This window comes from Cupriavidus sp. Met-2, assembly GCF_049843575.1.
Classification (GTDB): Bacteria; Pseudomonadota; Gammaproteobacteria; order Burkholderiales; family Burkholderiaceae; genus Cupriavidus; species Cupriavidus metallidurans.
Genome location: NZ_JBBHZL010000002.1, coordinates 624,849 through 680,842, shown reverse-complemented (window position 1 = coordinate 680,842; position 55,994 = coordinate 624,849). Strand labels below are relative to the sequence as shown.

Annotated in this window: 56 protein-coding genes (1 of these 56 only partly in view); 17 read left to right on the top strand and 39 right to left on the bottom strand. The window is 63.7% G+C overall.

Annotated features, from left to right (window positions below; translation table 11 throughout):
- Positions 1–198 precede the first annotated feature (198 nt).
- The 9 genes from frmR (at position 199) to WD006_RS08345 (ending at position 11,777) form a co-directional block, all read left to right on the top strand.
- Positions 199–474: a formaldehyde-responsive transcriptional repressor FrmR gene (frmR, locus tag WD006_RS08385; RefSeq protein ID WP_007182548.1), complete on the top strand. Its 276-nt coding sequence runs from the start codon at positions 199–201 to the stop codon at positions 472–474.
- A 59-nt stretch (positions 475–533) separates the two neighbouring features.
- Positions 534–1,643, top strand: coding sequence for an S-(hydroxymethyl)glutathione dehydrogenase/class III alcohol dehydrogenase (locus WD006_RS08380; RefSeq protein WP_007182549.1), 1,110 nt, complete (start codon positions 534–536; stop codon positions 1,641–1,643).
- 43 nt (positions 1,644–1,686) lie between these two features.
- Positions 1,687–2,085: a VOC family protein gene (locus WD006_RS08375; protein WP_017514589.1), complete on the top strand. Its 399-nt coding sequence runs from the start codon at positions 1,687–1,689 to the stop codon at positions 2,083–2,085.
- A 182-nt stretch (positions 2,086–2,267) separates the two neighbouring features.
- Complete coding sequence (locus WD006_RS08370) at positions 2,268–3,602, top strand: DUF3422 family protein (protein WP_023106334.1); 1,335 nt, start codon at positions 2,268–2,270, stop codon at positions 3,600–3,602.
- A 58-nt stretch (positions 3,603–3,660) separates the two neighbouring features.
- The gene (gene fghA, locus WD006_RS08365) at positions 3,661–4,491 is read left to right on the top strand and encodes an S-formylglutathione hydrolase (RefSeq protein ID WP_011871465.1); all 831 of its coding nucleotides are present in this window, start codon (positions 3,661–3,663) and stop codon (positions 4,489–4,491) included.
- 16 nt (positions 4,492–4,507) lie between these two features.
- Positions 4,508–5,815, top strand: coding sequence for an NAD(P)/FAD-dependent oxidoreductase (locus tag WD006_RS08360; protein WP_425648194.1), 1,308 nt, complete (start codon positions 4,508–4,510; stop codon positions 5,813–5,815).
- Positions 5,816–5,866: 51 nt separating this feature from the next.
- Positions 5,867–7,180: a replication-associated recombination protein A gene (locus tag WD006_RS08355; RefSeq protein WP_023106336.1), complete on the top strand. Its 1,314-nt coding sequence runs from the start codon at positions 5,867–5,869 to the stop codon at positions 7,178–7,180.
- 54 nt (positions 7,181–7,234) lie between these two features.
- Positions 7,235–9,100, top strand: coding sequence for a Na+/H+ antiporter NhaA (gene nhaA, locus WD006_RS08350; RefSeq protein WP_011871462.1), 1,866 nt, complete (start codon positions 7,235–7,237; stop codon positions 9,098–9,100).
- Between the two features lie 25 nt (positions 9,101–9,125).
- Entirely contained in the window at positions 9,126–11,777 is a 2,652-nt protein-coding gene (locus tag WD006_RS08345) for an excinuclease ABC subunit UvrA (RefSeq protein WP_020924950.1), read from the top strand.
- Positions 11,778–11,857: 80 nt separating this feature from the next.
- Here the strand turns inward: WD006_RS08345 and mobH are convergent, their stop codons facing one another.
- A complete protein-coding gene (gene mobH, locus WD006_RS08340) occupies positions 11,858–13,702 on the bottom strand; it encodes a MobH family relaxase (RefSeq protein WP_009876620.1) in 1,845 nt (614 codons plus the stop codon).
- 305 nt (positions 13,703–14,007) lie between these two features.
- Between mobH and WD006_RS08335 the strand changes: the two genes are divergently transcribed.
- Genes WD006_RS08335 through WD006_RS08325 form a run of 3 tightly spaced genes read left to right on the top strand, consistent with a single transcriptional unit; the run spans position 14,008 to position 15,188 of the window.
- Positions 14,008–14,325 (top strand): type II toxin-antitoxin system PrlF family antitoxin, encoded by a 318-nt coding sequence (locus WD006_RS08335; RefSeq protein ID WP_009876619.1) that lies wholly within the window; start codon positions 14,008–14,010, stop codon positions 14,323–14,325.
- A complete protein-coding gene (locus WD006_RS08330; protein ID WP_009876618.1) occupies positions 14,325–14,783 on the top strand; it encodes a type II toxin-antitoxin system YhaV family toxin in 459 nt (152 codons plus the stop codon). The genes WD006_RS08335 and WD006_RS08330 overlap by 1 nt, the downstream gene beginning before the upstream one ends.
- A gap of 27 nt (positions 14,784–14,810) precedes the next feature.
- Positions 14,811–15,188, top strand: a complete 378-nt coding sequence (locus tag WD006_RS08325; RefSeq protein ID WP_011871459.1) for a DUF3742 family protein — start codon at positions 14,811–14,813, stop codon at positions 15,186–15,188.
- A 13-nt stretch (positions 15,189–15,201) separates the two neighbouring features.
- On the opposite strand, the gene WD006_RS08320 is transcribed toward WD006_RS08325, so the two are convergent.
- From WD006_RS08320 to WD006_RS08240, 17 genes are all read right to left on the bottom strand, one after another.
- Positions 15,202–16,719, bottom strand: coding sequence for a conjugal transfer protein TraG N-terminal domain-containing protein (locus WD006_RS08320; RefSeq protein WP_009876616.1), 1,518 nt, complete (start codon positions 16,717–16,719; stop codon positions 15,202–15,204).
- Positions 16,720–16,734: 15 nt separating this feature from the next.
- Positions 16,735–17,094, bottom strand: coding sequence for a hypothetical protein (locus WD006_RS08315; RefSeq protein ID WP_009876615.1), 360 nt, complete (start codon positions 17,092–17,094; stop codon positions 16,735–16,737).
- Positions 17,091–18,428, bottom strand: a complete 1,338-nt coding sequence (locus tag WD006_RS08310; RefSeq protein WP_009876614.1) for an integrating conjugative element protein — start codon at positions 18,426–18,428, stop codon at positions 17,091–17,093. The genes WD006_RS08315 and WD006_RS08310 overlap by 4 nt, the downstream gene beginning before the upstream one ends.
- Positions 18,429–18,497: 69 nt before the next feature.
- Entirely contained in the window at positions 18,498–19,445 is a 948-nt protein-coding gene (locus WD006_RS08305) for a TIGR03756 family integrating conjugative element protein (RefSeq protein WP_009876613.1), read from the bottom strand.
- Entirely contained in the window at positions 19,442–19,888 is a 447-nt protein-coding gene (locus WD006_RS08300; protein ID WP_011871456.1) for a TIGR03757 family integrating conjugative element protein, read from the bottom strand. The genes WD006_RS08305 and WD006_RS08300 overlap by 4 nt, the downstream gene beginning before the upstream one ends.
- A 158-nt stretch (positions 19,889–20,046) precedes the next feature.
- Positions 20,047–20,541 (bottom strand): JAB domain-containing protein, encoded by a 495-nt coding sequence (locus WD006_RS08295; RefSeq protein ID WP_009876611.1) that lies wholly within the window; start codon positions 20,539–20,541, stop codon positions 20,047–20,049.
- Positions 20,542–20,725: 184 nt separating this feature from the next.
- Positions 20,726–21,490, bottom strand: coding sequence for a DsbA family protein (locus WD006_RS08290; RefSeq protein WP_011871455.1), 765 nt, complete (start codon positions 21,488–21,490; stop codon positions 20,726–20,728).
- Between the two features lie 13 nt (positions 21,491–21,503).
- Positions 21,504–24,386, bottom strand: a complete 2,883-nt coding sequence (locus WD006_RS08285; protein WP_009876609.1) for a conjugative transfer ATPase — start codon at positions 24,384–24,386, stop codon at positions 21,504–21,506.
- Positions 24,386–24,826, bottom strand: coding sequence for a TIGR03751 family conjugal transfer lipoprotein (locus tag WD006_RS08280; protein ID WP_003158644.1), 441 nt, complete (start codon positions 24,824–24,826; stop codon positions 24,386–24,388). Before WD006_RS08280 ends, WD006_RS08285 begins: the two co-directional genes overlap by 1 nt.
- Positions 24,807–26,237, bottom strand: coding sequence for a TIGR03752 family integrating conjugative element protein (locus WD006_RS08275; RefSeq protein ID WP_011871453.1), 1,431 nt, complete (start codon positions 26,235–26,237; stop codon positions 24,807–24,809). The genes WD006_RS08280 and WD006_RS08275 overlap by 20 nt, the downstream gene beginning before the upstream one ends.
- Entirely contained in the window at positions 26,227–27,144 is a 918-nt protein-coding gene (locus WD006_RS08270; protein ID WP_009876606.1) for a TIGR03749 family integrating conjugative element protein, read from the bottom strand. The genes WD006_RS08275 and WD006_RS08270 overlap by 11 nt, the downstream gene beginning before the upstream one ends.
- Positions 27,141–27,830 carry a PFL_4703 family integrating conjugative element protein gene (locus tag WD006_RS08265; protein ID WP_009876605.1) on the bottom strand — a complete coding sequence of 230 codons (690 nt, stop codon included), beginning with the start codon at positions 27,828–27,830 and terminating at the stop codon, positions 27,141–27,143. Before WD006_RS08265 ends, WD006_RS08270 begins: the two co-directional genes overlap by 4 nt.
- Entirely contained in the window at positions 27,827–28,237 is a 411-nt protein-coding gene (locus tag WD006_RS08260; protein ID WP_003158639.1) for a TIGR03750 family conjugal transfer protein, read from the bottom strand. The genes WD006_RS08265 and WD006_RS08260 overlap by 4 nt, the downstream gene beginning before the upstream one ends.
- A gap of 12 nt (positions 28,238–28,249) precedes the next feature.
- A complete protein-coding gene (locus WD006_RS08255) occupies positions 28,250–28,609 on the bottom strand; it encodes a TIGR03745 family integrating conjugative element membrane protein (protein WP_009876604.1) in 360 nt (119 codons plus the stop codon).
- A gap of 16 nt (positions 28,610–28,625) precedes the next feature.
- Positions 28,626–28,859 (bottom strand): TIGR03758 family integrating conjugative element protein, encoded by a 234-nt coding sequence (locus WD006_RS08250; protein WP_009876603.1) that lies wholly within the window; start codon positions 28,857–28,859, stop codon positions 28,626–28,628.
- Positions 28,856–29,236: an RAQPRD family integrative conjugative element protein gene (locus tag WD006_RS08245; protein WP_009876602.1), complete on the bottom strand. Its 381-nt coding sequence runs from the start codon at positions 29,234–29,236 to the stop codon at positions 28,856–28,858. The genes WD006_RS08250 and WD006_RS08245 overlap by 4 nt, the downstream gene beginning before the upstream one ends.
- Positions 29,237–29,372: 136 nt before the next feature.
- On the bottom strand, positions 29,373–30,275 hold the full coding sequence (locus WD006_RS08240) for a bacteriophage abortive infection AbiH family protein (RefSeq protein ID WP_017514686.1): 903 nt from the start codon (positions 30,273–30,275) through the stop codon (positions 29,373–29,375).
- A gap of 104 nt (positions 30,276–30,379) precedes the next feature.
- On the opposite strand from WD006_RS08240, the gene WD006_RS08235 reads away from it, so the two are divergent.
- The 3 genes from WD006_RS08235 (at position 30,380) to WD006_RS08225 (ending at position 34,983) form a co-directional block, all read left to right on the top strand.
- The gene (locus WD006_RS08235) at positions 30,380–31,054 is read left to right on the top strand and encodes a hypothetical protein (RefSeq protein ID WP_011871451.1); all 675 of its coding nucleotides are present in this window, start codon (positions 30,380–30,382) and stop codon (positions 31,052–31,054) included.
- 151 nt (positions 31,055–31,205) lie between these two features.
- Positions 31,206–32,258 carry a DUF3800 domain-containing protein gene (locus WD006_RS08230; protein ID WP_011871450.1) on the top strand — a complete coding sequence of 351 codons (1,053 nt, stop codon included), beginning with the start codon at positions 31,206–31,208 and terminating at the stop codon, positions 32,256–32,258.
- A gap of 100 nt (positions 32,259–32,358) precedes the next feature.
- On the top strand, positions 32,359–34,983 hold the full coding sequence (locus WD006_RS08225; protein ID WP_011871449.1) for an ATP-binding protein: 2,625 nt from the start codon (positions 32,359–32,361) through the stop codon (positions 34,981–34,983).
- Between the two features lie 29 nt (positions 34,984–35,012).
- Here WD006_RS08225 and WD006_RS08220 read toward each other — a convergent pair whose 3' ends face one another.
- Genes WD006_RS08220 through WD006_RS08190 form a run of 7 tightly spaced genes read right to left on the bottom strand, consistent with a single transcriptional unit; the run spans position 35,013 to position 41,053 of the window.
- On the bottom strand, positions 35,013–35,762 hold the full coding sequence (locus tag WD006_RS08220; protein WP_009876598.1) for a TIGR03747 family integrating conjugative element membrane protein: 750 nt from the start codon (positions 35,760–35,762) through the stop codon (positions 35,013–35,015).
- Positions 35,759–37,945: a type IV conjugative transfer system coupling protein TraD gene (traD, locus tag WD006_RS08215; RefSeq protein ID WP_011871448.1), complete on the bottom strand. Its 2,187-nt coding sequence runs from the start codon at positions 37,943–37,945 to the stop codon at positions 35,759–35,761. The genes WD006_RS08220 and traD overlap by 4 nt, the downstream gene beginning before the upstream one ends.
- A 4-nt stretch (positions 37,946–37,949) precedes the next feature.
- Entirely contained in the window at positions 37,950–38,498 is a 549-nt protein-coding gene (locus WD006_RS08210) for an integrating conjugative element protein (RefSeq protein ID WP_009876596.1), read from the bottom strand.
- The gene (locus tag WD006_RS08205) at positions 38,495–39,085 is read right to left on the bottom strand and encodes a transglycosylase SLT domain-containing protein (RefSeq protein ID WP_009876595.1); all 591 of its coding nucleotides are present in this window, start codon (positions 39,083–39,085) and stop codon (positions 38,495–38,497) included. The genes WD006_RS08210 and WD006_RS08205 overlap by 4 nt, the downstream gene beginning before the upstream one ends.
- Positions 39,067–39,792, bottom strand: a complete 726-nt coding sequence (locus tag WD006_RS08200; RefSeq protein WP_009876594.1) for a TIGR03759 family integrating conjugative element protein — start codon at positions 39,790–39,792, stop codon at positions 39,067–39,069. Before WD006_RS08200 ends, WD006_RS08205 begins: the two co-directional genes overlap by 19 nt.
- 14 nt (positions 39,793–39,806) lie before the next feature.
- The gene (locus WD006_RS08195) at positions 39,807–40,457 is read right to left on the bottom strand and encodes a hypothetical protein (protein WP_009876593.1); all 651 of its coding nucleotides are present in this window, start codon (positions 40,455–40,457) and stop codon (positions 39,807–39,809) included.
- The gene (locus WD006_RS08190; RefSeq protein WP_020924956.1) at positions 40,454–41,053 is read right to left on the bottom strand and encodes a PilL N-terminal domain-containing protein; all 600 of its coding nucleotides are present in this window, start codon (positions 41,051–41,053) and stop codon (positions 40,454–40,456) included. The genes WD006_RS08195 and WD006_RS08190 overlap by 4 nt, the downstream gene beginning before the upstream one ends.
- A gap of 243 nt (positions 41,054–41,296) precedes the next feature.
- Between WD006_RS08190 and WD006_RS08185 the strand changes: the two genes are divergently transcribed.
- On the top strand, positions 41,297–43,060 hold the full coding sequence (locus WD006_RS08185) for an ATP-dependent nuclease (RefSeq protein ID WP_134315833.1): 1,764 nt from the start codon (positions 41,297–41,299) through the stop codon (positions 43,058–43,060).
- A complete protein-coding gene (locus WD006_RS08180; protein WP_020924957.1) occupies positions 43,047–44,861 on the top strand; it encodes an ATP-dependent helicase in 1,815 nt (604 codons plus the stop codon). Before WD006_RS08185 ends, WD006_RS08180 begins: the two co-directional genes overlap by 14 nt.
- Positions 44,862–44,927: 66 nt before the next feature.
- Here the strand turns inward: WD006_RS08180 and WD006_RS08175 are convergent, their stop codons facing one another.
- The 14 genes from WD006_RS08175 to WD006_RS08110 form a co-directional block, all read right to left on the bottom strand.
- On the bottom strand, positions 44,928–45,707 hold the full coding sequence (locus tag WD006_RS08175; protein WP_017514159.1) for a competence protein CoiA: 780 nt from the start codon (positions 45,705–45,707) through the stop codon (positions 44,928–44,930).
- 138 nt (positions 45,708–45,845) lie between these two features.
- Positions 45,846–48,125: a helicase-related protein gene (locus WD006_RS08170; protein WP_011871444.1), complete on the bottom strand. Its 2,280-nt coding sequence runs from the start codon at positions 48,123–48,125 to the stop codon at positions 45,846–45,848.
- 137 nt (positions 48,126–48,262) lie between these two features.
- On the bottom strand, positions 48,263–48,568 hold the full coding sequence (locus WD006_RS08165; protein WP_009876590.1) for a hypothetical protein: 306 nt from the start codon (positions 48,566–48,568) through the stop codon (positions 48,263–48,265).
- 89 nt (positions 48,569–48,657) lie between these two features.
- A complete protein-coding gene (locus WD006_RS08160; RefSeq protein WP_009876589.1) occupies positions 48,658–48,978 on the bottom strand; it encodes a hypothetical protein in 321 nt (106 codons plus the stop codon).
- Between the two features lie 50 nt (positions 48,979–49,028).
- The gene (locus tag WD006_RS08155) at positions 49,029–50,162 is read right to left on the bottom strand and encodes a DUF6094 domain-containing protein (RefSeq protein WP_254912368.1); all 1,134 of its coding nucleotides are present in this window, start codon (positions 50,160–50,162) and stop codon (positions 49,029–49,031) included.
- Positions 50,163–50,202: 40 nt separating this feature from the next.
- Entirely contained in the window at positions 50,203–50,853 is a 651-nt protein-coding gene (locus tag WD006_RS08150) for a hypothetical protein (protein ID WP_009876587.1), read from the bottom strand.
- 76 nt (positions 50,854–50,929) lie between these two features.
- Positions 50,930–51,190 (bottom strand): hypothetical protein, encoded by a 261-nt coding sequence (locus WD006_RS08145; protein WP_009876586.1) that lies wholly within the window; start codon positions 51,188–51,190, stop codon positions 50,930–50,932.
- A gap of 16 nt (positions 51,191–51,206) precedes the next feature.
- Positions 51,207–51,614 carry a hypothetical protein gene (locus WD006_RS08140; protein ID WP_009876585.1) on the bottom strand — a complete coding sequence of 136 codons (408 nt, stop codon included), beginning with the start codon at positions 51,612–51,614 and terminating at the stop codon, positions 51,207–51,209.
- Between the two features lie 104 nt (positions 51,615–51,718).
- A complete protein-coding gene (locus WD006_RS08135; RefSeq protein WP_011871442.1) occupies positions 51,719–52,060 on the bottom strand; it encodes a hypothetical protein in 342 nt (113 codons plus the stop codon).
- Positions 52,061–52,154: 94 nt separating this feature from the next.
- Positions 52,155–52,844 carry a DUF3275 family protein gene (locus tag WD006_RS08130; RefSeq protein ID WP_009876584.1) on the bottom strand — a complete coding sequence of 230 codons (690 nt, stop codon included), beginning with the start codon at positions 52,842–52,844 and terminating at the stop codon, positions 52,155–52,157.
- A 95-nt stretch (positions 52,845–52,939) separates the two neighbouring features.
- Positions 52,940–53,767, bottom strand: coding sequence for a DUF932 domain-containing protein (locus WD006_RS08125; protein WP_011871441.1), 828 nt, complete (start codon positions 53,765–53,767; stop codon positions 52,940–52,942).
- Between the two features lie 152 nt (positions 53,768–53,919).
- Positions 53,920–54,849, bottom strand: coding sequence for a DUF3577 domain-containing protein (locus tag WD006_RS08120; RefSeq protein WP_009876582.1), 930 nt, complete (start codon positions 54,847–54,849; stop codon positions 53,920–53,922).
- A gap of 345 nt (positions 54,850–55,194) precedes the next feature.
- Positions 55,195–55,473, bottom strand: a complete 279-nt coding sequence (locus tag WD006_RS08115; RefSeq protein ID WP_011871439.1) for a hypothetical protein — start codon at positions 55,471–55,473, stop codon at positions 55,195–55,197.
- A 96-nt stretch (positions 55,474–55,569) separates the two neighbouring features.
- Positions 55,570–55,994: the 3' portion of a hypothetical protein gene (locus tag WD006_RS08110; RefSeq protein WP_009876580.1), read on the bottom strand. It continues 313 nt past the right edge of the window; only the last 425 of its 738 coding nucleotides appear in the window; its start codon lies beyond the right edge, outside the window — the gene reads right to left on this strand; its stop codon occupies positions 55,570–55,572.

Here is a 55,994-nt window from a genome sequence, read left to right as displayed (position 1 = left end):
GGTTTTGAACTTGCCCCGATGCTGTCGATACATGCAAGAAATATTCATTGATTTGAATGTTTTGCGCTTCTTGGGAACAAATCTGTACTAGCCTGTAATAGTGCTCGAAGAGCACAGAATTTGTGGCGAAGTTCGGCCGCATATACTATGGTGGAGTATTGTATAATGCGGCGGTGTACCCAAGTAGAGAGGTGTTCGATGCCACACAGCCCGGAAGAAAAGAAGCAAGCCCTGACGCGCATCCGGCGCATCAAAGGTCAGGTAGCGACTCTTGAGCAAGCGCTCGATGCAGGTGCGGAATGCCCTGCAATTCTTCAGCAGCTTGCGGCCGTTCGTGGGGCAGTCAACGGATTGATGGCAACCGTTCTGGAGAGCTATCTGCGGGAAGAGTTTCCCAGTAGCGAAATCAGGAGCGATTCGCAGAACAAGTCCATTGACGAGACCATCTCTATCGTCCGCTCCTATCTGCGGTAGAGGCACCAGGGTGCCCTCGGTGAGGGCAAATTTAGTTAGCTAGTAAAGGAAGCGACATCATGAAATCACGTGCAGCAGTTGCCTTCGGGCCAGGAAAGCCGCTGGAAATCGTCGAGATCGACGTCGAGCCGCCGCGCAAGGGCGAGGTGCTCATCAAGATCACGAACACCGGCGTTTGCCATACCGACGCCTTCACCCTGTCGGGCGACGACCCCGAAGGTCTCTTCCCGGTCGTGCTGGGTCATGAAGGTGCGGGTATCGTCGTGGAGGTGGGTGAAGGTGTGACCAGCGTGAAGCCTGGCGATCACGTCATTCCCCTCTATACCGCCGAGTGCGGCGAGTGCCTGTTCTGCAAGTCCGGCAAGACCAACCTGTGTGTCGCGGTGCGCGCCACCCAGGGCAAGGGCGTGATGCCCGATGGCACCACCCGCTTCAGCTACAACGGCCAGCCGATCTACCACTACATGGGCTGCTCGACCTTCAGCGAATACACGGTGGTGGCCGAAGTCTCGCTGGCCAAGATCAACCCGGACGCCAATCCCGAGCATGTCTGCCTGCTGGGTTGCGGTGTGACCACCGGCATCGGCGCTGTTCACAACACGGCCAAGGTTCAGCCGGGTGACTCTGTGGCCATCTTCGGCCTCGGCGGCATCGGGCTCGCTGCGATTCAGGGGGCACGCCAGGCCAAGGCAGGTCGCATCATCGCCATCGACACCAATCCAGCGAAGTTCGAGCTGGCTCGTACCTTCGGCGCGACCGAATGCCTCAACCCGAAGGACTTCGACAAGCCGATTCACGAGGTTCTCATCGAGATGACCGGTTGGGGTGTCGATCACACCTTCGAGTGCATCGGCAACGTCAACGTGATGCGCTCGGCACTAGAAGCAGCACATCGTGGCTGGGGCCAGTCGATCGTCATCGGCGTGGCTGGTGCAGGCAAGGAAATTTCGACGCGCCCGTTCCAGTTGATCACCGGTCGCACCTGGAAGGGCTCGGCTTTCGGCGGGGTCAAGGGCCGCACTCAACTTCCCGGCATGGTGGAGGACGCAATGAAAGGCGAGATCGATCTCGCCCCGTTCGTCACCCACACCATGGGCCTCGACGACATCAACAAGGCCTTCGACCTGATGCATGAAGGCAAGTCGATTCGCACGGTGATCCACTACTGACCGCCCACTACCCATTCAACACCAACCACCAAGGAAATTAATCATGTCCACTCCTGTCATTTCTGGCGATGGCATCTTTTCGCACATTTTTATCGGCGCTGCCGACCTTCAGAAGTCGGTCGCGTTCTACGACGCCGCTCTGGGTGCTCTTGGCATCAAGAACCTCGGTCCTTTCAACAACGGATGGGTACTTTTCGGTCGCGAAAAGCCGGCTTTCATCATCGCCCGTCCGGGCAATGGTGAAGCGCCCTCCAGCAACGGCGTGACGATCGGCTTTGCGGCCGCCACTCCCGCCGAAGTGGATGCCTTCCATGCTGCCGGCCTTGCCGCAGGCGGCACCGACGAGGGCCAGCCTGGCGCACGTGGTCACCTGCCGGGTGCCTATGCGGCCTACCTGCGTGATCCGGCGGGCAACAAGGTCTGCTCGTACACCTTCGTCTGAAAGCAAGGAAGCTGAGGGCGTTCTGAAAGGGCCAGCACAAGCCTCTATACGGCGAGCCTATTAGACGGACCGTGTAGAGCGGTGCCTGCTCATGAAGATCGGCCCGCAGCCATGTGCGAAACGCATGGCTGCGGGCATTTGCTTTGAAGCGTGTTTTTCAACCAATGAGAAATGAGGTCGTTATGCAAGAGCCGGCCAACATCAATGCGACGACCGTACAACCCGCCCCGACCGCCACCGTGTACGGCATGCCGGCCTATGCCGATCGTGCTGCGGCCGTGGGTGAAGTGCATGCGCGCCCGCATCTGTTGATTCAGGCCCCCCGCGGCATATTGCAGCTCGCTTTCATGACCGAAGGCGATCAGGCCAGGGATCAGATGGCGATGAGTGAGTTGTCTCATCGCTTCGGCGTTGCCGAGCCCGACCACGCTACGCCGCTTCACGGCATGACATGGGATGAGGGAGACCTGCACTGTGAAAAGCACACCGAGTTCTCAACGTATCTCTGGTGCGCTTCGCTGGATTCCGAGACGGGAGAGCCGTGCGGCGAAAATCCGTTCAAGCATGGATTTGTTCCTCCCGGCCCGGTCGTATCCGGCATCCGTTTGAGACTTCTTCCATGGACGCCGGAAACGGAGAAGGAGGCCGATCGCTTCGATCCTGCCAGCCTGTGCTACTCGCTGGTGGAGAACGGCTCTGCCGCCATCCTCACCGACTTCCGACAGGATGAGGATGGCCTGACGCAGATCCTCGTCCTTGCCCGCGATTTGACCCCGGCGCGGGCGGGTGCGCTGGCTCAACGTCTGCTGGAGATCGAGACCTACCGTACCTTGGCGTTGCTGTCCTTGCCGTTGACGCGGTCGATGACGTCGGAGCTGCGGCGCATGGAGTCGCGCCTTGCGGCGATCACCGACGAGATGTGTACGAGCTTGGTGGAACGGCGCGACAGCGACGTGCTGCTGTCCGAATTGACCGGCCTGGCTGCCGAACTGGAAGCTGGCGTTGCGGCGAATCTCTATCGCTTCGGCGCCAGTCGTGCCTACTACGAGATCGTCGAGGAAAGGCTGGCAGCGCTTTCGGAAGAGGCCGTATCCGGGTACTGCACCTGGGCGGATTTCCTGCAGCGTCGCATCGCTCCCGCCATGCGGACATGCCAATCCGTAAAGGAGCGCCAGACCAAGCTCTCCGACAAGCTGACCCGGGCCATCGCGTTGCTGCGTTCCTGGATCGACGTCGAGCTTGAACGCCAGAACCGCGATCTGCTTGCGTCGATGAACAACCGGGCCAAGATGCAATTGCGCCTTCAGCAAACCGTCGAAGGCCTGTCGGTCGCGGCAATTTCTTATTACGTCGTGAGTCTTCTCGGCTATTTGCTCAAGGGCATTCCGATGGTTCACGACAGCGTGGCGCCGGTGATGGCGGTTCTGGTGCCTGCGGTGATGCTGACGATCTGGTGGATCGTGCGCAGGATCAGACACGCCCACGGCGACACGGCAGCGGAAGAGAAATCTTCCTGACGAGCTGCCGTCCTGGCGCGCGAGAGCTGCGCCGTTCCTTTGAACATAGGAGAACTACATGGAACGCATCGAACATCACGCCAGCTTTGATGGTTGGCAGGACGTTTATCAGCATGAATCCACGACGCTCGGTTGCACGATGAAGGTCGGCGTCTATCTGCCTCCGCAGGCACAGCACGGCAAGGTGCCGGTGCTGTACTGGCTTTCAGGCCTCACCTGCACCGAGCAGAACTTCATCACCAAGGCCGCCGTCCAGCGCTACGCGGCCGAACATGGCATTGCCGTCGTCGCGCCCGATAGCAGTGCTCGCGGCGAAGGCGTTGCCGACGATCCTGCCTATGACCTCGGACAGGGGGCGGGTTTCTACGTCAACGCCACACAGGAACCCTGGGCTGCGAATCATCGGATGTACGACTACGTCGTGCAGGAATTGCCGGCGCTGATCGAGGCCCACTTTCCCGTGACAGCGGAGCGGAGCATCAGCGGCCATTCCATGGGAGGACACGGCGCTCTGGTCATCGCCCTGCGCAACCCGGGCCGTTATCGAAGCGTCTCGGCCTTCTCGCCCATCGTCGCCCCCACCCAGGTTCCCTGGGGGCACAAGGCCTTCGAGGCGTACCTGGGCAGCGATCGGGAAGTGTGGAAGCAGTACGACACCGTGGAGCTGATTCGCACCGTGCAGGAGCGTTTGCCGTTGCTGGTTGATCAGGGCTTGGGCGACGAGTTCCTGGAGAGCCAGCTTCAGCCCGACCTGCTGCGCAAAGCCTGCGACGAGACGGGGCACCCGCTCACGTTGAATCTGCGCCCAGGCTACGACCACAGCTACTACTTCATTGCCAGCTTCATTGGCGAGCATATGGCACACCACGCATCGGCGCTGAAACGCTGAGAGAGGAGATCAGGTCATGACAAAGACCTCCAAAAACCGACATCACGTCGTCATTATCGGAGCGGGCTTCGGCGGGATCGAGGTTGCCAACCAGCTTGCTGGTGTCGAGGTCGATGTGACGATCATCGATCGGCGCAATCATCACCTGTTCCAACCCTTGCTTTACCAGGTCGCAGGTCCGTCACTTTCGACATCCGAGATCGCCTGGCCTATTCGCTATCTCTTCCGAAATCGCCCGGAAGTGAACACCTTGATGGCGGAAGTGGAAGGTATCGACCAGGACGCGCGTCAGGTCATTCTCAACAATGGAATGCGGCAAACCTACGACACGCTCGTGCTCGCGACAGGTGCTACCCATGCCTACTTCGGACACGACGAATGGGGGGCTTTCGCGCCGGGGTTGAAGACGCTGGAAGATGCCACGACCATTCGGGGCCGAATCCTCGCGGCTTTCGAGGAAGCTGAGCGCACGAGCGATCCTCAGCAGCGTGCCGCGCTGCAGACGTTCGTCATCATCGGTGGTGGTCCCACCGGGGTTGAATTGGCCGGAACCATCGCCGAGCTGGCACGAGACACGCTGGCGCGTGACTTCCGCTCGATCGACCCGAGCACATCGCGGGTTGTACTGATCGAGGCTGGCCCGCGTCTGTTGTCGGTCTTTCCAGAGGATCTTTCGGCCTATACGCGCCAGGCACTCGAAAAACTCGGGGTCGAGGTCGTGCTGGGTACTCCGGTCACCGAATGCTCGGCCGACGGCGTGGTGTATGGCGGCAAGCCCCTTTCGGCCAAGACCATCGTCTGGGCCGCCGGAGTCCAGGCGTCTCCCGCGGCTCGCTGGTTGGGCGCTGCGTCTGATCGTGCTGGTCGAGTGGTCGTTGGCCCTGACCTGACGGTGGCCGGTCGCCCGGAGGTCTTCGCCATCGGCGATACAGCCTCGTGCACCATGGCCGATGGGAAGCCCGTGCCGGGCATCGCCCCGGCCGCCAAACAGCAAGGGAAGTACGTCGCTAACCTGATTGGACGGCGTTTGAAGGGCAAGCCCGCTGACGGGCCTTTCAAATACCGGCATCAGGGGAACCTGGCCACCATCGGCCGCAGCCTGGCGGTGATTGACATGGGGCGGGTGAAGCTGCGTGGTGCCTTTGCGTGGTGGATCTGGAAGCTGGCGCACATCTACTTTCTGATCGGCACGCGAAATCGTCTCAGTGTCGCTTTGAGCTGGGTATGGAACCACAGCATCGGCTACCGCGGCTCTCGCATCATCATGCATGCGATTGCCGACAAAGAGCCCACGGCGTTGGATAAATCCGGCTCTCTGGATTGAGGTGCCCACCTTATCGGAACGTCAACTATCAGAAATGCCAGGGAGAGGAACTTGACCGATCTATTCACGACAAAGCCCAAGCCTCCCTTGGCCGAACTCCTGCGGCCCAAGACGCTGGACGAATTCGTCGGGCAACGGCACTTGCTCGGCCCCGGCAAGCCGCTGCGTCTCGCGTTCGAGGCGGGCAAGTTGCACTCGTTCATCCTCTGGGGGCCGCCAGGCGTGGGCAAGACCACCCTAGGGCGCCTGGCCGCCAGTGCGACCGACAGCCGATTCATCGCCATCTCGGCCGTGCTGGCCGGGGTGAAGGACATCCGGCAAGCCATCGACGAGGCCCAGGCCGAACTGGACAACCATGGTCGATCGACGGTGCTTTTCGTCGATGAGATCCATCGCTTCAACAAGGCGCAGCAGGATGCCCTGCTGCCCCATGTCGAGTCGGGGCTCCTGACCCTGGTGGGGGGGACGACCGAGCATCCGGGGTTGGCGGTCAATTCCGCACTGCTCTCGCGCGCGCAGGTCTATACCCTCGAACCGCTGTCCAGCGACGAACTGAACCAACTCTACGAACGCGCACTGCCGCATCTCCAGGGCGTCACGTTGGACGCGGACGCGCTGGATCTGCTCAAGGGCTTTGCCGATGGCGATGGCAGGCGCTTCCTCAATCTGCTTGAGCAGGTGACGAATGCGGCGTCGGGCGCTGGCAAGACCGTGGTCGATGGCCAGTCCGCCAAGCTGTCCACCAGTCCATCGCTGCGCAGGTTCGACAAGGGCGGTGACGAGTTCTACTGGCAGCTCTCAGCCTTCCACAAGTCGCTACGGGGCTCCGACCCTGATGCGGCCCTGTATTGGCTGGCCCGCATCCTTGACGGTAGCGGCGACGTCAGCCAGGTGACCCGCCGCATGGTGGTAGTGGCCAGCGAAGACATCGGCAATGCCGACCCGCAGGCGCTGCAACTGGCGCTCAATGCCGCGCTGGCTTATGAGAGGCTGGGTTCCCCCGAAGGCGAAATACCGATTGCCCACGCGGCGACCTACCTTGCTGCCGCCCCCAAGTCGAACGCTGCCTATGCCGCCTGGAACAAGGCGAAGACCTTCGTCAAGAACAGCGGCTCCCTGCCTGTGCCTCTCCATCTTCGCAATGCGCCGACGAAGCTGATGCAGCAGATGGGGTATCACGAAGGCTACCGCTACGCTCCTGACGAGCCCAACGGCTACGCCGCTGGGCAAAGCTACTTTCCCGAGGGCGTGGCGCGGCCGGGCTGGTATCAGCCAACGGACAGAGGTGTTGAGCGCAGGCTGGGAGAATGGCTTACTTGGCTGCGCTCGCTGGATGATGGGACGCTGCCAGAGGCGGACGCCTGACCGGTCGCCTCCGAAACCTGCCCATCGTGATCTCACAAACTACAGGATAAGCACATGCCAGCCTCTTCTTTTGGTGAGTCCTCGGCGCATATCAGACGGAGACGCGTTGCCCACTATCTACGCACGGAGTCTGGCGCTGCGGTGCTGCTGGTGATCGTCACGGTTGTGGCGCTCGTGTGGGCGAACTCGCCGCTATCTAACGCCTATTTCGAGTTGTGGCACCTAGACGTCGGGTTCAACTTCGGGCCACTGCGCCTACACATGGATCTGCATCACTGGGTCAACGACGGCCTGATGGTCGTCTTCTTCTTCCTGATCGGACTGGAGGTGCGTCAGGAGTTCGCCCACGGATCGCTCCGTGACCGCAGCCGTGCCCGCCTCGCCCTGATCGCGGGGGTCACGGGAGTCGTGCTTCCCGCGCTGGTGTATGTCCTGATCGTGAAACTAGCCGGAAGTGAGGGCCTGCACGGGTGGGGTGCGGTGGTCGGCACCGATACGGCGTTCATGCTGGGCACCTTGGCGATCGTCGGCCCGCGGCTATCGGGTCAGTTGCGCGTGTTCCTGCTCACCCTGACCGTGGTCGATGACTTCCTCGCAGTGTCCATCATCGGCATCGTCTATAGCGAGGAGATCCGGATCGTCCCGTTGCTTATCGCCCTCGCCAGCCTCGTTGGATTGTGGTTGTTGGGGCGCACCCGCCAGTGGCGGGCGACGCCGTATGTGTTGATCGTGATCGTGCTGTGGTTCGCAACCGTGTATTCCGGCATCCATGCCTCCCTCGCCGGGATGGCCGCGGGGCTGCTGATCCCCGCCTATGCGACGCAACGTCACGGGGTCGTTGCGGCAAGACAGTTGTTCCGTGACTTCTGGCAGTCGCCGAGTGCCGCATCGGCCCGCGCGGTGGACTGCGGGCTGTCCCGGGGTATCTCGGTGAACGAGCGATTGCACGAGTTCCTGCGGCTGCCGACGGCGCTGCTGATCGTGCCGATCTTCGCCTTGGCGAACGCCGGGGTGGACGTGCGTGGCGGGCTGCTCGCCGAGGCCTTTGGCTCGCCAGTCACGTGGGGCGTCATCGCAGGGCTCGTGCTCGGCAAGCTCTTGGGCATCGGGCTCACCACGCTCGTCGCCGTCCGTCTCGGCCTGGGCCGGCTGCCCGAGGGCGTCGGGGTGGGGAGCGTGTTCGGTGGGGCGGCGCTGTCCGGGATCGGCTTCACCGTGTCGCTGCTGATCATCGGGCTCGCGTTCGGCACGACCTCCGACCTGGGCCGCCAGGCGACGGTCGGCGTGCTCGTGTCGATGGTGTTCGCCACGTTGCTCGGGTGGCTGATCTTCAAGGTCGCCGCCCAGCGGTGGGGTGAGAAGACCGCTGACCTGCCGATGGTGCTTGAGCCGCCGGTCGATCCGGAGATCGATCACATCCGCGGGCCGGAGGACGCCCAGCTCACACTCGTCGAGTACGTGGACTTCGAGTGCGCGTACTGTGCGCACGCCACCGGTTCGTGGGACGATCTTCGCGCCCACTTCGGTGACGACCTGCGGTATGTGGTGCGCCATCTGCCGCACCACCCGCACGGGCCGATTGCCGCGCGGGCGTCCGAGGCAGCGGCGAACCAGGGGATGTTCTGGCCGTGGCTGGACTTCGTGTTCACCCGTCAGCATGCGCTGGAGCGCGAGCATCTGATCGGCTACGCCGCCGAGCTTGGGCTCGACGTCGAACGGTTCATCGCGGATCTCGACAGCCCTGCGGTGATCGAGCGTGTCGAGCGCGACCTCGCCAGTGCGGTCGCCAGCGGTGCGCACGCCACGCCGACGTTCTTCGTCGAGGGTCGTCGTCTGCGCGGCAGCTACGACGCCCGCACTGTCACCGCAGTGCTCGAAGCCAGCCGCCGCGGCACCCGAACTCAGGAAGTCCCGTCCTGAGCGGGACGAACTACAGGATAAAAACTTGCCAAACAATTCTTTCGGTGAATCCTCTTGTACCGCTGCGGCCAGCGGCATGGTGGAAGTGCGCGGTGCGCGCGAGAACAACCTCAAGGAGGTGGACGTCTCCATCCCGCGTAACGCGCTGGTGGTGTTCTCGGGTGTCTCCGGCTCCGGCAAGTCCTCGCTGGCCTTCGGCACCATCTATGCCGAGGCCCAGCGACGCTACTTCGAGTCGGTGGCCCCCTATGCGCGGCGACTGATCGAGCAGGCCGGCGTGCCGGACGTCGATGCGATCGACGGCCTGCCGCCGGCGGTGGCGCTGCAGCAGCAGCGGGGCTCCAGCAACGCGCGTTCCTCCGTGGGCAGTGTGACCACCTTGTCCAGCCTGGTGCGGATGATGTATTCGCGCGCCGGCGCCTATCCGGCCAACCAGCCGATGCTGTACGCCGAGGATTTTTCGCCCAACACGCCGCAGGGAGCGTGCCCGACCTGCTACGGCCTGGGCCATGTGTACGAGGTGACCGAGGCCATCATGGTGCCCGATCCCTCCCTGAGCATCCGCGAGCGGGCGATCGCCTCCTGGCCCCCCGCCTGGCAAGGCCAGAACCTGCGCGACATCCTGGTCAGCATGGGCTACGACGTTGACCGACCGTGGAAGGACCTGCCGAAGAAGGATCGCGACTGGATTCTGTTCACCGAGGAAACACCGACGGTGCCGGTGTACGCCGGCTTCACGCCCGCCGAAACCCGCGCCGCGCTCAAGCGCAAGATGGAGCCGAGCTACATGGGCACCTTCACCGGCGCCAGGCGCTACGTGCTGCACACCTTTGCCAACACCCAGAGCGCGTTGATGAGAAAGCGCGTGTCCCGGTTCATGGAGGGCAAACCGTGCCCCACCTGCCACGGCAAGCGGCTCAAGCCCGAGGCGCTGTCGGTCACCTTCGCCGGCGTGGACATCGGCGCGTTCATGCAGATGCCGCTGGACCAGTTGGCGGCCTTGCTCGAACCCATCGCCCAGGGCGATTTCCGCGCCCATGCAGCGGGGGCGGCTACGGACAAGGAAGCGACCCGACGCGACCGTGCCGAACGCGCGGCCTCCGGCCGCGCCGTCCATGCGGTATCGCCCGACGTGCGCCGCACCTCGGCGCTATCGGAAGAAAAGCGCCTCGCCGCGCAGCGCCTGGCCGGTGGCGTGATGGCACGCCTGCGCCAACTGCGTGGGCTGGGCCTGGGCTACCTGACGCTGGACCGGGCCACGCCGACGCTTTCGGCCGGCGAGTTGCAGCGCCTGCGGCTGGCCACGCAATTGAGTTCCCTGCTGTTCGGTGTCGTGTACGTGCTCGACGAGCCCTCCGCGGGCCTGCACCCCTCCGATAGCCAGGCCCTGTACGACGCGCTCGACCGGCTGCGCGACGCCGGCAACTCGGTGTTCGTGGTGGAGCACGACTTGGACCTGATGCGCCGCGCGCAATGGCTGGTGGATGTCGGGCCGGATGCTGGGGAGCGTGGCGGCCGCGTGCTCTACAGCGGCGAGCCGGATGGCCTGCGCAAGATTGCCGAATCGCGTACTGCACGCTACCTGTTCGATGAGATCCCCGCGCCGGGAAGCCGGGCACGCGAAGCGACCGGCTGGCTGGAGCTGCAGGACATTCACCGCCACAACCTGCATGGCGTGAATGCGCGCATTCCGCTGGGCGTGCTGACGGCCGTCACCGGCATCTCCGGCTCGGGCAAGTCCAGCCTCGTCGCGCAGGCCCTGCCGGAGCTGGTGCTGCTGCACCTGGGCCACGAGCCGGAAGACGATGTAGCCGAAAGCGCCACCAGCGAAGGGCCGGCAGTGATCGAAGCGACCGGCGGCCATCTGGCGGGCGACGTGGACGCCGTACAGCGTCTGGTGCAGGTGGACCAGAAACCGATCGGGCGCACGCCGCGGTCGAACCTGGCCACCTACACGGGCCTGTTCGACCATGTGCGCAAGCTGTTCGCTGCCACGCCCGATGCTCGACGCCGCCGCTATGATGCCGGACGGTTCTCGTTCAACGTCGCCAAGGGGCGCTGCGAGACTTGCGAGGGCGAGGGTTTCGTTAGCGTGGAACTGCTGTTCATGCCCAGCGTGTACGCGCCGTGCCCGACCTGCCATGGCGCGCGCTACAACGAGGCCACGCTGAAGGTGCAGTGGAACGGGCGCAACATCGCCGAGGTGCTGCAGATGACCGTGGACGAGGCCAGCGAATTCTTCGCGGGTGAAGACGCGGTGGCAAGGCCCCTGCAACTGCTGCGCGACATCGGACTGGGCTATCTGCGCCTGGGACAACCAGCCACTGAGCTTTCCGGTGGCGAGGCGCAGCGCATCAAGCTGGCGACCGAGCTTCAGCGCAGCCAGCGCGGCCGAAGCCTGTACGTGCTCGACGAGCCGACTACCGGGCTGCATGCGTCGGACGCCGACCGGCTGCTGGTGCAGTTGCAGCGCCTGGTCGATGCCGGCAATACCGTAGTGATGATCGAACACGATATGCGCGCGGTGGCCCAGGCCGATTGGGTGATCGACGTGGGGCCTGGTGCAGGCGCTGCCGGCGGCAGCATCGTGGTGGCGGGCTCCCCTCAGCAGGTGGCCCGAACGTCTGGCAGCAGAACCGCTCCGTTCCTTGCACAGGAGTTGGCGCGGGCCGAGTAGCTCAGTTCGCCAAATGTTGCCAATTTTCGCGGGGCATTGATCGTCGCCACACGACGGTGGCGATCAATGCCCGAATCGCGTCATCCTTCCTGAGTCAGAGCAAGATAGGGATTGTTGGGCGGTATTTCGGCGAGTGCCAAGGACCCATCTTCGAGGAGGTAGCCATGCAGTCGGCGGGACTTCCTCGGGCCCGTGACTTCACAGGTCCAAATGTTCAGGCCATTGGGCTGCTTTCGATGTAGCTGCAGCTTCTCGAAGCGCTTCTGCACCCACTGCCAATCCTGTTGATTCTCCTGCTTGGCGAGTGCGGCCACTTCGGGATGCTCCTGCGCATAGCGTTGGAACACACCCGGGCTGACCAGGTAGGCCGTCTCATTCACCGTATGCACGAGTGCCTTCGCGTCGTTGATGATGAGCCGTCGTGAGGCGATTCCCTGCTTCAGCCAAACCATGAACTGTTCCCCGGATGGCTTCGTTGCCGATGACCCAGGCGTAGGCGCGGGTGCAGGTGCAGGCGATGGAATGGACGTCGCGGCTGTTGCTGGCGCGGGGGTGTGGAGGAACTCCTCGGCATCCTGGCCAACGCCGGCCGACTCACCCAAGCCCACCATCGCGAGCAAATCCTCCATGACGTCGGGCACGGGCTGGGCTGCGGGCGGTGAAACGATGGTGGTGCTGTCGCCCTCCCAAATCGGAGGCTCTTGACCTCCCTGCGCTGGGTTCACCGAGACGGTAGGCGCGGGAGCCGACATGCAGGCGTCGTTTTCCGCGGGCGTCGCGTCGATCTCTACCGTGCCCGCGAAAGGTGCTGGTCGCTCGCCAGACTCCCAGATCAGCGCGGGAGCGAGACGCAACAGGGTGAACGAATGGGACCAGCCGGTCGTGCTGGTCACGGTCGCGCGCCAGACCGCTTTGCCGTCCGAGGTGGGCTGGAGCATGCCGTGGTCTTGCAGCACGTTGAACACGGCGGTGTTGTTCGCAGGAATGCCATCGATCCCCTGAGACAGGAGGTGTGCGCGCAGTTTGTCCGAAACCGTCTTGCTCACCAGCCACAAACCATCCTCGGTGAGCCAGCCATCGGAGGCTTCCGGCTGGTTCAGCTTCAACTCTTCCTTGAGCAGATAACGCAGCCCGTCGAGCAGCTTGCGTTGCAGTGCGTGCTTGGGTGCTGCCATGACGCGGGCCGGATCACCACCCAGCTCCTGAGCCACAGAAGCGCGATCAGCCTGCACGACAAGCTCGCCCAGGACCCCGGCATGCTCGTACTGTCCGGCCAAGACGTAGAGCAGCGGGGCCCATAGCGCCGGGTAGCCACTGAGCCAGTCCAAGACGTGCCGATCGAGCAGTTGGCGGTAGAGCAGACCTGTTGCAGCACTATGCAAGCGGTATTCACGATCCTCACGATAGCGGAAGCGGTACGGCTGGAGCAGCGGCCCGTGCCAGGGATGCCAGGTGTTGCCGTCGGCGAGTTCGACGTGCAGATCGACAGCGATCTTGCCGATGTCGTGCAGTAGTGCCGCGTAGGCGACGGCGGCGGTCCAGGCCTCGGACTGCGCCGCCTGGTCCTCGGGGCTGGCACCGATGGGCAGCAGATGGGACTGGCGCAGCTTCAGGCTGTAGGCGACGATTTCCAGGCCGTGGTCGAGCATGCCGCCCGGGTAAGCGTGATGGTGGCTTTCGGAAGCGGGAAATTGCTGGACCAGCTCGGCATATCGTTCCAGCGGCGTGCGGTACAGGGTGACGAACTGCTTGCGCGAGAGGGAGGTGCGCTGCCAGATGTATTCCAGCAGCTTCTGCCGGCGCGGCGTGGCCAGCAGCGATGCGGCCGACTCGGGCCGCAGCAGCCCTTTCGGGAGATCGAGGGCGGGCGCTGGCGACGGAGCGGCAGCGACCGGAGGTCGTTTCCGCTGGAACAGAAAGAGCATGCGGGTGTCCTGGTGGTGGGCCGAGCGGGGGGCCTTTTCGCCTTTTCGAGGTAGGGCCTTTCCCCTTGCACCCCATTCCCTTGCCCTTTCGGCCCTTTAGCCTTTAACCATTTGGGTATAGGGCGTGGGGCATTGACCGTCCACGGCCAATGCGAGGTTCGGCGGGCCGGATTGATGCGTGAAGGCTTGGTGTTCCCGCCCTACGATGGGCCGATTCTTGGACTCGGGAGGACGCCATGAGACCCCATATTGACATGGTAAGGAATATTCCTTACCATCAGGGCATCGCTATTAGGAGAACGGCCATGCCTGCCATTCATGAAGTTGCCACGCTGACCTCCAAAGGCCAGATCACGCTGCCCAAGCCCATCCGGCAGGCGCTCGGTGTCGATGCCGGCGGCAAGGTTGCGTTCGACCTGCGTGACGGAGAAGTCGTCGTGACCCGTGCCGACGCCGAGCACGAGGACCCCGCCATCGGTGCGTTCCTGAGTCTGCTGGCCCGCGACATCGAGGCGGGCCGGAACGTCCATGGTCTGCCCGAGGATCTAACTCGCGCCATGCTGGAGCAAGCGGGTCACGGCGTGAAGCTGGACGAGGAAATCGACGGCGAAGTGGAACTCTGATGCAACGGCATGGCTGGGCATTGCTGTTCCACGACTGTGTGATCGAGCAGTTGCAGAAGCTGCACGCAGCCGCACGGCGCGCGCAGGAGAACGACCCGGAGGGCTTCGAGTCCAACGCCAACGTCAAGCTCTTCCGGGCCTTGAACCAGTTGATATTAGATGTGGTGCCCGGTGATCCGGCACGCGACGAGTACCGCCAGGGCAACACCCTGGGGCTGGCCCACCGGCACTGGCGAAGGGCCAAGATCGGAAGGCGGTTCCGGTTGTTCTTCCGGTACGACTCGAAGGCCAAGGTCATCGTGTACGCCTGGGTCAATGATGAGCAGACCTTGCGGTCTTCGGGGAGCAAGTCAGATCCCTATGCCGTGTTCGAGAAAATGCTCGGACGTGGAAATCCACCAGACGATTGGAACGTATTGGTGCAGGCAAGCAAGCAGGATTGGAGCAAACTGGAATAGGCATTCCTCATGTAGCAGGAGACGACCATGAACACGACAACCCGCATCAGCACCGCAGAACGCCTCGGCCGCAGCGTTGGCCGTGGATGGCGCGCCTATGCGCGCGGCGAGCGAAGGTTGTCGTGTTGGCTCGCCTCCAAGGGGATGCCGCTTGCCGGGGCCACCGTGCTCGTATGGGTAGTGAAGCTGGTCGCGCTGGGATTGCTGTTCTACGCCGCGTTCTGGCTGGCGTTGGTGCTTCTGGTTGGGGTTGCCGCAGCATGGACGGCCAGCAATTCGACGGTCAATGATGATCGCTGGACGCAACCGGACGAACTGCGAAACGGCGAGGCAGGCTTTGGCCTGTATTCGTCCAGCGGTCAGCGGATCGACCCGCACGACCCGAACGATCCGTTCAACGACTGAAATGGGCGACCGATCAAAGCACCTTGCCGGTAACCTTGTTTACGCCTGATCCCGCGCTGTCGCGTGCTTCCTTGGAACCGACAGCCAGGTTCTGAGCGATTACCCCGGCTTTTACTCCGACCCACCCAAGCGCTGCCACCCAGAAAGTCGGCAGGACCAAGAACATCGTGCCGGTGACGAACATCAAAAGCATGTCGCCGAAGGCATTGTTCAGCCCCACCAGCGGGTCGAAGTTGGTATGCGGCCGGTTCCAGCCAAAGCCCCACCCGTAGAGCGCATCGAGGATGGTGCTGTCGATCCAGCGTGCGAGCTGAAACCAGAAGTCCGTGAAGAACAGCGCGAACTGGACGGTGCTGACGGTGACGACCATCTTCAGGTCATAGGTGCCCACGACCAGCACTAGCGGAATGCAGATCACGAGCGCCATCTTGAGCAGCGCGAGCACCATGGGCAGTGCTTGGCGCACTACGTCCATTGCCGGGAAGGCGGCGAGAGCCCCAACCGCCAAGCCAACATCGCTGGTGGCACGGTTGACGACATTGGGCAATGTCTTGTCGATCTGACCGCCGTAGTCCGTATAGACGCTGCCTTGGTTCAATTTCTGCTGCCGCGGTGACGCGATGGCGCGGATCACGGAGTCGTCCACCTCGGCCCGGCTCAGGAATCCAGCCCAGCCCGCCAGGCGATTCAGCAGGCTTGGGTCCACTTGCCCCAGCAGCCGCGCGCGCAGTCCGTTACTGCCGTCGGACCACCACTGCCTGCAGGTCGGGTAGCCGCCACCATTGGCAACCTGCGCAAGCCCAGCGTCGCGGGTGTCGTCATAGGGCCATGCCTCGCGCGCCGTGCTAGAGCGGTAGCTGTCGTAGTAACCGCCCGTGTCCGTGAAAAACCTCGAACCGATCCAGGTCACATCGTTCATCTGCGTTTCGTCCAGCTCCGGCCGCGCCATGAACAATTTGGCGCGAGCCGGTCCATAGCAATCGTGCGTGAAATCCGCCACTTCTTGGGCCAGCACCGGGTCGTCGATGCGTGTGGCATCGATCTCCATCCGCATCTGCCGCAGATCCGTGCCGCACGGGATCGCAGCCACCGAGGCGCTCGTGACGGCGCGCGAAAGCGCGTGCATGAAAGCCCACCAGACCGGAACCTTCGCCGACTGGTTGTTGATGGTGCTGAAGGACTGCGACCAGCCAGTTTGCGCGGGCTGCGGCACGCTGACCTGGCACTGCGCCGAGCGCGAGCTGTCGTACTGGATAGTGCTGAGGTCGACGTCGATGAACGGAATGCCGGCGAACATCACGACCACGATGGCCACAAATACTCGGTTCTCGATGCGCGCCGCCGAGAGCACGCCCTTGTTGCCTTCGTCGGCGCCCTCCGCTCTGGCCTTGAGCCATTCCTGGATGACGATCGCCACAAAGGGCAGCGCAAACACCCCGCTGGACACCAGCACGGCCCAGATGCCGTTGTTGACGATCCAGGACACGAGGGTGAGGTAGTACTCCAGGTAGTCGGTCGTGAAAAGCGTCATTGCCTCGATCTCCCCTCAAGCGGCCTGCATCAACAGGCTGGCTTCGAGCGCCACAATGGCAAGGACGCCGGCGACCTCTGCGCGGATCAGCCGACGTCGCGCCTGCGTGCTGTCTTCGCGGGCCAGCAGCCGACGGCGCATCCAGACCCATCCATAGGCCGTACCGCCGTACAGGCACAGTCGCCAGATGAAGAAATACCCTGCGGACGCCGCCAGCCACCGCTCCCAGGCCGCGACACTGCCGACCAGGTAGATGCCCGCGACGTTGGCCCCTACGGCGGCGGCCACGACCAGCACAAGCCATAGCAGGGTTTTCGCCGCGTGCCGGCTGAACAGCCAGCGTAGTGGACGCCAAGTCATGCGAGCCTCGCTCATGGCCGACCTCCCGGATTGCCCTTCTGGAGTTGGTCGAGACGGTCGGGCACCGGATCGCCCTCGTAGATGCCGCGCGAACCCGAAGCGCGCGTGCTATGGCGCTGAATGATGGCCATCGGCGAGTTGTTGGCCAGCTCGCGGCGCAGTTCCAGTTCCGTTTTGAGGTTCTGGATCTCGCGGTCGAGCGTATCGCTCTCCTTGTTCACGGCCTCCACCGCAAGCTCGTTGGCCGCGACGTTGGGCTCTTTCTTGCCCGTGAGCAGCGTGCGCTGTAGCAACAGCGCCTTCTCCAGCACGGAGGACAGCGCGACCTCGGACGCCAGGCGCTGCGACAGCAGGTGCTGGTCCGGCTCGTCACGCAGCGCCTCGATCACGCCGCGGGTGATGGGCAGCGATGCACTGCCAGCCTCGCGCAGGTTCTCGGGCGTCGTGTTCTTCGCCTTGGACACCAGATCCTGGAGCGCCTGCAGCTTGGCGTCGTATTCTTCTTGGATCAACGGCGTCAGCCCTACGCCGGGCGTCGTCTCGGTCTTGGTGCAGGCATCGCAAGTGCGCTGTTCCTTCTCGCCGAGTACGCGCGTGGCCCACTCGACGGCGGCCTGCGGCGAGGTCCAGGTCTGGCACGAGAGACTGCTGCAACTGGTCGGTGCGATGGACGATGTATCGGTCACGCCGCGGCCGTTGACCAGGTTGTAGCCGGCGCGGGTGACATCGCCGACGACCTTGATCGCGGGCTGGCCGGAGCCTCCCGCGTTGCTGCCCCCGACCCACGGCACACCGTCATTGCCGCGGCGCGTCTCGGCCTGCTCGACGGCCGAGACCGCATCCGTGCTCGACACCGCATCGCGCAGCGCCAAGCCTTCTGCCATCTGGCTCCAGCCGAGCTGCCCGCCCGCCGTCTCGGCCATCCTCTCCGCCATGGCACGGCACGTCAGCTTGGAGCGGTCGAAATCGAGCCGTGCCTGCAACACGCCATTGGTGAGCAGGTTGTAGAGGCCGGGATCGGCCCGCTGAATGATCAGTGCCGGCAACGACGCCACCGCGCTGGTGGCGCTTTGGATCACCGATGACATGATTTGCTGGAAGCCGTTGGTGACGCCGTTGAGCTGATTCTTCAACGTGGTCTGGATGCTCATGTCACCGCAGATCAAGTTGCTGTTCCAGCCCACGCCGACCCCGAGAGAGCGCATGCCAGCCGCACGTCCCATCGACACGGCGTTTCCGCCGCCGATCGAGTACATGACGTCATCGCCGATGACACTGCCGCCGGTCTGGTAGCCCAGTTGGCTCCAGGCCACACCGCTCGTCAGCGCGAGCGCACCGGCCACCGCCATGACGATCCTCGTGCGACGTACCCGGCGGGAGAACGGATTGAATGCAGGACGGAACTTCATGGCACCACCTCAGAGGAAATCGACGCTGCCGAGAAACACCTGGCCCCGGCGTTCGCAGCACGCATAGGGCCGCCACAGCGCCCAGGCGTAATCGCCTTGCCGGGCCTGTGTCAGGGCGCCGCTGCGCGGGAAGACCGAGCAGGACGAGGACAGGACTGGCGTGAGTTCCTGCCACTTGCCCGTCGAGGCATCGCTCTCCATGAGCGCGCCAGCCGGCCAGTAGCCATCGCGGGAGTTGGCGAGCAGCGGCTGATAAACGTGGATCTGTCCCCGGCGCGTGACGACATCGCCTGCGCGCTGGGCCACCACTGCACTGGCCTTGTGGTCGTCGGTCTGGTGCAGGAAACCCCCGCGGGGATACACGTTGCCCCAGAGGTTCATCGTGGTGCGTGCACCGACCTCACGCATGCCGGGAATTAGCGCCTCCGGGTAGGCCATCTCGGGCACGTTGTAGCGCCAGGCCAGCGTGTCCAGGGTGCCGAGCAAGTACGGCATGAACGCCGTGCCCGCACCCTCGCAGAAGTAGCCCGAGGACGACACGAACTGGTTGAACACCTCGACGCCCGGGTGCCCGATGACGTCCGCGTTCTTGAACTTGGCGAGGTTGTTTTCGTGGTCCTCGTTCGTCGTTCCGTCCCCGCCGGTTTGGGCGGATGGGTTGGGCGTGCTCATCGGCCGGACTTCGATCCAGGGGTTTTCGCCGGTGTTGCTGTAGCTGGAGACGATCGCATCGGGGATGTAGTGGCGGACCTTGATGGACGTGCGTACCGTACAGCCCGTCCAGGTGCAGTAGAGCCAGTAGCAGATCCCGACGACGCGGTATTCGAGGCAGTCTGGCGATGCCACCGAGCCGACGATGGTTGCGGTGTTGAGCGCGTAGCTGCCCGTGGCGCTGAGCAGCAGAACGGACGCCACGCCAGCACGCAGGCGGCGCATCAGGTCGAATGGGCGGGTCACGGCTGGGCCCTCCAGTGCTGCTCGATGCGAGCGACTGCGCGGGCCACATCCGGTTCGCCATAGACGACGTAGCGTTGATCCACCACGACGGCCGGGATGCTGGTGATGCCCAGGCTCCACGCGTCGGTGACGCCCTGGTAGGCGGAAGCGATGCGGCGTTGGAGATCGGTGCCGCCGCTGTTCAGTCGGCGCTTGACGATGGCGGTCGCCTGCTCGGGTTCGGCGGGCAGTTCCGCAGAAAGCTCCGCTTCGATCCGGTGCGCTTCGTCCAGCTCGATCAGCCGCTCGCCGCCCATGGTCTTGACCGGATGGCGGCTGTCGGTGATGACCAGCACATCGGCAGCGAATGTGGCCGGACTAAAGACACCCAAGGACACCGGCAGTGCAACGGCCAGGCCAAGGGCTCGCCAGCTTGGCGCGAACCTGGGAAAAGATGCTGGCATGACACGTGCCCCGGAAGTTGATCAGGGCCATAGTCAAACGCCGAATCCGGTGCAGCCCCCACAAACAATGCGCATCGCGGACACCCCGCATACCTGCTTGCTTCGGGGCAAGGAAGAAACGGAGGCCGAAGCCCCCGTTGTGATCAATGAACGATGCGCTACAGCAAGCTGTGCTCCGCGAAGGAGTACGGAATCCCCTGGCCAACGATGATGTGATCCAGTACCCGAACATCGATCAGCGCCAGCGCTGCCTGCAGTTGCTGGGTCAGCGCACGATCGGCGCTCGACGGCTCAGTGACACCCGAGGGGTGCTGGTGCGCGAAGACCACTGCGGCGGCTTTCAGCTCCAATACACGCTGCACGACGACACGGGGATAGACCGCAGTCGAATTGATCGTGCCCCTGAACATCGGCTCGTAGGCCAACACTTGGTGCATGCTGTCCAGGAAAACGATTGCGAATACCTCGTTGGGCTCAGCGACCAGTTTTAGACGCAGGTAGTCCCGCACGGCGGCCGGTCGGCTGAGGCACGGTCCGACTTTGAAGATCCGTCTCTCCAGCAGCGCGATAGCCTGCTGGATGATCCAGTCCTCACGCTGGGCTGCGACAGCGGAAAGCGACTCCACGCAGGAGTCATTGACGACGAGAGACATGGCGAACCTCCGGATGATGAGATCAGAGGGCGCACGCCCTGGGAGGGCAAGCCCTCCTGGGGATGAGAACAACGGAACAAGGTGCATCCACCACCACGCAGAGGTGATTGTTCGCGGCCAGGATGCGGAGCGAACGGGGAGCGGTCAGCGCAGAAGACTGCGCCGTAGCCTCAAGGACCGCGGGCTACCTGGGCATGTCGCCGACAACGTCGGCAGGCATTTCGGTGGCGGGTGTGGCGGGTGGTTCATCAGCGGACAGCATGTCCATGGCCGACAGCAAGGCATCGCCTTCGATCGGTCCCTGCAGCAGGATGGACTGACCCGTCTGGCGATCGAGCAGGCGCAGCGACGGCGTGGCCGTCACGCCGCTTTTCGTGGCTTCCGCGGCCTGGGCGCGGATGGCCGCGTCGACCCGCTCGCTTGCCATGCACTGCTCGACGGCCGGCGTCGATTCGGGGTAGCGCAGGCCATCGGGCAGTCCCAGGCCGTCGCTGCGCGTGTGGGCATAGACCCACTCGACGGCTCGCCAGAAGGCAGCATGCCCGCCGGCTTCGGCGACGCACTCGACCAGACGCGCCTCGGCCAACGCGGCCGGCTCGTGCGCAGCCAGCGGCTGGTGATGCCATTGCAGGGTCACGTCGGCGTTGCTGCCGACCCAGCGCTTGAGCTGCGGGAAGTACTCCCGGCAGAACGGACATTCCAGATCGGCATAGAGCGTCAGTGTGAAACGGCCCTCGGGGTTGCCCATTTTCCAGGGCGGCCCGGCCATCTGCGCCGTGCTAGCCGGCGTGGGCGACTGCGATGAGGATTCGCCGGGCGACCGGGACACGAGCCAGATCAGCAGCAGCGCGACCAGCGCAGCAGTCAAGGCCCAAGGCCAGCGGGGCCGCCTGTGGCGACGGCGGAACGCCTGGACTTGTATCGGAATGGAAGGACGCTTCTGCTCCATGGTGTTCTCCGGCTTACGACAGTTCCAAGGCCGGCGACTCGATGCCGCGTGCCTGGTCGATCTTCTCGGCGACCTTGAAAGCTGCTTCCAGCTCGGTGCAGCCGTATTGCTGCATGAGCTGGTAGCGCTCTGCCTTCTCTTCGGGTTCGGTTTGCGCGAGCGCGAGGTACAGGCTCGGCGGCACGGCGCGGAACAGCACTTCCATGCTCTTGGAGAGGATGACGCCCTCGGTGAATTTCCCCGCCTCTTTGCGCGCCGAAAGCATCAGCGCTTTCTGCGCGGGCGAGAGTTCGCGGAACCGGGCGATCTTCTCTACCTCGTCCGGCGGCATCGACAGGCAGATCCACCACTCGATCATGTTGAGCATGGGTTCCGCGGCGCGCGGCAGATCGTCGATATTCTGCGTCGCGAGCCAAAACCAGGCACCCAACTTGCGCCACATCTTCGTGATCTTCACGACGTAGGGCGCGAGCAGCGGGTTCTTGGTGATGATGTGCCCTTCATCGGTCACGTTGATGATCGGGCGGCCCAGGTACTGGTCGCGCTCGGCGATGTTGTTCACCGTGCTGATCAGGCTGATGTAGGCGATGGAAAGCTGCGCGTTGTAGCCTTCGCGGGCATAGGTCGCCAGATCGACCAGGGTGATGTCGGCCTCGGGCCACGGCGTGCCGTCGCGGTCGAACATTTCGCCATCGGTGCCTTGACAGAACATGTCCATGGCATCTGCCATCTCCAGCAGCCGCACGCGCCGCATCTCTGGCAGCGTTGGGTCCTGGCCGCGCTCGCGCAGCGCGTTGCGCACGTCGCGCGTGAGCACCGTGCGCTTCTCGGCCACGCAATGCTCGGCGGCGTCGAGGATGCACTGGCGGATGAGCGAGCGATCGGCCCGCGTCATCCGGGCCTCTTCTTTATCCTCGCCGCCGGTGATCATCAGCCGTGCGGTGATTTCCAACTCGCCGAGTACGTCGCGCTGCTCGTCCGCTTCCATGGCCGATGCATCGGGTGGCATGTCCTCGTCCAGCACATCGGCATCCAGCGTCTGCACGTCGCTCGGCGTTTCGATCAGCCGACGCGCGTCGGCGAACGGCGCCAGGCTGATGCCCGAGCCAGGGGCCAGCTTGACCCGGTTCACAGTCAGGCCCAGGCGCTTGGCGAAATCGCTGAACAAGCCGAAGCTGTTGCCGGCTTCCACGATGAAGAGGCGCGGCCGGTAGATGGCCGTGACCTGGTTCAAGAGGTTGTTGAGCGTTGCGCTTTTGCCGGAGCCGGTGGGGCCGAACAGGAACAGGTGCGCGTTCATCTGCCGATCCAGGCGGTTGAGCGGGTCAAAGGTGATCGGCCCGCCGCCTCGATTGAAGAACGTATTACCCGGATGGCCCGTGCCCTGGCTGCGGCCCCAGGCCGGTGAGAGGTTCGCCACGTGCTGGGCGAACATCAGTTGGGTGAACCAGTTCCGTCGATCCTGGCTCGGGTTGTAGCAGCACGGCAGCCAGCGCAGATAACTGTTCAAAGGCGCGACTTCATCGTCCTCGCGCACGGGCTGCAAACCGGCGTTAAGCATCACGTTCGCCAGATCAAGGCCGCGCCGGTCCAGTTCGGCTTCATCCCGGCCGCGCAAATAGAACGCCAGTGTTCCCCGGTACAGCTTGTGCGCGCTGCCGATCAGCGAGCGGGCCTCCTGCACATCCTTGAGCGTCTGTTCCGATGCCAGTGTTTCGCCGACTGCCTTCTTCGCCAGGTGGTTCAGGTGCGATTCGAGGATGTCCTGGGGGGTCGCCACCATGGTCAGACACATCGTCGTGTCCTCGGGCATCTGATCGAACAGCGTATTGATCGCATCGCCTTTGCGAGTTTCGCCAGTCAAATGCCCCGTGCCGGGCGGCATGCGCAGCCGGTCAGTGACCAGCACACGATGCGGCATGCCGTCGAAGTGCCAGGTGCCGTGCTCCGCGTCCGAACGTGGCTGGCTGAAGAAAAGCCGCTGGCTGAAATCCCGTCCGCTCGCCAGCTCGATCTCACCGTCTTCTGTCTCGTCGGGGTAGCGTGCCAGCGCATAGAAGCGTTCGCGGTCCTCGACCCCAGGGCCGAGCAGCGTGGGACGCGGGTTAAACCACCGCAGTAGCCAGTCATGGACGTCGGCCGCGACCATGCGCCGGGCCTGGATGCCGGCGTTCGCCAGCCCGCCACACAGGCGATCACAGACGATGTTCAGCATCTGCTCGGGCGTCTGGCCGCGGCGGCTCGCCTGCCCGGTGGCCCGGCGATAGACGACCATGCGCACGCGCCGCGTCTGGCCGCGCCAACGCAGCCGCGTGACCACCGTGTCCTCGAACAGCCCGCCCGGCTTCGCTACCGCGCGCAGGTGGTGTCCGAAGAAGCGAAGGTAGAACTCGGTGAAAGCCGTATTGCGGGCGCGCGGCTGCACGTAGTCGCGCAGGGTCTGCATGTACTGGTCGAAGCTGGGTTCGTCCTGGGCGTAGAGCTGGAGTACCCAGGGGTTCTCGTCCAGTTCATCGAACGAGTCCTGGAGCGCGTTCTCCAAGGCGTCGCGGGCATGCGCGAGCCAGCCGGGTTCCCGGCCCTCGGTGCCCAGCGGCACCAGCTCGTAGAATGCCGCGACCGATTGCCCGTCTTCCAGCAGCATGGACTTCGAATCGGGCAGGAACTCCACCCAGGGCAGGAATTCCGCGAACGACGGCGCGACGTCGTACAGCGCCTGCTCGTCGGCCACGGTCGCCGGCCTGCGGCCATGGACCGCCGTGCCGGGTTCTGGGATGCCGGCCTGGCGCAAGGCCTCGACGTGGCGTTGCCAGCCCTCCGGCCGCTCGTCATCGCCTGCGCCGGATGCGGCCAGCTTCGGCGCGGCCGACTTGTGCCAGGGGAGTTTCCAGCGCATCAGTAGTCCTCCACGCGCTCGCCCGGCATGGCGTACTGCACGCGCTGGTACAAGGGAAAAACCGTCGTATAGCCCGGCACGGGCACCGGGTCCGTGCCTGCCAGGTGCGGGTACACGTACATCACCAGGTCGGGATTCGGCAGGCGCTGGAACTGGCGATAGACCTCGTTGCGCGCTGTGCGCGTGTAGCGCATCTGCTCGGCGGGCGCGGCCTGTACATCCATCTCGGTCAGCGGCCGGCGCAGGCTCTGGCGCGCGTCGAGCAATTGCCTGCGTGCCACCTGGCCGGCGCCACCGCCGCCGTCACCGGCGTTCTGCTGCCAGATGTCCATCATCGTGCTGTCGCCGTGGGGCAGCAGCTTTTCCTTGCTGGTGGCGCAGCCGCCGAGCACCGCGACGGCAAGGGCCAGCGCCAGGCCCTTATTCAAGTTCGAGAGCATGGCTTTCTCCTGCACGGTGATCGACCTTGCGACCTTCGGGATCGAAATCGATGGCGAGCGGCTTTTCGAGGTGGACGGCGACCTTTGCGCCGGGTTGGACATAGACGGCGGCGAAGGCCTGGCCGTACAACTTGTTCACCCAATCGGCCATGTCGCGCACGCCACCGGCCAGGATGCGACCTACGGCCTCGTTGCTGGAAATGCCGACGCTGCCGATGGAACCGTCTGCGCCCACGTAGGACATCTGACCGCTGTCGCTGTCGATGAGCGAGGCCACGCCAGCACCCGCCGCGGTGATCAGCGCCTGCGAACCGAGGTACTGCTGGGCGTTGCTGCGCCGCTCTCCGCTGACGCAGGGAATGCCATAGGGATCGCTGATCCAGCCCAGGCCCCCACTTTGAGAGTTCTGCTGCTGGTTGTTCTGCTGGTTGCCGTCGCGGTCTTCGGGAATCGTCCGAATGGTCCCGTCATGGAACACAAAGGTGATGCTGCGCACCTGGCCGCGCACGCAAGAGAGCGTCCAGTCGCCCGAGGCCGTGCCGGAAAACACGGCGCCCGCCACGTCGGGAATGTCGATACCGTTTGCCGTGAGATTGTCGGGACCGACCAGGACTTTGAACGGATACGGATCGTTGACCGTACCGTCGATCGGCACGCGGCCGATCAGCGCCGTCATTGCCACCGATCCCATCAGCGTCGAGTTGGTCGGCACCGTATAGACCGGCTTGGCGCTCTTGACGCCTGCGGCGCGGGCGCCCGCGTTCGCCACGGTTTGTGCCGTGGTTTCCAGCGTGCTCTGCGCGGGGCCGAAGCTCGTCGGAAAGCTCATGCCGCCACCCGTGCCGCGACTGCCGTTACGCCCATCAGCGGGCTTCGCGTCGTCCGGCTCGACCCAGCGCACGCCGCCTTCCATGCCTGCCTCGTCGCCGTTACGCAGCCCCAGGCCCACGGGTAGATCGGCGTGGCCGCCGCCGCGCCCGCCGATGCCTTCCAGGCGCCGCTGCAGGTCGGCGAGCAGTCCCTCGGTCTGCTGGCGTTCGCTGGCTGCCTGCTGCTGGTCGCGGCGCAGGTTGGAGCGCTCGGTCTCCAGCGCCGAATTGATGCGCTGGTCGATCGAGTTCTCGCGTTGGCGCAGGCGCTGGTTCTCTTCGCGCTGGGACTTGTTGTCGGACAGCGCCGTCTGCAGTTCGGTGCGCAACTGCTTCACTTGCGCCACGAGCGTCGCCACGGTATCGCGGGGGGTATCGCCCTCGATGCCCAGCGCCTTCATCTCCTCCGGCGTGAGCTTGGCGCCGGCATCCGCAGCGGGCGGCGCCGACGAGCCTCCACCCGAAAACAGCCGGATGGCGACGAACAGCACCAGCAGGGCCACGGGGATCATTAACCACTTCAGGAGTCCGTTACTGCGCATGGCGGGCCTCCTTGTCGTCGGTGGCCTCGGCTTCGGGCTGCGGCAGATGCACGGCTGGGTCGAAGCGGTTGATCGCCGGCAGCAGCGATTGCGCGAGGCCGTGCCCCCGCGTCACCAAGTACAGGACGGTCGTGTCCTCTGGCGTCCCGCGCGGGCCGAGTGCTTCGTGCTGGAAGGTGGCGGTGAGGAAATCGCCCTGCAACACGCGCGGGTCCAGGGTGATCCAGCCGCCGCTGCTATTGGTGAGGCGCACGGCTGTGACCCACTGGTCTTCCAGACGCCACGAGGCGAGCGCAACTGCGCGCACCGGCAGCGTCGGCACCAGCGTGCCGAGGTCGAGATCGCGGCGCAGGTTCACCCGCATGACGCCCGGCAGCGGCTCCACGGTGCGCAGCGGTGCGTAGAGGTTCTGCGCGGCGAAGCGCGTCAGCACGACCGGAACCGGGGTTTCACGCCGCGCTGCCCGCGCGCCTGCCTGGTCCTGGGCGCGCGCCGGGGCGTCGTCTGCTCCGTCGGCTTGATCGCCATAGCGCGTCGGGGCGCTGTCGCCCTCGACGATGCGCACCGGCTCCAACTCGGCTTCGCCGTCCTTGGCCGGCTCGGCCGCGATATCGAGCAGAATCAGCGCGCCCGTGTCGGCATCCTGCAATTGCAGCCGTGTGGGCTCGATCGGCTCGCTCGCGCGCAGGTACACCGCGCCGCCCGCACTCTGCACCCGCAAGCGCTCGCCGACGCCCGCGGGCACGCCCACGCGGACGTTCCGGTTGATAAACACGACGCGCTCCTGCCCGACACGCAGGGGCACGGCCAGGGGCATGCGTTCCCAGCGAAGGATCTCCACGGCCTGGGCAAAAGGAGCCGAGGCGACGGCCAGCAGCCCCAGCAGTGCGAGTACAAGGTGCTTCATGGGGTTTCTCCTTGAGGCGCTTGCGGAGACAGGCCGCCAGGTGCCGGGCGCGACGGCTCCGGTGTGCTGATGCGCTGGGGCGCACCCTCGTAGCAGTCGAGCGCCAGGCCAAACGGATTGCGAGCGGGATCGATGTCCACCCGCGTGACTTTCACGGGGTAGCGCACCAAAGCCCGCTTGACTTGTTCCGCCCCGTAGTACTCGTCTGCGGTGATGTCCAGCGTCACCACCCAGTCGCGGTCGGACACCACGCGCACGCGCGCCGTGGGGTCGTCACCGTAGCCGCGACCGGGGATTTCGTAGATGCCGCGCACGCGCTGACGCAGCTCGCCCGTGGAGCGGCGATAGTCGTAGTCCGCCCGCAGGAAGGCCTGGCAGGATGGGGTGAGGTACGGCGAGAGCGTGTGGAGATTACGCGCATAGTCCTCTTCGCCATTTGTCGGCCAGCGGTTGAGGGTCTGAAACACGTAGAACGTGAACGCATAGACCGATTCGGGCGGCACTTCCCACCACTTGCGGGTACTGCCGGAGCGCAGATCAGGCGGGACGTGGATGGTCAGGTCGCGCGGAGCGCTCCACCAGCCGCCGCCCATGACCAGGGCGACGATGACCAGCGCGCCAGCACCCAGGCGAAGCGTCTTGATGTGCGCCTGCAGATGGGTGATCTCGTTCTTGAAGCGGCTCATCGTGCCCCCCTTGCAGCAGACCTTCGGGTGGTCCAGAAGCCGGAGCGTGAGATCAGCACATGGCCGCCCACCCAGCCCGCCACCAGCGGATAGCGCGTGGCGATGCGCCACTGGAGTTGCCGATACAGCCAGGTGTCGGGACGCCCACGCTTGAGGCGACGCAGGATGCCGCCCCCGATGAACACGCCGAAGGCCACGCCCAGCACGACGAACGTGGGCGCGAGCGCGATCGTGCGGAACACCCAGGACAGCGGCGCACCGACCAGCAGGCCGGCGGCGCCGGACAGGCCGCAGCAGATCCACAGCTCGTCGGCGGTGAGGCCGCGCACGACAACGGGATGGCGGTTGAGCCGGTGCGGAAGGAACGTGACCGTCCCGTCAGCACGGACGTGCTGCTGCTCGGACATACCGGCCTCGCCTTACAGGATGCCGGTGGCTTCGGTGAGCAGCCAGATGCCGATCACGAGCAGCACCGCGCCGATGGCGACCGTGAGGCCGAATTGGCCCCAGGTTTTGCGACCAGTGTGGATTTCCGCGTAGGTGCCGTAGGCGTGGTAGCACACGCCAATGAACATCGACGCCACAACCAGCAGGGCCACGAGCATGATGATGTCGTAGCCGTAGTTCCTGATCGTTTCCATGATGCCGTTGCCCGTGCCGCGGGTCGGGTTCTCCAGTTGCGGCAACCCCTGCGCGAACGACAGCGCGGGCAGCGCGGCGGCGCCCAGAGCCACGGTGGCGCGCTGGACAAAACGGGAAGTGAGGATGCGGTTTTGCATGGTCAGGCCTTTCAGGTCAGGAGAGGAGGAAGAAACTCAGGACGAGGTACATCGCGACGAAGCGGATGCAGACGCCGAGGAACTGGCGCTGGTTGAGGTGGCTCTCGGACCACCCCACGTAGGCCGTTCGGATGGCCCAGACGCCCCAGACGAGCAGGACCGCGAACACGACGCCGACCAAGACGGTCGCCATCGCGGAAGGCGCGATGCCGCTGTTGGCTTGAAATGCCGAGACCTGGGCGCCGTTCATGGCTTGACCTCCGCGGTCGTCGGCGATGGCTCGACGGCCCGCTCAGTGCGGTAGTCGCCGGCCAGTTCGGAGGGGTCGCGCGGCTGGGCACGCGAAGGTGAGAGGTGGGCCTGGATACCGGCGCGCACGCGCGCTAGGTCAGCCAGCAGCCGCGGGTAATCGAAGTGGTAGCGCTCTCCCGGCTGGATGGGGGCATGCGCGGCGCTGTCGGCGACGGTGCGCTCCAGCGCGTCGAGCTGGCGCAGCGCCGCGACCAGTTCCTGGCGCTGCGTGGGGGGCTCGGCCAACGCCATCGGGGACTGGCCCAGCAGGAGGGCCGTCACGAGAAAAGTGGGCACGCCGCGATGCGCGGCGCGCAGCCAGATCGGAGCCAACATCGCGCCATTCCTGTGAAATCAGCAATGGCTTGATCGTGGAGATCAGGGCTGCTTTAGGCCACAAACAATAGGAACTGGGGCCGACCGGATTAGGTGCGCAGCGATCCGCAAATACAGGAGCGAACGACGCTTTGTTCTACAGTGCGTCCCAAGAAGATGGCTGTCCAGCACCCGGCCACAAACCCAGGGCGACGAGCCGTTGTTCCTTATCAGGCCACTCTTGTTTGCTGCGGCATGCGACTGTCCATCGCGCCGCGGCAACGCTGGGCTGCTGAAGGAGCGCCTGGAAGTAGATCGCATCCACGGGGGACAGAGAGTGGCCAAGCACGACGACCTTCTGGATGGCTCCCAACGCCTGAAAAAACGTCCTATGCTGGGCGATCAGTTCCTCGGAACGCTTGAAGGTGGCTGAGAAGTAGTCGTCGATGATGTCGTTGGCTTCAGCCACCCGGGTATCGATCTCCTCGATATCCGGACGGTCGTTGAGCGAGGGGCGGGATTGGGGATTCCAGGCGTGGCCCAAGACCAACTCATCGTCTGCCGCATCGGATCGGCCGTGGATGTGCAGAACACGTGCCAGATCGATGCCATAGAGAGTGTCCAACGTGCTCGTGTAGTTGAAGGTCAGGAACAGCGCCTGTGGATCCAGCGTCGCAAGCCGTCGCGGGGCGGTGTCGTGTGTCGGGATGGGCAAGTCTCGGATCCATTCGGCAAAGCGCGTCCGAAGCCCCTTGGACAGTCGCTCGACGACGTTCCCCACCTCGTACTGAAAGTCGTGGTGCCCTGAATCACTCCAGTCCTCGGCACCATAGGCCCCCATGAAGTGCCCCAAGTTGTCGACCAGCATATCGGCATCCAGTTCAGCCAGGGCTAATTCCAAGTCGCACCAGTCGTCTCCGGCTGGAAGGTAGTCCTCGACCTCGCGATGAATGTCCCGGTCTGTGGCCAGGACATACTCCTTGAACTGTCCGAGGCCCGATGGAATGCCGTGCCACAGGTCGAATCCATTGCCGACTACATAAAGCGTGGTGGGGTGCACGGTGTGCTCCTTAGGTCCCAAGAATCCGAAGTGTCTGGGCATTGAAGGTTATGGTCGATATAGTAATATCAAATAGCGTAAATAACCCATTTGAGGAGTCAGTCATGAGCGTCGTTGCAGACCGTCTCGGCGTGTCGACCCTTGTGGGTACGCCCAAAGAGATTCAGGCTCAACTCGCTCGGTCGCAGGCTGACCACGTGCTGGTGGTGGCGTTCGACCACATCAAGCCCAGTGTTTTCGCGGCATTGGCGGAAAACTTCACCAACGTCGCTTCATCCATGTTCGAGGTGCTGCTTGAACGTCAGGACCGCGAATCGCTCGAACGGCTGGCAGAAATGCTCGTGCCGCGCAATCCGCTGTCGCCCCGGCTGCTCAAGGAAGCGAGCCTGCTGGTGCAGGCGCGTAAGGCGGTGTTGGAAAGTGGAGACTGGTTGACCGCCGCGAACATCGCACAACTCGCGGAACTGAGCACCCGGAACCCGAGCGCTCAGCCCAATAAGTGGAAGAAGCAACGCCAAATCTTCGCTATCAACCACGGTGGCATCGATTACTTTCCGGACTACGGGCTGGATCGTGACGCTGGTTTCCGTCCACTGAAATCGCTGGCCAAAGTGATTGAAACCTTCGAAGGACACAAAGACGGCTGGGGCATGGCTTATTGGTTCCGCTCCGAAAACAGCTTCCTGGGTGGAAATCGTCCCCAGGATCTACTCGCTTCGGCACCGGACCGTGTCATTGCGGCCGCTGTGGATGAAATTCTTGAAATGACCCATGACTAAGCGATGCGCCAATCTGCCCGCCGATGGCGAGCCACCTAGTGAACCATCCTCGGCCGCGTCTGAGCCTTCGCACAACGACGTCGGTGCCTACGATGCCGTGCTCGAATTGGCCGACAGGATCGGAGTGTCCATTGTCCAGGGGAAGAGTTGAATGGAATGCTTCCGGATCGATGAAAGTGGTTATACCGGCTTTGACCTGATGAACCCTGAGCAGCGGTTCCAAGGAGCGACGGCCATCGCCATTGAGGATGACGAGGCCGGGCGCCTGATCCGGGAGCACTTTCCCAAGCTTCAGGCGGACGAACTCAAGTACCGGGCGTTGGCTCGGCGCCCAGCCAATCACCCCCGTCTGATGGCGCTGCAGCGCGACTTGCTAACCGACCACAAGTGCGTGACCTACGTCTGCGACAAGCGCTACCTGTTGCTGCTGATGTTCCTGGACTACGCGGTCGAGCCGTTCTACTACGAGCGCGGCATGGACTTCTACGAAGACGGGCAGAACTACTCGCTTGCGTCGCTGCTGTATACGGTTGGACCGACGCTCCTCGGCAAAGGCGCGCTCGACCGGCTGTTGGTCAGCTTCCAGCGCGCGGTGAAGGAAAAGAGCTCGGAGGCGCTTGGGAACCTGATCGATGCGGCGTGCGCATCGCGCTGGTGGGAACTGCCGGAAGCGCTTGGCCCGCTTGCGCAGTTCGCTGCCCCTGAATGCCTGAAGGCGATCGTCACGCCGGGCGTCAACACCGATGCTGCTTTCGTGGTGCTGCAGTCCCTGGTCAGTCGGATGGAAATCATGGCTGACGGCCCGTATCGGGTCGAGCACGATCAGTCCAAGAACCTGCTCACTTATCACGACCTGCTGCAGCGGTACATCCGCCATGAGAAACCGATCACGTTTCGTCAATCGGAGATCGCCAGCATCACCTTTCCGCTCAAGCTTCAGTCCGTGACTCAGATCGATTCAAAGCACAGTCCTGCAGTGCAAGTGGCGGACGTGATGATCGGCGCGGCCATCGAAGCGGCGAATACGCTTACCGGACAACGCGCCGGGGTACTGGATGCCGAGAAGGTCATGGCGCTGTACGCCGATCATCAACTGATCCATATGCTGCCCTCGATCGACTTCGAGGAGCAAAAGCGTTTCCGTCAGGGATCCCAAGCGGGGCAGGTCATCGACTATTTTGCTGAGAACTTCCACAAACCGTAATAGCGAATGGAAGCATGACCCGCCTGTGCCTACTGCGCTGGCGACCGATCAACATCATCAAGGACGCCATCGAAGCGTCTTCCTGTGTAGAGGGGGCTGCATGGCAAGCATTCATTCGGAGTACCACCGCTTCTTGGCGCACTTGGCGCAACGCCAGGTGCATGACGACGTGTGCCGGCTCGCGCATCTGGTGCTTGATCACCTGCAACCTCTGGCTGAAGTTGGTGCAGCGCGCCGTGGACGCTCCACCCGCATGGCGCCACTGGCCGTCGCCCATTTGGCGCAGATGCCGGTCGCGTACCAGGGAGATGGCCACGGACCCGAAGTCGGGCCGGCGCTGGGGCGCCTGCGCCAGCTTGAGGTGGGACCGTTTCGCGGATTCATGCGGCAAGAGACATTCGACCTCAGCCACGACATCACTTTGGTCTATGGCGCCAACGGTACCGGCAAGAGCAGCTTCTGCGAGGCGCTGGAAGTGGCGATGCTCGGCTCCATCAGCGAGGCCCAAGTCAAGCGGGTCGACCAACGGACATACTGCAACAATGCCCGGTTGCGTCGCCATGTCGCGCCCGTCCTGTCTTCCGGAGCACCAGACCAGGCCCAGGCTGTGCAGCCCAACGAAGCGGAGTACCGCTTCTGCTTCATCGAAAAGAACCGCCTCGATGACTTCGCCCGCATCGCGGCGCGTACTCCGGGCGATCAGCGGCAGCTCATCGCTACCTTGTTTGGCGTGGATCAGTTCAGCGACTTCGTGCGCGGCTTCAATCCCGCGCTCGACCAAGACCTGATGCTCGTCGGCGCCCAGGCTACTCAACTCGCGCAGCGGCGCTTGCAGTTGGCGAACTCTGAACAGACGATCGCTGCTTATCCGCAAAAGATCGCGGCGGTGGAGAACTCCGAGCAAGCGCTGGCGCAACGAATGTCGCCCGGCGCGACGTACCAGGCTTGCGTTGACTGGCTGCTCGGCACACCGGAGCAGCAAGGGCGGCTGCCGTACGTCCAGGCGCAACTGGTTGCCGTCCCACCTGCCGTTCATGAGGTGAGCCAAGCGCGGCTGCAGACGCTGCTGGATGAGGCTTATCACCTTCAAGGCCTGTGGCAGGCGGCCACCGGACAGCTTTCGGCGCGTGCTGGGGAAGTGTCGTACGCTAAGCTCTACGAGGCTGTGCTGGCCTTGACTGACGGGGCGACCACCTGTCCCGCATGCGGAACCGGATTGGCTGCTGTCGCACAGGATCCTTTCGCCAAGGCCCGCACGGGCCTGGAGCAGCTCGCGCAGTTGGCCACCCTCCAGCAGCAGGAAGCCGGCCTACGGACGCAGTTGAGCGAGGCGGTGCGGGCGCTGTGGGACGAGATGCGTCGGGTAGTCGCGGTTGGCGCAAACGCTTGTCCTGCACAGTTGCAGGCAGCAGGCCTGCCTCCATTGCCGCCTACCTCGACAGGCGCCTGGCTTGGCGCATGGGTCGATGGCGACCGGCGTGCCTGGAACGCTCTGCTGCAGGTCACGGAAATCATCGAGCGCGCCGACGCGCAAGCCCGCGAAGCGCATGCCCTGCGCGGGGCGCTGGCCCGGGAGCGGGACGCACTGGACCAGCACCGGCTGGAGATCGAACGGCTGCGGACCATACGCATGACAGCCGACCAAGAAATGGCCGCTGCCCGCCAGACCGTGGCCCAATTTGACGAGGCGAACCGTGAGTTGATCGAGTCGGTCGCAACCGAAGTGCCGGTAGTCGCGCACCACCTGCGGGTCAAGGCCGCCTACGACGGCTTCTTGCCCGAAATCCAAGCCTACTTGGCCGCATTGCCGGGCGTGCTGCTCCAGGGCCTCGGAGAACAGGCACGCAATCTGTACAACGCATTCAATCGTGCTGATCCGCCTGGCGACCTCTTGCACGCGTTGTGGCTGCCTGTCGCCGAAAACGGCAAGATCGAAGTAGAGTTCACCGGTGAGCCTGGCGTGCGCTATGACGCGCTGGTGGTCTTCAGCGAAGGGCATATCAAGTGCCTGGGTCTGGCGATTCTGCTGGCGAAGAACATCGCGCAGGGGTGCCCCGTGGTCATTTTCGATGACGTCGTCAACGCGATCGACGATGACCATCGTGACGGAATCTGGCGTACCTTCTTCGAGGATGGCTTGCTCGTCGGCAAGCAGGTCATCCTCACCTCACACGCCGAGGAGTTTCTGCACCGGATCCAGCAGGAATTGGGCGCCCGGCGGGCCGGGTCCATCAAGCGCTACAAGTTCCTCCCGCACCAGGGCGAGCATGAGCTGCGCGTTGACAGCGATCCACCGACGAAGAACTACGTCCTGTTGGCCCAGCAGGCGTTGGCAGCCGATGAGAAGCGTGAGGCGCTGCGCCAGGCGCGGCCCGCGCTGGAGAGTCTGACTGACCGTCTCTGGACTTGGCTGGGCCGGCGAGCAGATGGGCGCATCGAACTCAAGCTAGGCGGGCCACGCTCCCCCTGGGAATTGAACAACAAATGCGCAAAGTTGAGATCAGCCGTCGATCGCATCTCCGCGCAGCATGCTGGCGCGCCAGACGTCGTTGTCGCTTTGACCCGGCTGCTTGGTGTTGGTGCAGGAAGCATTGAATGGGGGTGTCTCAACAGCGGTGTCCACGATTCCCAGCGAGACCACGAGTTCGACCGCTCCTTAGTGAGAGTCATTGTCGAATCGATTACGGCGTTGGACGCTGCGTTAGATGTTCTGCAGAACCGATGAGCACTACAGCCACGCGGGACAGCATTCGCCTAAAGGTATTTCTTGAAGCTGCCCGCGGTCAGGCTCACGGCCAGCCCCAGCAAGGCGGCGCTCGGCAGCAGAATCAGCAGTGGATGCACCGAGATCGGCAAGGCCAGGTACGTGACCCAGGGCAGAACGGCCAGCGGCATCAGGCTTGCTTTCGCGCGGTGGTAGATGAAGCCCGATTCGCGGCCCGCGCCGAACCGGCGCACGTCCCTCCGCACTAGGCCGTCGATCAGGCCGACGAATGCCGCGGTGAGGATCAGCGGCAACGTGAGCACCAGGACCAGCAGGCGCACAAGGAAGGTCAGCGTCGTGAAGGCTGCGGCGATCAGGTAGCTCTCGGTCCAGACATAGGCCTGGCTGATGTAGTAGCGAAAGTTGCGTGTCTGCCCGTGGCTGGGTGCACGGGCGCGCTCGGCGGTCTGGCTCATGCGCTCCAGCAAGCCCGAGCGCACGAACACCCATTCGTATCCGGTATCCACCAGCTCGTGCGCCGTGCGCCCCGGTTCCTGCACGACCACGCTGCGCGTGAAGTGGTTGGACAGGTGCCCCAACTCGTACTGCAACATCTGCTGGGAGTGTCGCCAGCCCTCGTCCTTCCAGAACAGGTGCATTCCGACGCACTCCACGACAATGGAGAACAGCAGCGAGCCGATCAGCACCCCCAGCAGCCGGAACGGCAAGGTGATGGTGCCGACGATCAGGCCTTGGCGCTGGTTCTGCTCCCGCTGCGCGGTCGAGGCGGCATCCTTCATGGCGAGGCCTCATTGCCGGCGCTGTCGTCGGTGGCCACCGGGCCAGGTTCGGCCGCAGCGGCATCATCCAACAGGTCGTCGGGCAAGGCCCCGTCCTGCAACGCCGGGGAACTGGTGAACTCCCACCACTGCGTGGCCTCGCTGTAGCTCTGGCGCATGTAGCCCGCCAGTTGTTGCAGATCCTGCGGCATGACCTCATCGGGGTCCGGTGCCGGCAGCGGCATGCGAACCTTCCAAAGCTGGCCGCCCTGCAACAATGCGAAACATTGGCCCTTGGGTAAGGCGACGACGTGCGACGGCTCGATCATCGGCACGCTGGACATGCTGATGCGGTCCTGCGTGTTGCTGGTGAAGTCCGTCGCGCCGCGGATGTCCGAGCTGTCGGTCGCGCCGGAGACGATGGTGGTCGTATAGACCTCGACCTTCGGCAATTGCCGGGTCAGCAGTTCGGCGGTGGCCGTCTCCCTGACCCTCAGCATGAACAGATTGTTGAAATTGCCAATCACTTGACCCGCTTTGGCGCGGTTCCCGATACGGGCCTCGATGTCCGAAAGCGTCTGCGTGTACGCGGTGACCTGCAGACCGGCGCCGCCGCCTTTGTTGATCAGCGGCACGAACTCGTCACCCATCAGTTCATTGAATTCATCCGCGTGGACGTTGATCGGCACGCGCGTGCCAGCCGATGCGCCCGGCAGGCCGTCATCGATCCCGTGCTTGTAGATATGGCCTGCCACCGAAACGAGATCGCTGAACATCGAGTTGCCGACCGCTGCGGCGACCTCGGCATCGGATAGCGCGTCCAGGCCCACATAGACGACTGCGCGCTTTCGGATGACCTGCATCCAATCGAAGATCGGGCGGGGGTCGGCCAGGTCGGAATAGTTCGGCGCCAGAAGCTGGGAAATCTTCCCGCTGGTGAGCTTCTCCAGCAGCGGCAGCAAAGACGCGACGATCTTGTCGAAATACGTCTTGTCGTAGCGAACCGCCGAGCGCAGGCCGTCGAGCACCGGGTCGTAGTTACGGGCCTGGGATAGGTACTGCTCCAGCGCCACCACGCGCTTCTCGCGCCCAATCATGTTGCGCGGGATGTTCTTCTCGTTGAGCTTGGCCTCGATCTGGACGATCACCTCCCAGGCTTTGGGCTCGGTCTTGGCGAAGTAGTGCTGGGCGTACTCGATGAACAGCGCGTCGATGTTGATGACGTGCCGCTGGATCAGCATGTAGTCCGGGCGCTGCCCCAGTTCCACCAAGGCGCGGGCAATGATGTTGACGAAGCGCCACGCGAATTCCCTGAAGGCTGCGCTGTTGCCTTCGCCGGAGAGCTGCCCCGCGATGCGGGTGGCGACTTCCGAGATGCGACCGAATCGGCCTACGGCGTTGTAGCGTGCCGAAATGTCCGGCCACCCCAAATGGAAGACATAGAACTCGCCTTCGCGGCCCGCGCGCTTGGCCTCGACATACATCCGCTTCAGGAGATCGGCATCTCCTTTGGGGTCGATGACGATCACGACCTCGTGTTCGCCCGCGGCGTTCCTCCGGCGGATGTCTTGAGTGACGAAGAGTTCGGCCAAACGTGTTTTGCCCACCCTTGTCGTTCCCAAAACCAAGGAGTGGCCCACGCGCTCACCCAGCGGCAGGCTGACGTCCACCTCGTCGGGTTCGATGCCGTGCAGGCGCGGCAGGCCGCCCACTGGCGGCAGCGGCCGCACCGGATTGAAAGGCACGTCCCAGCCGGTGAGTTTCGATAGCCGGGACAGCGGGAACGGCGCGAACTCCAGCCGTTCCTCCAGGCGCCGGGCCAGCCGATAGGCCGGCGTCGGCTCGACGTAGCGCCGAAACTCTGGCCGGTACGTCTGCATGAGCCTATGGGTGTGTTTCTGCTCCCACAGAAAGCCGCGTCCCACAAACAGACGTTGCTGGCTGACCGGCACGTCCTTGCTGGTCATCACGTAGCGCGGCAGGCGACGGATGTTGCGCCGGTAGCACAGGATGACGCGGGCATCGCGGTAGCGGATCGCGCCATAGGCTCCGAACGCCAGCGCGCTGCCGACACCCATGGCGGGGCTCAGCGCGAGCGACCACGGGGCCACCAGGGACAGAAACGCGGCGCCTGCACACGCCGCGACGGTATATAGCTCCACCGCTGGGCGAAGCAGAACCTCGACCGGCTGTTTCCCCGACATGGCTTCATTGCTCGATGCCGGTGGCCGTGACTAGCGCCGGGTAGTGCCGCAGGCCCAAGCGCTCGGCCAAGTCGTCGCCGGACACGGGCGCAAGCGGCACGCCGGACGCCAGTGCGCGCAGCCGCGCCAGGCCTTGCACGGTCTCGACGTTGACCACCAGACCGACCGCGCCGCGCTCGCGCAATGAGGCTGCATGGCGGCGCAACCAGGCCTGGGAAGCCTCGTCGTCGCCCACGACCACGAAGGGACGCAGGCCCGGGGCCTCGATCACCCGCCGCGCGACGGTGCCGGGCGTGAGCTTGGCGCTGCGCACCGGCAACATCGCGGCCTCATCCGCCGGCGTGGCCGGGATCTGAGTCGCAGGGATGGGCGATCGGGCCGGAGTGTTGGCGCGCGGCTGGAGGCTCAGGGCTTCGTAGTACGGCAGCGCCGACGTGCCGCCACGGTCTTCGACCAAGATCAGCGGCTCGCCGGCACGCGAGGCCAGCGGCAGACCCGCCAGCAGCACGAGCAGGCCTTTCGCCGCGAGATGGGCCAGATGGGATTTCGTCATGGGGTGGTCTCCTGGCGCGCGGCGAGGACCGCGGCGGTTGGGCGCGTGCCCTGCACGCGGGCGAGGTGGCGGGAAACGCTCCGCCGGTAGCGGGCTGCGGGCTCGCCCCCCGCGGGGCGGTGGTAGCGGCCGATCGCCAGCAGCCAGTTCTCCCCCGGGATGTGCTGCTCCTTCAGGATCTCGGAGGCGATGGCGAGGTTGCGGTACGGATCGAGCAAGTCGCACGGGCTGGTGAAGCGGTGCTTGTGGTAGCCGAGGTTGATCTGACCCAGGCCCGCGTCGATGCGCGTGTGCGGCGTGGAGCGCATCGCCTGCTGCAAACCGGCGCAGGCGTCGGCGCGGGTCGCATAGCGGCGCGATTGGCCGGCGACGTTGAGGGACCACGGCCACGGGACGATGCGTCCGTTCCGCCGGATGCCGCTCTCCTGCAAGGCCACGGCGTAGAGCACCGTGGAGGGAATGCCCGCACGTTGGGCGGCAAGCTGATAGGCCGGAGGCGGAACCTCCTGGGCATGGACGGCGCAGGCGTACAGGCCAGCAGCGATCACCAGTACGCGAAACCGCGCCGTCAGGGCTGGCGCTGCCATTGGCCGTTCACCTCGCGCACGACCGCGGGCAGATCGCCGGGCAGACCCAGCGACAGCCAGCGGCCGCCGTCGTGGTTGAGCGTGATGGTGCCGCTGCGCACCCGTGTCGGGTCGATCTGTGCGCGCTTGGCCCAGTCGCGGATGCGCGCGTCGTCCTGGCGGCTGCCGACCATGTACAGGTCGAACTCGGTACCTGAGGATTGCAGGCGTTGCACGAGCTGTCCGCAGGCCGCGCAGCCGTCCTTGACGAACACCGCCGTGCGGCCGCCGCCGCGCACTGCGCCGCCGCTGGGTTTGTCGTCAGGCAGGTTCACCCGTTGCATGCCGGGGTTCAGGCGCTGCCAGGCTTCGTCGTAGGCACGTTGATAGGCAAGCAGCTTCTCGACGCGGCGCGCTTCGATTTGCACCTGCAGTTCTGCGTAGCGCCGCCGTTCCTCGTCGGTGCGGGCCTCGATGCCCAGGGCGGACAGAGGGTCCAGGTTAGGCGAATAGATGCCCAGCGGCCCGTCCATCAGCTCGCGGTATAGCGCCCATTCCTGCGGTTGGAGGCCCCAGTCGCCTGCTACCTGGTCGTCCGGGGTTCGGGCGACCAGCGGACGCTCCTGGTTCTGCGCATTGCGGGCCGGGGCGGTGACCGGCTGCTGCGCCCAGGCGGGCAATTGGGCGGATGCCAGCAGGAGCGCGGAAAGGATGATCGACGGATTCATGTGGTGTGCTCCGGTCAGGGAATCGCCACGCGACGGGTCTGGTTGCCGGCCTGGAACACGGCGGTGTTGCCCTCAATCGCCTGTAAGTGCCACGGGCCGAGCGCATCACCTGGCAGCAGCACCTGAAGCTGGTCAGGCGTGAAGTCCGCACTGCTCGGCGCAACGGACACGCTGCGCTGGCCAGCGCGCAATTCGGCGCCGACGACGCGGAACGGCAGCGGCGGCGGTTCGGGCTTGGCGGCGGCCTTGCCCGATGCGCGCGGCTGGGCGGGTGCTGCGGCGCGCGGAACGGGCGCAGCGGTCTGGCGCGCCTTGATCTGCTCGACCTCCGCGCGCAGCGCCTGAAGGTCGTCGGCAGCGGCATAGCCGCTCAGCGTTTTCTCAACCTGGGCAGCGCGTGCTTCCAAGACTTGGCGGGTGTCTTTGAGGTCTGCCGCCGTTGCGACGGCCGAACGCTGCTGGATGGCCTCGATCGACTCGACCAGGCCCGCCGCCCGGGCTTCCAGGCGTTGCAGGCGGGAATCCAGCCGTTCCTGGTCGGCCTGGTCGTTCATGGTCTGGTAGCCCAAGGCTACGAAGACGCTGAGGCCGATCAGCCAGAGCCACAGAAGGCTCTGCACCATCACGACGGCGGCCGGGCGCCGGGCAGACTGTGGGGCGCTCATGGCTGGCCTCCCGAAACCGAAGGCTCCAGCGGGAACGTCTGCACCGCCTCGGCGGCGGGTGGCTCGGATGCGGGTTCGATGACCGCGCTGTCGGCGGGCCGTTCGAAGCAAATCTGCCGTGCGCGATCATCCGCGTGCAGTTCCCAGGCCGGGCCAGCCAGTGTGAGCAGCGCATCGCGCAAGGTCATGGGGCCGAGGTGCAGGTGCGCCGCCGGCAGCGGCAGCGCGTACAGCTCGATTACCGCGTGCGCCGTCTGGCACAGGCTGTAACCGCTGCGCTTGAGCACATGCCGCAGCCCATCGCCGACGGTGGCGCGGGCATCTTCGGGCATGGACACGTCGATGGTCTGCAACAGCAGGTCGCGTTGCGCCGCTCTGGGTGCCAGCTCGACCAGCGTGTAGCGACCGTAGCGCACGACGGGGATGTACTCGGGCGCCTCGGGTTCGGGCGTGGCCAACACTTCCTCGATGGCATCAGGTGCGGGCGGCGCAGTCGTCGTAGCGCAGCCGCCAGCCAGCACCGACCAGAGCAGGCCGAGGACTCCTGCCAGCAGGCGGCGTTCGGGATGGTGAAACCAAGGTGGAGAGGGGCACATAAGCTCGGCGTCCTGAAACAACGAGCCCTCACCATCGCCGCTAAGGCCCGGGGCAGCAGCAAACAATGCGAACCACGCTGCGTCCGATTTGCCGGCAGCGGTCTAGTCGAACAAAAGCGGCCTTGAGGGCGCCGAAACGGAAAAGCTCAGTCGCGGTCGGCGGATGGAGGCCGGCCGCTTGACTGCTACTATTTGTTAAAACACCAGTGGACGGGGGCGTAAATGAGGGTTTCTCGGGTCAGGTTGATCAATTTCGCCAATTTCTCGGATGTTGATGTCGAGACGGGGGAAAGTATCGTCATCGTGGGAGAGAACAAGGTTGGCAAGAGCAATTTCATTCGCGGCCTGCAGTTGATCCTTGATCCGGGCTTGTCTGAACGCGATCGACAACTGGGGCTTGAACATTTCTGGGACGGACTTGGCGAAGACAAGGTTGGTGCGACCATTGAGGTCTCTGTGGATCTAACGGACTTCACAAACGATCCCCGGCTGATGGCTCACCTCAACGATTGCGTGATTGATCCTGGCCCACCCATGGTGGCCCGACTCACCTACCGCTTCCAGCCTAAGGCGGGCCTGGGGCGCGCCCCGGAATCGTTGAAGGACTATGAGTATGTGATCTTCGGTGGCAACGATCCCGAAATGCGTATCGGCGGCGCACTTCGCCGGATGTTGCCAATAGATGTTCAGGTAGCCCTGCGTGACGCTGAGAAGGACCTTGCGAGCTGGCGCAATTCGCCATTGAGGCCACTCATTGAGGATCTTGCCGCGTCGTTGGATGATGACGCCCGTGAGGAGATTCAGAATCAGGTCGACCAAGCACAGCGAGAGCTGGCTGGACACGAGGAAGTGGTAGCGACAGCAGAACGGATCAGCGAACGGCTGATCGCAATCGCCGGGGGGCAACATGCTGTCCCGGTATCGCTCGGACTTGCACCTACACGAGTGGATGCATTGCTGCGTAGCCTTCGGCTGCTTATCGACAACGGTGTTCGCGGTGTCGGCGATGCCAGCCTAGGAACGGCGAATCTGATCTTCCTGGCCTTGAAGAGCCTCGAACTCGACCGTCTCGTCTCCGAGGGGGAGCGCGACCACACATTCTTCGTCGTCGAGGAGCCCGAAGCGCACCTGCATCCGCATGTCCAGCGTCTTGTCTATCGCTACTTTCTCGGCACAAGAGCGGAAGATGAGGACGAAGCCCCTCCACTGACGACAATTCTCACTACTCACTCGCCGCATATCGCAAGCGTTACACCGATTAGGTCCATCGTTCTCCTGCGTCATAACGCAACGGACGGGAAAACCGTCGCGGTTTCGACCGCGAACACACCTTTCACACAGAGGGATGAAGACGACCTCCAGCGCTACATCGACGTCACTCGCGGAGAAATATTATTTTCCCGGGGAGTGATTCTGGTTGAAGGGGACGCCGAGCGCTTCATCATTCCCGCGTTCGCCGACGCCCTCGGGATTCCTTTCGACATACTTGGAATCACTGTGTGCTCGGTCGGGGGGACGAACTTCACTCCTTATGTGAAGCTTTTGGGCCCTAAAGGGCTAAATATTCCACATGTAATTTTGACAGATCGCGACCCGGTCAATGGCAAACCTCCACTAGCCCACAGGCGATTAATTAATCTCTTAAACGAGGTCGATGACGAATATGGTTACGATGACCTGGATATAGATGAGGTGCTCAAATACGCCGCAGAGTTTGGATACTTCGTCAACGAGAGCACGCTGGAATCCGACCTATTTGCCGCCGGAATGACCGAGGCGATGAAGTCGGTAATCGAGCAGGAGTTGCCGCTGAGGCAAGTCACCCGGGACGCATTGCAAGAGTGGGTGGATGATCCGGATCAGGTCGATGAAGACCGGCTGCTGAAGTTGATTGAACGGATTGGCAAGGGGAGATTTGCACAGGCACTTGCGCCGTCGGTGTCTGAGGACGTTTGCCCGGCCTACATTCGCTCTGCGCTGGAGCATATCCGCGATGCCGTCGCGTAACGTCGGTACAGCCTACCTGGCGCAGGCTGCCGAGTTGGCTGGAAATCCAGGGCAGTTGGCAGCTTACAACTCTCAAGGACATTGTGTGGTACTCGCTGGTCCCGGGAGCGGTAAGACCAAGACACTCGTCCTAAAGCTCGCCCGCATCCTGGCCGAAGACGTCGAGGCCCCTCGTGGCGTTGCGTGCATCACTTATAGCCAGGAGTGCGCTCGCGAACTCGCTCGCCGAATTGAAAACTTGGGACTTCAGCAGGCACCTAATCTTTTCATTGGTACGGTCCATGGGTTCTGTCTGCGTCATCTCTTGATGCCGTATGGACGCCTGGCCGGCCTGCCCATATCTTTCCCACTTTCGGTAGCCACTCAACGAGTCAGTGATCGGTTGTTGAAGCAAACTGGAGATGCGCTTTTCGGCCAGAACCATCCGTACAAAGTTATTGACCTCGGGCGGCATCGCCGTTCCGTGCTCAATCGAAATAGCGTCGCTTGGCGTAGCGAGGAGGAACTCGCTGCCTGGGCCGAGGCCTACGAGGCCGCTCTGCGCGACGAGGGGCTGATTGACTACGATGACATGGTTGTCTTCGGCCAGCGTTTGATCGCCGAGCACGACTGGGTACTACCTCTGGTTCAGGCAAAATTCCCCGTGCTCGCGGTGGATGAGTACCAGGATTTAGGCGTGGCACTGCATCGCATCGTCAAACGCCTTGCCTTCGACGGGGGTGTCCGACTTTTCGCTGTCGGGGATGCGGATCAGTCGATATATGGATTTACGGGAGCTGATGGCGCGTTGCTCATGGAATTGGCGGCTCGCAGAGACATTGAGCCTGTCCAGCTTCAATTAAATTACCGTTCTGGTGCAGGGATCGTGACTGCGTCAGAGATGGCGCTTGGAGAAGCCCGAGGCTATCAAGCGAGCGATCCTGCGCGACAAACGACCATCGAATTTGTCCTGCGCCCGGGTGGTATGGCGGACCAGGCTGCGCACGCCGTCGCGCAGATCATTCCGGCGGCCTTAGCCTCCAAGCCGGGACGAACACTGGGCGATATCGCGATCCTATACAAAGACTATCGCGCAGGCGATATCGTGGCTGAAGCTGTGGCAACCGGTGGTCTCGATCACATCCGTGTGGATACCGCAGCACCTTACCGCAAGGTTGCCCTAACAAGTTGGGTAGAAGATTGTGCGGCGTGGTGCGCGGGTGGCTGGCGTGTTGGACGCCCACAATTGCGTGGACTACTCGACCGCTATCGCGCATTTCATCGGGCGAGCTTGGACGATTCACAGGCCAAGCGCGAAGAGCAAGAGCTAACCGCCTTGCTATGGGAGCTGCGTGCTGACCAGCAACCTGCGCGAGAATTTGTTGCTTCGCTGCGCAACGGTGTAGTGGATCATCTGCTGGCGGCTGAATTGGCGCTCGCTGATCAGAAGGAGCAACTGGATCGCATGACGGCAGCGCTCGCTGAAGGCGGTGCACTGGCTTCGCTAGACATCACGAGTTTGGGCGGTCGGGACGGTTCGCCCGATCACCTGAATCTGCTGACACTGCATTCCGCAAAGGGCTGTGAGTACGACGTCGTCATCATGGTTGGACTCGACCTCGGAAATCTGCCGTGGCGCAATGAAACTCCAGAGAAGTTGCGCGAAAGTCGCCGGCTCTTCTATGTGGGACTCACACGTGCTCGCGACGAGGTCCACATGCTGTATTCGGGCTTCGTTGATGGCCGCTATGGCCCTATGCGCTTTGGGCGCTCGCCATTCCTTGATGAGCTGGAGGCGCGAATGCGTGCCGCTGGCATTTGAGTGTGAACCCGGGAATCTGGAGTGTCGGTGCTGCGTCGGCGCATGTCGAGCAACACCACAGTCGAGCTACATCTTTGCAGCCAAGCGATTGGCTGCGAAACGCTCGCGCGCGAGTCTGGCGGCGTTATTCATCGAGTCTAGGTTATCGATACACCATAGACCGTTGATGCAAAGAAAGCGCTCACTAAGCACTGCTTCAAGTATGTTTGGAAGGGTTGCGTTGAAGAATCCGGCACCCTTGACCGTTGGGGCCGGATCTAGCTCAAGCATCGCGACCGGCAGGTCAGAAAGGCACGGGCCGAAGTGGCCGGCCGAAGGGAACTTGCCCCCAAACTCGGTGCGCAGACGCTCCTTTCCCATGCTCTTGGTGAGAGTGCTATATCGCTCCTGCCGCAGCAACCAAAGAGACTTGATGCCCGCCTCGCGGTACCGCTCTTGGCGTTTACGGTAGTCACGGAGCGACTGATACGATCTTTGGATCTCGACAGCCAACCTAACCCCATTGCGCTCACCCCAGACATCAGCCTGCCAGCGACCTGCATCACCCGAACCCGGCATTTCAACCGAGGCACGGAATCCAAGATCTTCAAGCACGCTGCGCACAAGTATCTTGGCCGCCAGGTGCCATTGGCTTTCTTCGGAAGTACTGCACGCACCTCCTAGATGCGCGAAGAAGGGGTACCCATTAGCACTAACCTTGGGAATCGCTGGAGCGTTGCAGCAAGGCATCAGCAGATCACCGACGCAGTACGCCCGTTGCAACTCTTCCCACTGCGCCTGAGACATATGCAGTGCGTTGGCTGCACCAGTACCATCTGCATATGCTGCTTCGATCACCATAGCCATAGTGCCTCCTTGAATCTCGGTATTGTCTGATCAGTTTAGCCTTCCCCGCGCTGGGACCGGGGCGGTGATCGAATCCTCCGAGCAGCAATTTCCTAGAAAAATGCCGGCACCCCCGAAAGGATGCCGGCAGACAGCAGATCACGCAGTTACCAATTGCCGGGCCAATGCGACCTCGACGGAATCACCATCCTGGTTCAGGACATCGAGCCCCGATTCGGGTACATCGCCCGAAGTGGACTGCGAGACCATGATCTTCTTGGCCATCAGCTCCAGGCAGGTCATCTGCGAGGAGCCGGCGTAGCCCAGGTAGATCACGCGCACGGACAGCTTCTGCCCGATACGCCAAGAGCGGCGTGCCGCCTGCTGGAGCGAATACACGTTGTAGCCCGACTGCATGAACACGATCGTCGGAAACTCCAACAGGTCCAATCCCGTCTTGACAAGCTCGGGATTGGTGATGAGCACGTCGATGCCACGGTCCAACTGCTCGGCGATCCAGTCCTCGCGGCGGCTGGCATCCACGCTTGCGCGCAGTACCGCCACTTTGAAGCCTTCCTGCTCCAGCAATACCTTCAACCGGCTAGTCGTGTCGCGCGTGCCGGTATAGACCGTGTAGGCCAGAACCTTGCGGCCCTGTGCTTTCTCTTCCCTGCAGATGTCGATCAGCTCACGCTCCTTGGGGCTGATCTCGAACTCGTTGAACTGAGCCGGGACGAACGCCAAGGTATTGCGTGTGCGCGGATGCACCACGGTCTCCGACCGGAAGCAGCAGTCCGGCCAGGCCAGCAGCACGTTGAGGACCACACCCAGCAAGGTTGTATCGCGTCGCGCCAGAGCCTGTTTCAGCTCCGCGGTCAGCCGACCCGCCAAATCGCGGTAGGCCGCGGCTTGCGCCGTGTCCATCGCGACTTCACGGAACTCCTCGTCATACGGTGGCAGAACGTTGCCGCCGATGTCTCTGAGTTTGAGGAAGATCGTGAACGGCAGGATGCAGCGCAGCACGCCCTTGGGGCCGAAGCCCGGAGCTTTGACCGTTCTGACACTGACTTTCGTGCCTTTCGCGGTCTTGTGCGCCGTCCCGGTGCTCTCGGAATAAATGTCCTTCAGGACACCGTGATCGCGCATGAACGCCATCGCGGCCGAGGTCATGCTGCCGCTCGTGGTCGGGCGATAGCCGTCTTCGATCATCCGCCCGGGAAGGGCTCGGAACAGCAGGTAGAACAGATCGTCGCCGTAGCCGCCCATCAACGTGCCGGTCAGCAGTAAGGTCTTGCGAGCCTTCGCCGCCAGCACGCCCATGGCCTGGCCCTGGGCGCTGCCGCCGTTCTTGTACTCGTGGGCCTCGTCGGCGATGAGCAGGTCGAACGTGCCTTGCGGCAGGTAGCGCTTGATGAACTCGGACGGTTGATAGCCGCCCTCGCCAAAACCGAACTCCATGTTGGCCATCGCACGTTCCATGCGCGTGGCTTGACGGTCGGAAAACACCAGCTCGCCGTTGCCGTCCATGAGGTTGATGAACTCATGGATGTTGTCGCCCAGCATCGACGCCAGGAACCCGTCGCCGAACTTCTGCATCAGCTTCTGCGCGGTGACTTCCCCGATCGTCGGGATGCGCTTCAACGCTTTCAGCACGGCCGAGGACTGGTCGCTGCCGGACAGGCTGCGCGGGCGGATCAATGTCCACAGGGGCGCGGCGCAATGGCTGCACTTCCTGCGGTACTCCTCGGCTTCGAGCGCGACCGGGTTGACCGGCTCGCCGTCGAGGTCGGTGATGACCGTGCCGCAGTCAGGGCACGCTGCCACGTCGCCATGGCGGGTGCGCCGCGTGGTGAAGACAGGCTTCCAGTGGAATCCCATCCGCATCCTGACGCGCCCCAGGACAAAGAACTCCTGGCCCGTGGGCTGCACACCCAACTGCTCGCGCAGCTTGATGAGCTTGACCAGCGTGTCCGGGCCGTTGAGCACCCAGACCTTGGCGCCTGCCACCGTCTCCTGGATCTCGCGCCGCCACTTGTAGACCAGGTGCGGTGGAGAAAGAACCAGGGTACGGCGATAGCCTTCGGCGTTGAGCACGGCGGCTGTGGCGATACCAACGGTCGTTTTGCCGCAACCCATCTCGCCGTTGACGATCGCGGCGTGTTCGCCACGGTCGATCAGCAGCTCGGCGGCGGCATGGACGACTTCGGCTTGGGCTTGGAATAGCTTGCGTTTGAGGCTGGCGACGACGAGTTGACGATGCGCCTGCGGCTGGCCGGTATAGACCGGCGGATTGGCGCTGTTGAGGGCGTCGAGCAGTTCGTCGCCGAACTCGCCGACAAAATCCTGAAGGCTCAGGGTCAGAGGGTTGGATTCCGCGTCGAGCAGTTCGCCCTGTACGGGCGTGGCTTCGGCGGTAGTGTTTTCGAGATCGAGGGACATGGTGATGCTCCAAAGAAAATGGGGCATGCACCACCCCCAAAGGGGCAATGGCCTGCCCCAGGGTGGGAAGATCAATCGGCACACGGCCGACGGTGGATGGAAAACGCAGGCGCTGGCGGCCTGCTGGTGAAATGTGCTTAGTCTTCGGACGGCAGCACGATGGATGTGAGATGGCGTTTCGCATCGGTGACGATGCGAATGCGCAGCGCACGATGAATCACGTAGTGCGATTCCAGCAAAGCACCCGATTGAAGTGCGATGCCGTTGGCTTGCCATTGCCCGTCGCTGACGTCCCCCCAGTCGCCACGGACATGGCGACGGAAGTACGGAATCGGGTCAAGACGACCGGCGCGGACCAGGCGGTCGATACCTTCGCTGAGGATGAGTGCACCTACCGGAAACAGCAGGTCCTGGCAGTAGGTTTCGATGTGTCGGGATGCCATGGATTCCTCCTTGATGGATTCATTGAGCCACGACACCCCTGGCGGAGTGAAGTGGCTCCGTCAGGTGACTGGGATGACGATGGGTGACTTCAGATCATGTCGCGCTCTTCGGGAAGCTGGACAACCGTGGTCTGGTGGTCTTCGCTGGTCTTGACGATCAGAACCAGCTCCGGCGTGATCCGGTAGTAGGAGATCATCAGGTTGTCCTGTTGGAGTGCGACGTCGTTGGCCTTGCGGGTGGCCTTGTCGATCTCGCCCCAGTCACCGCGCACATGGCGCTGGACATAGGTCAAGGGGTCGATCAGGCCTTTGCGGGCCAACCAATGCACCTTCTCGCTCAACTTCAGCGAGCCCGGTGCGAACAACGGTTGCTTCTGCGGCGCGGGCCGCTTGAACAGATTTGGGAACATGGTGTTTCTCCTTCGATGTGGTACAGCAGGACAGCAGCGCGTCCGGTGGATTAACGAATGGTCAAGACGTCGCCCCGTGTCGGGGAGCCAGGCGTCATGTCCCACGCGCGGATGACAGGTACGAACTTGTCGGTGAGGATGCGGGTCTCGGCGATGGAGCCGTCTTCGCGTTCGGTGAATTCCCGCTGGAGCGTCTTGTCCTTGTGGGTGTCACCTTTGACGACGAGCACGCGCCCCGTCTTGGAGCGCACAACCCCCGAGATCGCGCCTGCGGCCAGAGCCAGGGCGAGATGCCAGTGGGACAAGGCCCGCGCCGGTGGACGCAGCGACTGCTGCGCGGCCCCCAGGTGCGTGTCCTGCGACGGCCAGAGGCCTTGCAGCCTGCCAACCTCGTCGGCGAACTGCTCGGGCTCCATCGTCACGCGGAAGAAATGCTCCGGCTCGGCCGGACTGGCGGGGACGATGTACGGCAGGAACGGCCATTCGCTCGGCAGTTCGTCAGCTTCGATCTCGCCTTGCCCAACCTGCAGCAGCAGATTGCGCACGGCCTTGACGCCATCCGAGGCCTGCTCGCGCTGGCGCACCCGCCGGCCGAAGATCACAACTTGCTTGAACTGCGTCTCCACCGCTCGGTAGATGCGCAGGTCGGTGTAGTGGCGCGTCAGCCAGCCGACCAGCTCCGCGTCGAGCACGTAGCCGGGGACGATGAAGACCAGCACGCCGCCGTATTGCAGCAACGACAAACTGCGCTGGTAGAACAGTTTTTCGAGGCGGGCACGACCCTGGCCCTGATAGCCGATGTTGCCGTTGACGTCCTTGGACAGGTCGCCATACGGCGGGTTGAGCCAGAGCAGTCCGAACGACTGCTTGGAGACCATCGTGTCCATCAGGTCCGCGTGCAGGCAGTGATCGACCAGGCCGCGGGCATGGCGTGCCCGCTCCGCGTCGAACTCAACGGCGAACGCCTTGGCCTGCTCGCGCCCGAGGGCGTGGGCGGCTTCGGCGATCGCTACGCCTTCGCCGGCGCAGGGATCGAGGATGCACATCGGCCCGTCGCTGGGCATCAGTGCGTTGAGGGCTCTTTCGAGCGTGGGTTCATCAGTCGGGAAATACCCGTTCTTCACGAAATTGCGGGCAAGCCGCGGGAACATGAGGGCCATGGAAGTCTCCTGGTTGGCGGGGATGAAAGACGGAAGCACACCAAGGCGTGCCTCCGAGGGTGGGTCAGGCCGCTACCACTTCCGGCGTCCAGATCTTGGCCGGGTATGGATAGGCGGTGAGCACGTCACTGCGGATCAGGGAGCCCAGCGCCAGGGTCAGCGTCGGCACGTCGATGGCGAGCCGATGGCCTTCCAGCGGCCCGAGGGCGAACGGAAGGCGGCCCAGCATCTCGCGGCTTTGCAGCAGTTCCAGCACGGTCTCGCGCCAGTGGTCGAGCAGCGGCAACGGGCACGTGTCCCGCACCAGCGTCCACAGGCGGTCGAGCCGGTGGGCGCTGTCGCGTGGCAGCAATGCCAGCGCGCTGGCGTTGGCCTTGTCGGGCTTGACGCAGCGCCGGTCGAACAGCCACACGTTGGACAGCGAACCGAACAGCGTTCGCCGGTAGGCGCGCGTGATGCGCTTTTCCAGGCGATCGACGTTGCCGATGAACACCGGGACGCTGCCGCCTTGGTCGGTGATGACGTGAAACTGGTCCAGTCCCTGCTCGTCGCGCCCAAGGGTCAGGCGAGCGAGGAACTGCTGGACGGCGGTGTCCCGCGCCCAGATCGACAGGAAGATCAGGTTGCCCTGGTCGTCGCCGACGCAGGCGTCGGCCATCACATCCGGGCATTCGTCGATGCGGTACAGCGTGGTGGAAGAAGTGTGTGCGGGCATGGTGGTGTCCTCGGATGAACGGGAACAGCACCGCCCGCTGGGGCAAGTGCTGCCCCTGGGGGTGGAAGAAAACCGCTCAGTCCGGCTCGAACTGCCGGGTGTGCGGGTTGAAGTGAAGCACCTCGTCCACCGCGGTGATCGGCGTGAAGCCGTCCAGGTAGATGTTGTTGAGGTACTGGTCGCGGTAGGTCAGTGCCTGCCGCGCCTGTTTCTCGGTGAGGCCGTTGCTGATGAAGTACTCCAGCATCTCCTCGTCGGAGGACACTTCGTCGTTGGACAAACTCCCTTCAACGAGCGCCAGCAGCGAGGGGGAGAGCGCAGCGAGGATCAGGTCCATGTCGGTTCCTCCTGGCTCAGACCATCAGCGTTGCGGCGGGTGCCGTGACAGCCGTGGGTGTGCGTCGCCGAGCGTGGTAGGCGCGAACGCCTGCACGCCATTCGGCAGACTGCTCCGGTGCAAGGTCCAGATAGGACAGCGGGCACGAGTAGTAGTACGGGTGCATGGACTCGTCCAGCGGCTTGTAACCCCACTGGCCGCCGCTGCGTTCAAGCAGATCGCAGCGGATGTAGCGCAGGGATTGGCCCGGCGCGAGATCACGATGTACGCCTTCGACCTTGGCCGTCACTTCCGCGACAGACCAGAGGACGTTGCCGCGCAGCGCGTGGGCGATGACCTTGACGCTGGCGCGCTCGGTCTCTTGCGGTGCGATCAGTTCCGCGATCAGTTCAGACCGCGATTGGGGTGAGAAATACCAGCCCATGAGAGGCCTCCTGGAAAAGTAGAGCCGGAGGCCTCCCCACGGGGAGGGCCTCCCGGCGGGTGATGAAAAGCCGCAGGTGCGGCGAAGGAACCTATGCTTTGCCCTTAGTCCCAGTCGTCATCGTCGCGATCACAACCGGCCGGGCAGTAGCCGAACTCGATCCCATGCGAGCAATAGCCATGCTCCGCATTCCAGTCCTGGGCTTCCTGCCGCTCGGCGGGTGTTGCGTAGTCCCATTCGTGGGCTGCGATTTCCAGGGCCTGAGCTCGCTGGCTTTCCGGCAACCGACTAGCTTGCGCGTCGATCTCCGAACTGAAAAGCGTGACCCAATGATCCCAGGACAGGCCGCAACCACGCTGGGCGTGCTCGGCGGCTGTCTTGCAAACAGCTCGCCATGCGGATTCATCCAGCGCGGAACGGGGTACATCGAAAGCGATGGTGGACATGATGGAGACCTCCAGAAAATGGCCGAGGCCTCCCCCGCAGGGGGAAGGAACCCCGGCGGGTGGATGAAGAACACCGCGGATGCGGCGTCTGCGATCACGCAGGTTGCAGTTCGGCCTGACGGCTCCACTCCTGCGTCTTGAAGTCCAACGCAAAACCCAGTTCGCCCAGGCGGGCGATCTGCGCGCGCAGGGCGCGGCGGTCGATGGTCGAATCCAATTTCACGGACTCGCCCAGCGGCCACAGCAGACCGAACAGAGCGGCGTCGCCATCTTCGGTGCTGCCGGGGGCAGCCGCCGCAGCGGGCGTCGGCGCATCCACACCGAAGGGCGTGGTATCGACCAGAGGATCCGCCGACGCCTGCACGGGTGCGTGCTTGGCGGGCGTGGAGGCCTTGGCAGACTTGGCCGGCGTTGCTGCAGGCTGCGTCCCCAGCTCTTCATCGAGTGGATCGACGTCCTGGGTGGCGAAGCTTCGGGCTTCGTCGCGGCTCAGTTTGTCGATTCCGTTGAGCGTCATTCCGTCCAGGTTGGCGCGGATCTCGAACCGCATGCCGTCGCCGACCGGATAGGACTTCGGGAAGATGTAGCGGATGATGAATTCCCCGTCGTATTTTCCTTCGGGGTACTGCTCCAGCTCCGCATCCTTGACCGCGAACTTGCCGATGGGGGTGACAAGGCGGCCGACGGTGAACGGGCCGTTCTTGCCGCGTATGGTGCGCAGCGTGAGCTGGCCCGGAACAATGATGGGCGATACCGATTGCTCGGGCGCCGATGTGGTTGCCATGTTGGTTCTCCTGATGACGAATAGCGGGCCGCCGACGGCGCCCGGTGGATGAGAGGAAATGGACCTCACCCGAGCTGGGCGAGGTCCGCTTGGCATCACGCCTTGAGCTGGCGCATGCCTTCGGCCAGCAGCCACAACGCCCGGTTCAGGCGCAGGTTCTGGTCGATTCCTTGCACCGGACGGGTGCGTTGATTGCGGCCATTGGCCGAGCGTCCATTCAGTCCCCCTTTGACGAGGTTCTCCTGGACGCGGTTGAAGACGGCCCACAGGTCGTTCTTGCGGTCGTCCCAGCGCCTGGGCGCCAGAAGTTGGCTCTCCGTGACAGGGGTGGACTTGGCCGGGTCGTCGTACTTGAGTGCGAGCGCGGAATTCGCAAAGATTTCCGCTTCGCCCTCATCGAGGGTGATGGTGCGCATCGCATCGCGCGCGTCCTGCACGCGCTCGAAGCCTTCGAGAACCTCGTAGGCACCTTCGATCACCTGGCTTGCCACGTCGCCCTTGTGAGGAACGCGGATGTCGGCGGTGGTGTCACCGCAGACCAGGCCGTTGTGGCAGACGAACCGGAACATGCCGGCAAGCATCTGGTAGCTGCTCGTGCCGTCGTGGCTGTTGAGCAGGATGATCTCGTTCGCCTCGTCGCCGTTGATCTGGCTTGCATGGCGAAGTCGGATGAGATGCTTGGTGTACTCGCGCCGATCCTCGTTGCGCACGCGCGTCTGGCACACCATGAAGGGCTCGAAACCCTCCTGGCGCAACCTGGTCAGCACGACCGAGGTCGGTATGTAGGCATACCGATCGGACCGGCTCCCATGCGGAGCGTCGGCAAAGATCGAGGGAACAACGGCACGAATACGGTCGTCCGAGAGTGGGCGATCGGAGCGCAGGATCGGGGATTGCGGAGCAAAACGGGATGCCAGAGACATGGCTGATCTCCTTTGAGAAATGCGGTAACCGCGCGGTCGTGTGACCACGCGGGACTCGGGGGATGAAAAGACGCAAGCACCTTTGGCGTCTTGGGGACGCGGCGGATGCTAGGGAGGAGAAGCGACAAGGCCCCATGAGGGGCCATGCCGGATCAAAACGAAGCGACCAAGGCCGGCTCCTGCTCCTCGACTTCACCCTCGGGCTCGCGCTCGGCGGACTCGACGGGTAGGTCGGAAACGGCGTCGGCGGCAGTGTCGATGGCGTTGTCGGCTTCGGGCGCGGGTGCGTCCTCCACCGTTGGCGCCTCGGCTTGCGCCTGGCTCATCGGATAGACCTGGGTGCCATCGATCTTGATCAGACCGATGTGGATCAGCGTCGACTCCAGGCTTGCGGCCGGTGCCCCAGCGTGCTCGCCCTTGGTACGGATGTACGGATCGATCTTCATGTCGTTGAGACGGAAGGCGATCAGCACCTTGCGATCCCCTTCGATGGCCTGCACGCATCGGCGAACCAGATGCTCGGCCCCGAGGGTGGCGACGATCGTGTCGAAGTACCGATATTCCGGTTCATCGACAGGTCCGGCCAATGCGGCGATGGAGCATGACAGGAACGGATCGCCATCCTTGGGGGTGACGTCCTTCGGACGGTTGAGGTAGCCGATGCCACGGGTAATCAGCTCGTGCTGCTCGATTGAAGCCAGTTCGGCCCGCTCGATCGGCTCGGCCTTGAGCAGTCGCGCCTTGAGGGACGCGGCGGCCTTGCCCTGGTTTTCGCCCTTGTCGCGGATGTACGCATCGCCCCAAAGGTCGCCGAGGCGGAAGCGCACCAGCGGGCGCTGCTTGGAATCGTCAACGCCGATGTAGCGCTGAACGAGCTTCTTGGCCTCGGCACCCGAGACCTTGACATCGAAGTAGCGGTAGCTGGGGTCCCTGGCGGGGCCGACCAATGCGGCGATGGTGCATGCCAGGAAGGGCTGCGCACGGCGGCCGCCCCTGACGGGCACTTCACGGACACGCTGGATGTAGCCGATGCCCGATGTGTGGAGGTCGAAATACGATTTCTCGTTGGACGTGGTGTTCATGGTGAATCTCCATTGGGAAAAGCGGAGACACACCGAGCCCACGCATGCGGGGAAAGGTGCGTAACCCCGCGGTGGGTTGATAAGGCGAAAGCATCCACCACCAGAGACTGGTGGCCGCTCGCGTATGGATGCGGTGCGAGCTGGCTCGGTCACGCAGTGGAAACTGCGCCGCAACCTCGAAGACCGATGATTGCCTGGCATGTCGCTGACAACGTCAGCAGGCATGGGGTCAGCATGGGCGGCCCTTGCGCGCGCGGCAGCAATCAATTGGCATCCGGGTGTTTCCCTTTGTCCACGCAGCCCGGTTCAGCGCAAGAAAAAGCCCCTCGAAAGGGGCTGGAGATGTCAGGCTTCGTACACGAAATAGTGTTCGCGCTGACGTGGGAAGAACACGTGTTTCCACGTGTCGCCGGTTGTATTGCCACCGTCAAACACGACCATTTCGTAGTCGTCAATGTCGGTGTCCATCAGATCGGCGCTGTCGATATGGCGCATGTGCAGCGTGCCGCTCATGCGCTCGAACACCAGAATCTGGCCGATGGCGTCGTTCTGGCTCATGGCGTTAACGCAGGCTCCAAGCTGATTCTCGAAGTCAGGCGTAGGCGAGATGAGATCGGGGAACATGAGATTGCTCCTATGGAATTGAACCGGCCCAGCTCCTGGTGGGAGGCGGGCTGGCATGTGGGGGATAAAGGGGAAGGCTTGCGCGTCGCGCGTCTGCTAGATCTCGGCCAGTGGCAGGCCCAGTAGCGCGGGTGCGTCAGCGTCTAGGATGAGGATGCGCACATCGGCCTGGCCGGCCAATTCAAGAATGTTCGCCAGGTCGTCAGGCATGCCCTTGTCCCGGTGTTCCTGCCGAAGCTGCTCCGCACTGATGCCCTCGGCATACTCCAGGTTCTTGTCTGTCCAGGGCGTGGAAATCAGCTTGACGCCGATCGCTGGGCTGTATGGAACCCGGAAGGCGATGAACAGAAAGGCCTCCGGTGTCGCAAGGTCCGCTAGGCTGGCCAGGTACTGGCCGGTTTCCTGGCTGATGTGCGCGCTGCTGATTTCCCAGCATCGGCTGTAATAGCCGGTCTCGAAACCCAACCGCTGCACCACGTCTCGCGCGGCCTCGGCCGAATAGGTATCACCGACGTGGACCG

Excerpts from the sequence above, each read along its gene's own strand:
- WD006_RS08290 (WP_011871455.1), bottom strand. The coding sequence starts at position 21,490 with ATGGAGCAGAAGCGTCCTTCCATTCCGATACAAGTCCAGGCGTTCCGC.
- WD006_RS08220 (WP_009876598.1), bottom strand. The coding sequence starts at position 35,762 with ATGAAGGATGCCGCCTCGACCGCGCAGCGGGAGCAGAACCAGCGCCAA.
- mobH (WP_009876620.1), bottom strand. The coding sequence starts at position 13,702 with ATGCTCTTTCTGTTCCAGCGGAAACGACCTCCGGTCGCTGCCGCTCCG.
- WD006_RS08145 (WP_009876586.1), bottom strand. The coding sequence starts at position 51,190 with ATGGACCTGATCCTCGCTGCGCTCTCCCCCTCGCTGCTGGCGCTCGTT.
- WD006_RS08335 (WP_009876619.1), top strand. The coding sequence starts at position 14,008 with ATGCCTGCCATTCATGAAGTTGCCACGCTGACCTCCAAAGGCCAGATC.
- WD006_RS08130 (WP_009876584.1), bottom strand. The coding sequence starts at position 52,844 with ATGGCAACCACATCGGCGCCCGAGCAATCGGTATCGCCCATCATTGTT.
- WD006_RS08225 (WP_011871449.1), top strand. The coding sequence starts at position 32,359 with ATGGCAAGCATTCATTCGGAGTACCACCGCTTCTTGGCGCACTTGGCG.
- WD006_RS08325 (WP_011871459.1), top strand. The coding sequence starts at position 14,811 with ATGAACACGACAACCCGCATCAGCACCGCAGAACGCCTCGGCCGCAGC.
- WD006_RS08270 (WP_009876606.1), bottom strand. The coding sequence starts at position 27,144 with ATGAAGCACCTTGTACTCGCACTGCTGGGGCTGCTGGCCGTCGCCTCG.
- WD006_RS08280 (WP_003158644.1), bottom strand. The coding sequence starts at position 24,826 with ATGCTCTCGAACTTGAATAAGGGCCTGGCGCTGGCCCTTGCCGTCGCG.
- WD006_RS08285 (WP_009876609.1), bottom strand. The coding sequence starts at position 24,386 with ATGCGCTGGAAACTCCCCTGGCACAAGTCGGCCGCGCCGAAGCTGGCC.
- WD006_RS08135 (WP_011871442.1), bottom strand. The coding sequence starts at position 52,060 with ATGTCCACCATCGCTTTCGATGTACCCCGTTCCGCGCTGGATGAATCC.
- WD006_RS08205 (WP_009876595.1), bottom strand. The coding sequence starts at position 39,085 with ATGGCAGCGCCAGCCCTGACGGCGCGGTTTCGCGTACTGGTGATCGCT.
- WD006_RS08275 (WP_011871453.1), bottom strand. The coding sequence starts at position 26,237 with ATGCGCAGTAACGGACTCCTGAAGTGGTTAATGATCCCCGTGGCCCTG.
- WD006_RS08140 (WP_009876585.1), bottom strand. The coding sequence starts at position 51,614 with ATGGGCTGGTATTTCTCACCCCAATCGCGGTCTGAACTGATCGCGGAA.
- WD006_RS08180 (WP_020924957.1), top strand. The coding sequence starts at position 43,047 with ATGCCGTCGCGTAACGTCGGTACAGCCTACCTGGCGCAGGCTGCCGAG.
- WD006_RS08175 (WP_017514159.1), bottom strand. The coding sequence starts at position 45,707 with ATGGCTATGGTGATCGAAGCAGCATATGCAGATGGTACTGGTGCAGCC.
- WD006_RS08260 (WP_003158639.1), bottom strand. The coding sequence starts at position 28,237 with ATGTCCGAGCAGCAGCACGTCCGTGCTGACGGGACGGTCACGTTCCTT.
- WD006_RS08170 (WP_011871444.1), bottom strand. The coding sequence starts at position 48,125 with ATGTCCCTCGATCTCGAAAACACTACCGCCGAAGCCACGCCCGTACAG.
- frmR (WP_007182548.1), top strand. The coding sequence starts at position 199 with ATGCCACACAGCCCGGAAGAAAAGAAGCAAGCCCTGACGCGCATCCGG.
- WD006_RS08250 (WP_009876603.1), bottom strand. The coding sequence starts at position 28,859 with ATGAACGGCGCCCAGGTCTCGGCATTTCAAGCCAACAGCGGCATCGCG.
- WD006_RS08150 (WP_009876587.1), bottom strand. The coding sequence starts at position 50,853 with ATGCCCGCACACACTTCTTCCACCACGCTGTACCGCATCGACGAATGC.
- WD006_RS08255 (WP_009876604.1), bottom strand. The coding sequence starts at position 28,609 with ATGCAAAACCGCATCCTCACTTCCCGTTTTGTCCAGCGCGCCACCGTG.
- WD006_RS08195 (WP_009876593.1), bottom strand. The coding sequence starts at position 40,457 with ATGAGCGCCCCACAGTCTGCCCGGCGCCCGGCCGCCGTCGTGATGGTG.
- WD006_RS08200 (WP_009876594.1), bottom strand. The coding sequence starts at position 39,792 with ATGAATCCGTCGATCATCCTTTCCGCGCTCCTGCTGGCATCCGCCCAA.
- WD006_RS08375 (WP_017514589.1), top strand. The coding sequence starts at position 1,687 with ATGTCCACTCCTGTCATTTCTGGCGATGGCATCTTTTCGCACATTTTT.
- traD (WP_011871448.1), bottom strand. The coding sequence starts at position 37,945 with ATGTCGGGGAAACAGCCGGTCGAGGTTCTGCTTCGCCCAGCGGTGGAG.
- WD006_RS08115 (WP_011871439.1), bottom strand. The coding sequence starts at position 55,473 with ATGTTCCCCGATCTCATCTCGCCTACGCCTGACTTCGAGAATCAGCTT.
- WD006_RS08360 (WP_425648194.1), top strand. The coding sequence starts at position 4,508 with ATGACAAAGACCTCCAAAAACCGACATCACGTCGTCATTATCGGAGCG.
- WD006_RS08120 (WP_009876582.1), bottom strand. The coding sequence starts at position 54,849 with ATGAACACCACGTCCAACGAGAAATCGTATTTCGACCTCCACACATCG.
- WD006_RS08210 (WP_009876596.1), bottom strand. The coding sequence starts at position 38,498 with ATGACGAAATCCCATCTGGCCCATCTCGCGGCGAAAGGCCTGCTCGTG.
- WD006_RS08190 (WP_020924956.1), bottom strand. The coding sequence starts at position 41,053 with ATGTGCCCCTCTCCACCTTGGTTTCACCATCCCGAACGCCGCCTGCTG.
- WD006_RS08295 (WP_009876611.1), bottom strand. The coding sequence starts at position 20,541 with ATGTCTCTCGTCGTCAATGACTCCTGCGTGGAGTCGCTTTCCGCTGTC.
- WD006_RS08310 (WP_009876614.1), bottom strand. The coding sequence starts at position 18,428 with ATGGCGGTGGCCGGTGCGCTCGCGCTGACGAGCGGTGTGGCCTGGAGC.
- WD006_RS08380 (WP_007182549.1), top strand. The coding sequence starts at position 534 with ATGAAATCACGTGCAGCAGTTGCCTTCGGGCCAGGAAAGCCGCTGGAA.
- WD006_RS08370 (WP_023106334.1), top strand. The coding sequence starts at position 2,268 with ATGCAAGAGCCGGCCAACATCAATGCGACGACCGTACAACCCGCCCCG.
- fghA (WP_011871465.1), top strand. The coding sequence starts at position 3,661 with ATGGAACGCATCGAACATCACGCCAGCTTTGATGGTTGGCAGGACGTT.
- WD006_RS08265 (WP_009876605.1), bottom strand. The coding sequence starts at position 27,830 with ATGAGCCGCTTCAAGAACGAGATCACCCATCTGCAGGCGCACATCAAG.
- WD006_RS08320 (WP_009876616.1), bottom strand. The coding sequence starts at position 16,719 with ATGACGCTTTTCACGACCGACTACCTGGAGTACTACCTCACCCTCGTG.
- nhaA (WP_011871462.1), top strand. The coding sequence starts at position 7,235 with ATGCCAGCCTCTTCTTTTGGTGAGTCCTCGGCGCATATCAGACGGAGA.
- WD006_RS08315 (WP_009876615.1), bottom strand. The coding sequence starts at position 17,094 with ATGAGCGAGGCTCGCATGACTTGGCGTCCACTACGCTGGCTGTTCAGC.
- WD006_RS08245 (WP_009876602.1), bottom strand. The coding sequence starts at position 29,236 with ATGTTGGCTCCGATCTGGCTGCGCGCCGCGCATCGCGGCGTGCCCACT.
- WD006_RS08160 (WP_009876589.1), bottom strand. The coding sequence starts at position 48,978 with ATGTTCCCAAATCTGTTCAAGCGGCCCGCGCCGCAGAAGCAACCGTTG.
- WD006_RS08165 (WP_009876590.1), bottom strand. The coding sequence starts at position 48,568 with ATGGCATCCCGACACATCGAAACCTACTGCCAGGACCTGCTGTTTCCG.
- WD006_RS08230 (WP_011871450.1), top strand. The coding sequence starts at position 31,206 with ATGGAATGCTTCCGGATCGATGAAAGTGGTTATACCGGCTTTGACCTG.
- WD006_RS08125 (WP_011871441.1), bottom strand. The coding sequence starts at position 53,767 with ATGTCTCTGGCATCCCGTTTTGCTCCGCAATCCCCGATCCTGCGCTCC.
- WD006_RS08330 (WP_009876618.1), top strand. The coding sequence starts at position 14,325 with ATGCAACGGCATGGCTGGGCATTGCTGTTCCACGACTGTGTGATCGAG.
- WD006_RS08300 (WP_011871456.1), bottom strand. The coding sequence starts at position 19,888 with ATGCCAGCATCTTTTCCCAGGTTCGCGCCAAGCTGGCGAGCCCTTGGC.
- WD006_RS08235 (WP_011871451.1), top strand. The coding sequence starts at position 30,380 with ATGAGCGTCGTTGCAGACCGTCTCGGCGTGTCGACCCTTGTGGGTACG.